This is a genomic window from Streptomyces sp. NPDC059255 (assembly GCF_042752355.1).
GTDB lineage: Bacteria > Actinomycetota > Actinomycetes > Streptomycetales > Streptomycetaceae > Streptomyces.
On the sequence record NZ_JBHYZP010000010.1, the window covers coordinates 1 to 56,084 of the forward strand.

Consider the following 56,084-nt stretch of genomic DNA (forward strand, 5'->3'; position numbering starts at 1 on the left):
CCCGCACGTTCCCGTGCGGGCCGGGGCCTCTGTGCGGGTCTGTCACCAGGTGACGGGCAGCCGGGTCAGGCCGTGCACCATCATCCCGGTGGTCAGCTCCAGGGAGTCGGCCTCCTCCGCGAGCCGCAGACCGGGGAAGCGGTTCAGCAGCGAGGAGAGGACGATCTGCAGCTCCGCCCTGGCCAGCGCGGCGCCCACGCAGAAGTGCGGGCCGTGGCCGAACGCGACGTGGTGGACGGCCTCGGGCCGGGTGGGGTCGAACTCGTCCGCCTGTGCGCCGGGGAAGCGCGCGGGGTCCTGGTTGGCGGAGCAGACCGCCGCCAGGACCGCGCTGCCCTTGGGGATGACGGTGTCGCCGACCTCGACGTCCTCCAGGGTGATCCGCAGCGGGCCGCCGTCACCGATCGGGTTGACGCGCAGCAGCTCCTCGACGGCGTGGTCCATCATCTCGGGGTGTTCGCGCAGCGTGGCCATGTGCTCGGGGTGGCGCAGCAGGGTCAGGACCATCTTGCCGATCATGCTGACCGTGGTCTCGTGACCGGCGACGAGGATGGTCGCCGCCATGACGATCAGCTCGTACTCGTTGAGGCTGCCCTCCTCCTCGTGGGCGGCGACGAGCGCCCCCATCAGGTCGTCCGTGGGCTCCTCCCGCTTGCGCTTGACGAGCGCGCCGAGGTACCCGATCATCTGCTGGCGCTGGGCGGCCATCTCCTCGGGGGTGTGCGCGGTCAGCGAGACGAAGGCGTCCGACCACTCCCGGAAGCGGTCGCGGTCCTCGAAGGGCACACCGAGCAGTTCGCAGATCACCATCACCGGCAGCGGAAAGGCGAGTGCCGTGTTGAGGTCGACCGGCCCGTCGAGCTTCTCCATCTCGTCCAGCAGCCCGTCGGTCAGCTCCTGGATCCGGGGACGCATGTTCTGCACGCGGCGGGCGGTGAACTCCCGGGAGACGAGCTTGCGCAGCCGGGTGTGCTCGGGCGCGTCCGTGGTGAACAGGCTGCCCGGCACGGGGGGCGTGGGGGTGAGCTGCGGTACGTCGGGGGAGATGGTGGCGGCCCGGCTGAACCTGGCGTCGGCGAGCACGGTGCGCACGTCGTCGTAACGGGTCACCACGTAGCCCTCGTCACCGGTGGGCAGCCGGACATGGGCGACGGGGCACTTGGCCCGCAACTCCTCGTAGACCGGGGGCACCTCGACGGCCGAAGGGCGGTGGAACGGGTAGTCCAGTAGCGGACGGCCGGCCTCCGGCCCGCCGTGCGTCGTGTCCGTCGTTTCCATGCGTTTCCTCCGGCGACAGATGCTCAGCAGATACGTGTGTGCGGTGGTCCGGGTGACCGGCGCGCGGTGAGGGGGTGCGGTCAGGGACCCGGACGAGCCTCGCAGCGGGGGCTTGTGCGGGACCAAAGCGCCCCTCGGAGGCAGGTCCCGGGGGCAGGTCCCGCGGCGCGCGTCAGCGCTGCCGGCCGTCGGCTGCGCGCAGGCCGTATCCGAGCGCCCGGTCGGCGGCGATGTGCACCAGCCAGGCCAGACCGAAGTTGAACAGGGGCACGGCGACGGCCGGGGATTCTGGGATCAGGCAGGTGAACATGAGGACGACGGCGAACAGGGGCCGGTGCAGAAGGTTGTAGACGGGCACGGCCCTGCGGGGCAGCCGGCCGCGTTCGTGCGGGCCGTGCTCGTGCGGGCCCGCGATGCCGGCGAGGAACGACAGGTCGGGTGCGACGGCACCGGCGAGCGCCGCGACGATCACCCATCCGCCGTACTTCGTCGCCTCGAACACCGAGAAGATGAGCAGGAGGACGAACAGCACCGCCCAGACGGCGCGGACCCGTGGCGAGGCCGAACTCCTGGTGGCGCCTTCCATGGCGTCGTGTGTCACGGGACGTGTTCCTTTCGCGAGGGATCCGTAAGGCTCAGGAGCCGCACGGAGGCCGCGCGGCGGGGTGATCGTGGGCGGGCCGGAGGGACCGCCGTTCCGTGGTGCCGGCCGGTTACACCGCCACCCGCTCCGTGGCGTAGCGGCGCGTCAGGGAGGCGAGTTCACGTAGGAAGGCCCCCTCGTCCGACCTGACGAAGAAGTGCCCGCCGGGCATCGTCCGCAGGTCGCAGCCGCTCCCCGCGTGGCTCCGCCAGGGGAGCATCTCGTCCACGGTGACCAGCCGGTCCCCGTGTCCGGCGAACAGGTGCAGCGGTACCCGCAGCCGCTCGGTGTGCGCGGCCACGCTGCCGAGGCACAGCCGGAGGTCGTCGCGGACCACCGGAAGCAGCGCGGAGAGGAATTCGGGATGGCCGAGCAGCGCCTCCGGGATGCCGCCGAGTGCCACCAGGCCGGCGACGAGTTCCTCGTCCCCGGCGTCCGGGTCGGCGAGCGCCGGGGCCGGCAGGTGCGGGGCGCGGTAGGCGCTCAGCACGAGGGCCCGGGGCAGCGCCGCCCCGCGCGACTGCCGCCGCCGCACGAGCGAGTAGGCGATGAGCGCGCCCATGCTGTGCCCGTAGAAGAGGTGGGGCTCGGTCAGCTCCTCGTCGAGCTGTGCGTCCAGGTCGTCGACGAGGGCGTCCAGATCGGTGAACCTGGCTTCGTCGAACCGTTCCTCACGGCCGGGCAGTTGTACGGGCATCACCCGTACTCCGGCGTCCTGGGCATCGAGGCCGCGCTGCCATCGCCGGTACGCCGAGGCGCCGCCGCCCGCGTACGGAAAGCAGAACAGCCGGGTCGTGGGCTCCGGTTCGCGGCCCGGGGGCTTCCGGGACAGGTATCGCATCGGGTTGCTCCGTCTCGGTTCGGTCCAGGGGTGAGCGGGCCGTCCGGGTGCGGGAATACGTCAACGGGTGGACAGGCAGAACAGGTGAGGCAGGTGGGACAGGCCCGGCCGACGCGGCCCCCACGCTGCCCGGGGCCGCTAAAAGGCCGCCAAACTCGGCGCGGTGAGGTCGAGCTGGGGGTCGGCGGCCAGGATCGCCCGGTGCAGCTTCTGGACGCGCAGGGAAGGCTCGATGCCCAGCTCCTGGGAGGTCGACGCGCGTAGCTTTCGAAAAATCTCCAGCGCCTGCCATGAGCGTCCGCCTCGGTAGAGCGCCAGCATCAGCAGCCCGTGCAGACTCTCCTGGAGCGGGAAGCGCTCGGTGAGCGCGAGGAGTTCGCCGATCACCTCGGCGTGTCTGCCGAGCCGCAGGTCCGCGGTGATCCGGCCCTCCAGCGCGGAGTTCCGCGCTTCCTCCAGCCGCAGCAGTTCGACCCGGAGCGCGGGTCCGATGCGTACGTCGGCGAGGACCGGCCCGCGCCACATGGCGAGCGCCTCGCCCAGCAGCTCCGAGGCGGTCCCGTCGTCGCCGCCGGCCAGGGCCCGCAGCCCGCGCCCGGCGAGCTGCTCGAAGAGGGCGGCCTCCATGACGGGCGCGGGCATGTTCAGCCCGTATCCGGCGTAGCTGCGGCTCAGTACCTCTTTCGGCGCGCACTCGTGCTCCGGCCCCAGGGCCACGGTGATGGCCCTGCGCAGCTGCTTGACGTAGGTCTGGACGACACCGGCGGGCCGGCTGGGGGGATGTGAGTCCCACAGCTCCTCCGTCAGGGCGGTCACATTCACGTCCCGGCCCGCGTTGACCGCCAGCAGCGCGAGCAGCTGCCGCGGTTTGGCCGCGCTCGGCACCACGGAGGTGCCGTCGATGCTCACCACGAGCGGCCCGAGAACTCCGATCTCCATGCCACTGCTCCTTCCGCCTGCCCGAACACTGGCACGTTGTCGCCCACGGCAACACTCAGCCGATCATGATTCGGCCGGGAATCCGTCCGCCCCGGAGTATGGGGTCTTCATGTTCATGACCTTCCACGGCATGCTTTAAGCGACGCTTCAGGCCGAGCGGTGACCATGGGCGCCCAGGGGCCGTCGCGGGACCGCCTCGGTACGAGCTCGGGAGAAGAGGGACCGCATGGGGCTGAGGTCCTGGCTCGGCAGGGCCGGCGCCGGCGCGTTGAACCTGCTCGTCGAGTTCGGCGCGGTGGTCGTCGGACCGCTGCCCGGCGTCCACTATCCCGACCCCGACCCCGACTCCGATCCGGATCCCAGCTCCGCCCCCGACTCCGGCTCCGGGCCCCCGGCCGGCCACCCGGAGCGGCGCTGCTCGACCCCGCCGAGCCGGGTCGAGCAGGAGCTGTGGGCCGGGCTCGGCGTCGACGTGGAAGGAACCGGACGGCCGGGTCGGTGAATCACCGGTATCCCGTGCTCCGGGCGGGCCCGGCGCACTGGGTCGTGTCGCCGGTGAGTGCGACGCCCATCGGGCTCTGCCGCAGGGTGGTTTACAGCACGGCGCCGGAATCCACCCGTATCAGCCGGTGGTTCCGGCCCTCTGCGCTGTGGCGTGCGGCTGGTGAGTCGCCTGGTGGAGCAGCGGGATCTTCTGGGTGAGCTTGTCGCCCTCGACGTCGAGGTCGGGGAGCAGGTGGTCCAGCCAGGCGGGGATCCACCAGGCTTTCTCCTGCGCCAGTGCCATGGTGGCCGGGATGAGTGTCATGCGGATGACAAAGGCGTCGATGAGGACGCCTGCGGCCAGCGCGAAGCCGGCCTGCTTGATCATGGGCTGGGCGTTGAAGATGAATCCGGCGAAGACGGAGACCATGATGGTGGCCGCCGCGACGACCACGGAGCCGGCGCGAGCGAAACCGGTGACGGTGGCGTCCAGCGCGGTGGCGCCGTGGATGTGTGCTTCGCGCATCGAGGTGACCAGGAACATCTGGTAGTCCATGGCGAGCCCGTAGAGGACGCCGGTGATGATGATGGGCAGCAGGCTCACGACGGGGGCGGTGGCGTCGAGTCCGATCAGGCCCTGCAGCCAGCCCCACTGGAAGACGGCGGTGGTGAGGCCGAAGGTGGCGGCGATGCTCAGGAGGAAGCCGAGGGTCGCTGTCACCGGGACCATGAGGGAGCGGAACACCAGGAGCAGGATGATCAGGGAGAGTCCGAGCACGGTGGCCACGTAGACGGGCAGGACGTCGGCGAGCCGGTCGGAGACGTCGATCGCGAGGGCGGTGAAGCCGGTGATGCCGATGGTGGCACCGTGGGTGTCACTGATCTTCGCGCTTTTGTCCCGTACGGCGGTGACGAGGTCCTTGGTGGCGTCGTCATTGGGGCCACTGCCGGGAACGAGGCTGAGGATGGCTGTGGTGCCGGTGCTGTTCACCCCGGCCAGTGAGACCGAGGTCGCGCCCTTGATGTCCTTCAGGTCGGAGGTGACCGCGGCGAGGGTTGCGGGGGTGAGGGGCTGTCCGTCCGTGGTGGGACTGACGGCGATCATGAGCGGGCCGTTGTAGCCGGGCCCGTAGGCGTCGCTGACCAGATCGTAGCTCTGACGCTGCGCGGTGTCGGTGTTGTAGCTGGCCCCGGAGGGCAGGCCCATCTTCATACCGAGGGCAGGCACTGCCAGGATCACGGGAACCAGGACCGCGGCGGCGAGAGCAGCGTACTTGTGGCGGACCAGTCGTACTCCCCAACGGGTTGCCCGAGCGTGCGTGGCGGCAGCTTTCTGCTGCTGCGCCCCGTTCCGGGTCCGGGTGGAGCAGATGCGTTCCTTGACCAGGCCCAGCAGCGCCGGCAACAGGGTCAGGGCGAGCAGGACGGCAATCGCGATCGTGGCAGCGGCGACGACGGCCATCGTGCTGAGCAGGGTGATCCCGACGACCAGGAGCCCCGCCAGGGCGATGATGACGGTGCTGCCGGCGAAGAAGACCGCGCTTCCGGCGGTGCCGATGGCGCGGCTGGTCGCTTCGTGCGCGTCCAGGCCGTCGTCCAGGATCAGCCGGCGTTCCCGGCTGACGATGAACAGGGCGTAGTCGATACCGACGGCCAGCCCCAGCATCAGGGCCAGTACCGCGGCGAGCGAGTGGATCTCGAAGACGTTGGAGAGGGTGAAGGCGCCGCCCACTCCCACCGTGATGCCGACCAGGGCGATGACCAGGGGCAGGCCCGCTGACACGACCGACCCCAAAGTGACCAGCAGGACGATGGCCGCGACGGCGACGCCGACGATCTCCCCGACGCCGACGATCTCGGGGATCTCCAGCATCGCCGCCGACGGCAGGACATCGAGGCCACCGGGTGCGGCCTGCTGCTCGGCGGCCTTGATGGTGCTGTCGATCGTGCCGGAGGGAAGCTCATAGGTCTGCTGGTCGAACTGGAACTGCATCAGCGCCGTCGAGCCATCGGCGGAGACGGTGACTCCCGGCACCGGCTGACCGCCCGCCCGCAACGGGACGGGCGTCCTGCCGGAGGATGGCCGGCCGGCAGCCTGCGCCACCGCTGCCTGGGCCTGCCGCAGCGGACTGCTCGCCCCCTTGGCCGCTTCCTCGGCGAGGACCTTCCGGGTATCGATGACGTGGTCGTGGCGGTAGACGGCGTTCACCGCCGCCAGCAGGGCCGTTCGGACGCTCTCGTCGTCGATCCGGGCACCGTCCGGGGCGTTGAAGACCAGCATGCCCTGCCCCCCGGATGCCTCCGGCAGGGACGTGGCCAGATCGTCGATGACCTCCTGGGACGGGGTGCCGTCTATGCGTACCTCGTTGCTGAGCTTGACGGGGTTGACCGCGAGAAGCCCCACGACGGCCACCACCACGGCCAGCCAGCCACCGATGACGTACCAGGGTTTGCCGTAGGCGAACCTTCCCAGCCGGTACAGCAGAACGGACATAGTTCTCTCCCTTTTCCAGGCGCCCTTACGGGCCACACCGCACACCGAACTGAGAGAGTACTATCAAACCGATAGGACACTATCTACTGAGGGGCGGATAGCCTTCACCGCAGAGCCAAGGAGGAGCCACAGATGGCAACCGCGAAGGACCGCGCCCCACGGCGCAGAGTGGACGCACGCGCCAGCGTGGAGCGCATCACTGCCGCCGGACGGACCGTCCTCGGCACGGGCGAAGCCTCCCTGGAACAGATCGCAGCCGAGGCCGGCGTGGGCATCGCCACCCTCTACCGCCACTTCCCCAACCGGGAAGCCATCGTCCGGGCCGTCCTCGACGACATCCTCGAAACCGACCTGCTCCCCCTCGTCGACCGCGCCGCCGATGCCCCCCACCCGCGCCAGTCGCTCCAGGACATCGCCACACATCTGCTCGACCTGATCACTCAGGAACAGGGCCTGGTCACCTTCGCCGGCAACTTCGCCGATGTCGCCGTGGACGCCCTCCAGCGCTTCAGTGCCTCACTCCACCCCCTCCTGCTGCGCGCGCAGCAGCAAGGCGAGATCCGCCCCGACCTCACCGCGGATGACATTCCCCGCTTCCTCGTCATGGCCGTCGCCGGCCTCGCACTCCCTGGCACCGCGCCCTCTCTGCGCGCCCGCTTCATCGCCCTGCTCTTCGATTCGCTCAACCCCGCCGACGCAACCCCCCTTCCCCCGCTGCGGCCTGGAGAGGACGACCTGCGCACCGCCATCAGCAACGTCACACGCACCTGACCCCCCGGCCTCAGGCGATTCCGCGCAGGGGCGATGTGCCCGGCGGCCGGTGACAGCCGGCGATCGCCCATTCCGCGCCGGCGGCGAGAGCACCCAGGAGCGATCGGCGCCGACCGCGAGGAACTACTCCTCGTCGAGGACTCCGGGGGTGTCATGGAGGACGACGCTCTGCTCCAGCGGGACGCGTCCCATGTGGAAGCTGTTCTCCGGTGCGGTCACGTCCGCCGTGCCGAAGGAGATACCGAACAGCAGCTTGAGTTCCTCGGGAACACCCAGGAACTCACGGACGGTGTCGGCATACGTCCCGAGCATGGTCTGCGGAATGCCTCCGAGCCCTCGGGCCGTCAGCGAGAGCAGGAAGTTCTGGGCGTACATGCCGATGTCACCGGCCGCCCGCACCCCGTCGCCGAACGCCGGCATGAAGAGGAAGGCGGCGTGCGGGGCGCCGTGGAATTCCAGGTTCGTGCGGGCATGCGCGTTCCGGGCCGTCCGGTCCGAGCGGGGTATCCCCAGAGCCCCATAGAGGGTCGCGGCATGGTCGTGCGACCGGTCGAGGTAGGCGCCTTCGCCGAAGTCGGCGTAGCTGAAGGAGAAGTCGGGGGAGAAGCGCTGCTCCTCATCGGCCTTGAGCAGTTCCTTGCTCAGGGCGTCGCGCGCCGCACCCGAGACGACATGCACCGTCCACGGCTGGGTGTTGCAGTTCGACGGGGCAGCTTGTGCGTCTTCCAGCACGCCGCGGATGTCCGACGGTGGCAGTGGGGTGGGCAGGAACTTCCGGACGGAGTACCGGGAACGCACGATGTCGGTGATGGGCGAAGGTGTGGCGGGCAAAACGATTCCTTTCGGGGGGGGCCGTTCCAAGGACGATGGTTGCGTCATGGGGTTGCTGCAGGGCGTGAGGTGCTGCCAGGTGCATCAGCGGCAGGCGGTCGGTCGAGTTCGACCGGGATGTGCCGGAACGAGGTGCGCCGGGTGATCACGTCCGCGCCTCGGACGGCATCGACCCCCTCGCCGAGTACGCCCCGCATGACCGCCGGGTACGGCATGGGCCGTGACGGCCGCACGGCAGTTCACCGTCCGGACGTCGTGTCCGGACGCGCTGGACGTGTGCGCCCGCTTCTGCCGCTGGGCCCGGAGCGGCCCGTGGCCTACCTCTCGTTGTCCTGTTCGCGGTATCCGATTTCAAGGAGTGCGCGCATACGGTCGATCGCCTTCTCGTCACCGGCGCCGGTGCTCTTGATCCAGGCGACGGAAATAACCGAGAGGAACAGGTCGTACCCCGTCACCGAGGAGCGCGCGCGCCCCGCGCGCTGTGCGGCGCGCAGGTACCCTTCGGTGGTGGCGACGAGGTCTTCACAGGGAAGGGTGAGTGGGTTACCCGGCTCCTGCTCCCTGGCCGCGGCCATGAGCGGTTGCGGCAGCCCGCTGAAGGCACTGAAGTACTCCTCCATCGCCCGCAGCCACTGTCGCAGCATCTCGGAGGCGTCACCGAGCTGCGCGATGTCCGCCTGGCGGGCCACCAGCTCCTTGGAGCGCGTCTGCAGCACGGCTGCCAGTAGCGCCTCCCGGTTGGGAAAGTGTCGGTACAGCGTGCCCGGCCCGACACCGGCGTCCTTGGCCACCGCCTCCAGGGAGGCACCGACCCCGTCCCGCAGGAAGTGACGCTGGGCCGCCTCAAGCAGGGCCGCGCGATTGCGCAGGACGTCTGCCCGGGGTTTGCGCCCGTGCTCTCCCGTGACGCTCATACGTCCTCCCGCCTGATGCGTTTCTGCGGCCCCGATAAAACGGAGACTGGCTCCGCACGAGATCGAGCGTAAAACGGAGGCGGCGTCCGGTCAAATGCCCGCACGGGCGGAGCACGCGATCCGGCCGGATCCGCGCCCCCCTCCGCCATCCACCGCGGCAAGACGTCGACCCGGCACGCCAGGGCGCAGCACCGCGGTGCGTCGAGCCGCCGGCACCGCGCCGCCCGTCCGGCCGCGGCCCGCGCAGGACCGACGCCTCCCCCGCGCATCGGATCACCCCCTCTTTGACAATACGGATGCCGCCTCCGTATCGTCGCAATCAAAGCGGAAGCACTCTCCGTTTTGTTCCACCTCACCTGGAGGAGCGGCCATGAGAAGCCGACAGATGCTCCTGTGCATGCAGTTCACCAGCGGCTACGGAGCCGAACCCGGGGCGTGGCGCCTGCCCGGGGCGAGCTTGTCCAGCTATATCGACATGGACCAGTTCGTGCGGTACGCACAGGCCGCCGAGCGCGGCAAGATCCAGCTGCTGTTCTTCGCGGACACCCCGGTTCTGGACGTGGACCTCGAACACCAGCACCCGCATTTCCCGATCGACCCGCTGCTGGTGATGACCTCCATCGCGCGGGAGACCGAGCGGATCGGCCTGGTCGCCACCGCCTCCACCACCTTCAACGAGCCCTACAACCTCGCCCGTCAGTTCAAAGCGCTCGACGTGATCAGCCACGGCCGGGCCGGCTGGAACGCGGTCACCACCTCCGATCCCGCCGCCGCGGCGAACTTCGGCCGCGCGGTCCCCCCGCGCGGGGAGAAGTACGAGCGCGCCCACGAGGTCGTCCAGATCGTGCAGGCGCTGTGGGGCAGCTGGGAGAAGGACGCCTGGGTTCTCGACGTCGACGGCAAGCGGTTCGCCGACATGGACAAGATCCGGCCGGTCAGCCTGCAGGGCCGCCACGTCGCTTCCCGCGGCCCGCTGCCCATCCCGCCGTCCGAGCAGGGGCAGCCGGTCGTCTTCCAGGCGGGCGGCGGCATGAACGGCCTGCGGCTGGCGGGGCGTTATGCCGACGGCGTGTACGCCAACCCCTACACCGTCGAAGACGGCCGGATTCAGCGCCAGGCACTGCGCGATGCCGCCGAGCGTGCCGGACGTGACCCCGACGAGGTGAAGATGTTCGCCGGTTTCATGCCGACCATCGCCTCCTCCCACCGGGCCGCCCTGGACCGGCGGCGTCTGCTGGACGAGTCCGTCGACCTGCGCCGGCGCGTACGCTACCTCGGCGCCATGATCGGTGTGCCGCTCACCTACGAGCAGATCGACGAGCCGTTGAGCGCACGCCAGTTGGCCGACGCCGTGGCCGACCCGCACGACCCGCGCTCCGCCCGCGCCCTTGAGGTGGCTCGCGAAGGCTGGACCCTGCGCGACGTCCTCGCCCACGGAGTCATCGACTACCACCCGGTCGTGGCCGGCACCGCCACCGATGTGGCCGACCACATGCAGCAGTGGTTCGAAGCCGGGGCCTGCGACGGCTTCTCCCTGGCGATCGACGCCTACCACGACGGCGTCGACGCCTTCGTCGACGAGGTCGTCCCGATCCTGCAGGAGCGCGGGCTGTTCCACCACGACTACGAAGGCCCTACTCTGCGGAACCACCTGGGAGCCCGTGACCAGTACGGCCTCGACCCCCGCCTCGCGGAAGCGGCACTGTGATGCCCACCCGAACGCCGCCCCCAAACCCTGTCCAGCCGGCCGACGCCGCAGCCCGGCAGGCGTTCCGTGATGCCATGACCAACGTCGCGTCCCCGGTCGCCGTGGTCACCACCATGGACGGCCGACGCCCGTACGGCACCACGGTCAGCGCCTTCGCCTCCCTGTCCCTGGCACCCCCCATGGTGCTGGTGTCACTGGACGACCGCTCGCAACAGCTGGCGATCATCCGCCGCACCGGCCGCTTCGGCCTCAACATCTTGAGCACGCGTCAGGCCGCTCTTGCCGCCGCCTTCGCCCGCTCGGGCCCGGACAAGTTCGAAGGCGTTGCCTGGTCACCGAGCGAGGGCCTGCCACGCCTGCCGGATTCGGCAGCATGGATCGCCGCGGAGGTCGACGACTACATCAGCGCCGGGGACCACACCATCCTGCTCGCCCAGGCCGTCACCGCCGAGTCGGCCGAGGGAAGCCCCGGCCCGCTCACGTATCACCAGCGCTCCTTCGGCACTCACACACCGCTCGCGCCCTGATCCCCCATCCACTGCGTGCCTTGAGCCCCGTCGGCGCCACGACCGAGCCGGACCCGGTCAACACAGCTGACGGAGGGAGAACACCTCAAGTGGCACGGAGTCCATCAGTGCAACCAGACACCCAAGTGGTACTGCGTACCATTTGGGGTTGGCGTACACTTTTGGTATGGGAGACCCAGCAACGACTCCACCCACCTCCGACGCCGCACCGTCAGGGCGTTCCTCACTACGCGAGCGGACGCGTGCGGCAATGCGCGCCGAGGTCAGCGATGTCGCCTTCCGGCTCTTCGCCGAGCGGGGATTCGACAACACGACCGTGGAGCAGATCGCCGCAGCGGCCGGCCTGTCGCGCACCACATTCTTCCGCTACTTCGGCACCAAGGAAGAACTCGTGCTCGGCAGGATCAGCGAGTTCGGCCGCGAGATCGCCGACGCCCTCGCGGCCCGCCCAGCCGAGGAGCGGCCCTGGGACGCGCTGCGCCGCGCTTTCGACGTGATCGCCGAGCCCAGAGGCGGTCAACCCGGCCCTCCGATGGACATGATCCGGCTGCTCAGCGACGCCTGCGCGTTGATGACGCGGCACTGGGAGAAAACGCAGGGCTGGCAGAGCATGCTGGCGCCGGAGGTCTCCCGCCGGCTCGGCGGACCGGATCCCGCCATCGACATGCGGGCCAACGCGCTCGCGGCGGCCGCGATTTCCTGCCTGGACGCGGCCACCGACGCCTGGACCGCGGGCGGCGGGGCCATCCCCATGTCGGACCTCGTGGACCAGGCGATGGGCATCCTGCACGAATCGGGCGACGTCCCCGGATAACCCACCCCACGACCAGGCGCCCGTGCCGCCGCACGGCCGGACGCCCGTACGCGGCCGGGGCCCCTCGGTGAGTGCAGGCCCTTGCCACGCGACGGTGCGGACTTCGTCCGCGCCGCTTACACGTGCCGTTCCGAGGAGCGGCACAACCCCAGGAAGGACAAATTGTGAAAATTACTGTTATTGGCGCAGGGGCGATCGGGGGGAACCTGACCCGCAAGCTCGGCGCGGCCGGTCACGACGTGCAGGTGGCCGACGCTCGGGGCCCCGAGGCCGTCCCGGCCGACGTGCTGGAGTCCGGCGCCCGCGCCGTGGCCCTGGATGATGCGGTGCAGGGCAGGGATGTGGTCATCCTGTCCATCCCCTTCGAGCGGGTCCCTGAACTGGCCGGACTGTTCGACTCGGTTCCTGACGAGACGGTGGTCATCGACACCTCCAACTACTACCCGCATCTCAGCGGCTCCATCGAGGTGGTGGACAAGGGGCAGGTGGAGAGCGTGCGCAACGCCGAAGCGCTGGGCCGGCCGGTGGTCAAGGCGTGGAACGCGGCCCTGGCGGAGACCCAGCGGACCAAGGGCGTTCCGGCGGGCACCCCGGGTCGCATCGCCATTCCCGTCGCGGCCGACTCGCAGGAGGCGCGGCGGGTGGCCATGCGGCTGGTGGACGACACCGGCTTCGATCCCTTCGACGCCGGTGTGCTCGCCGACTCCTGGCGCCAGCAGCCCATGGGTCCGGCCTACTGCACCGAGCTGACTCTGGACGAGTTGGGCCCGGCGCTGGCCGCGGCCGACCGGGACAAGGACGCGCGCGTCCGCGACAGCATGCTGGAGCGCTTCGCCGCCCTCGGGGACGCCCCCACGCACGAGGACGTCGTCGAGATGAACCGCGCCGCCCACCGCTGACAGCGGTGGGCCCGTGCTCGCGGGGGAACTCGCGCGCCGACGAAGCTGCTGCCGGGGCCCATGCGGCCCGGCAGCAGCCCCTTGAACATCCGAACATCGCACTGCACAGCACATGCGGAACGGGTCGGCGGCCGGCCGCCGACCATGCGTGTCCGCTGCAGAAAAGGACACGTGAGACCCATGAAATCGTGGCGATTCCACGGAACCGGACGGCCGCTGACCCTGGACGAGGTGGAGGTCCCGCACGCCGGCCCAGGCGAAGTCGTCGTCGACATCAAGGCCGCCGGCCTGTGTCACTCCGACGTCGGCGCGCTCGACGACGCGCAGTGGATGGCGTCGTTCCCGCGCATCCCGATGACGCTCGGGCACGAGAACGCCGGGCTCATCAGCGAGGTCGGCCCGGGGATGGAGGACCGGAAGGTCGGCGACCGCGTCGGGCTGGCCCCGGTGATGCCCGACGGCGACGCCATCGGCTACGGCGCCTGGGACGGCGGCTACGGGCCAATGGCTGTCCGAGATAAAGCCGCAGGTGGCGGCAGACGAGTCGGGCTGTACGCCGGATTTTGTCGCCCGGTCGCCTCGCGGCGGCCGGGGAGACGGCCATCCATCTAGGACCGGCGTTGCCGCCGGTCTCGTGCGGTCTACCCGCGGACTCGGGCGGGCAGCCCTCGATCGTCCGCGCAGGGACGCCGTTCCTCGCGGAACGACGACCCCTCTTGACCTTGCTCCGGGTGGGGTTTACCGAGCCGTCCGAGTCACCCCGGACGCTGGTGGTCTCTTACACCACCGTTTCACCCTTACCGGGGACCGCCCTCTCCGAGAAGAGCACAGCCCCGGCGGTCTGTTTTCTGTGGCACTGTCCCGCGGGTCACCCCGGGTGGGCGTTACCCACCACCCTGCCGTGTGGAGTCCGGACGTTCCTCGGCAAGATCGAAGATCTTGACGCGGCCGTCCGCCCGGCTCGTCTGCCGTGCTCGCCATCGTACCCGGCGACGGCGGGCGGAACGCACCGGTGGCCGTGGCCCGCCGGCATTCCGGGGGGCGCGGATGTCCGGCTTGACCTTGCCGCTACGTCAGGGTCTGTACTGGGCCCATGAGAATCGCAGAGATCTCCGCCCTCGCCGGGGTCACCTCTCGCGCGGTACGGCACTACCACCATGTGGGGCTGCTGCCCGAACCCGCGCGGCGGCCCAACGGCTACCGCGACTATTCGGTACGGGACGCCGTTCTCCTCGCCCGGATCCGGCGGCTGACCGAGCTGGGGCTCTCCCTCGACGAGGTACGGGACGTCCTCGCCGACGACGCCGGGCGCGAACTCACCGAGGTGCTGGGCGAGCTGGACGCCGATCTGGCCCGTCAGGAGGCGCAGATCCGGGCCCGGCGGCGCCGGCTCGCCGAGCTGATGGAGACGCCGCCGACCGACGGGGGCCCGGTCTCCCCCGAGCTGGCGCGGTTCCTGCACTCCCTGCCCGCCGTCGACTCCCCCAGCGCCGCGATGGACCGCGACCTGCTCACCCTGCTCGACCGGCACGGATACGCGGACGACGGCGATGCCGAGGACGGGGACGGGGACGGGGACGGGGACGGGGACAAGGGGGGCACGGCGGACGGGGGCGGCAGCGGAAGCGCGGGCGCGGGGAGCGTTTACGACGCGCTGCGCCCCCTCGCCACCGCCCCGGAGATGCTCGGCCTCTACCGGCGCCTCGACGAACTCGTCGACGCCCCGGCCGACGACCCCCGGATCGGGCCCCTCGCCGACGATCTGTCCGCACTCCTCACCGATGAGCTCGTCGCCGCGCTGCCGGCCGGCGACGGCCCGCCCGTCGACGGGTTCGGGGACGCGCTGCTCGCCGAGTACAGCCCGGCCCAGGCCCGGGTCGTACGGCTGATCATGGAGTCCCTGAGCCGGCGGACGCGGGATCGGGGACCGGTGTCATGAAGCGCGTGGTCTGGTTCGCCGTACCCGTGTGCGAGATCGTCCTGATCGTCTGCCTGCTGGCCGGGGTGTCCCTCCCCACGCCCCTGCTGCTCGCCGCCGAGGCGCTGGTGCTCGCCCTCGTCGTCACGGAGGCGCTGGTCGTGCGCCGCTCCTACGTGGCGGCGCGGCGCTCCGGTGCCGGGCGCCGGGAGGCGCTGGCCGAGGGGGTCCGTACGGCTGTGCCGGCCCCCGTACGGCGGCTGGCCGCCCAGGAGGTACGGAGTTGGGGCAGCCTCGCGCGGTGGGCCGCGCGGCGCACGCACGGCGTGGACGCGGGCGGGCACCCGGCGCCGTACACCGGGCCGCAGACGGCGATGCTCTACGGGCTGCTGTTCGTCGCCCTCGTGGAGACCGTGGCCATGGCCGTGCTGATCCCCTGGCCGGTGGTGCACCTGATCGTCCTGGTACTGGACGTGTACACGGTGCTGATGGTGCTGGCGCTGCACGCGGGCTGTGTGACCCGGCCCCATGTGGTGGGCGCGGACGGCTCGTTGCGGGTCCGCTACGGCACCCTCTTCGAGCTGCGGATACCGGCCTCCGGCATCGCCTCCGTACGGGTCGACCGGCGCTACCCGGACGGCGGGCTCGTCCAGTACACCCCGGCGGAAGGGGGCGGGAGTGGGGACGGCGGCGGGGTGCTCGATCTTGTCGTGGGCAGCCAGACGACCGTACGGGTGGAGCTGACCGCGCCCGTTCCGTTCGTACGGCCGCTCGGCGCGACGGGCCGGGCGCGGGTGGTCCGCTTTCACGCGGACCGTCCGGAGGAGTTGGTGAAGGCGCTCAGGGAGGCGCTGCCCCCTGATGTACGCGTGTGAGAGCGGGCGGGGGCGGAGAACGGGCCGCTCGCGTTCACCTACGCTGACGCGAGGGCCGCGCCCTGTGGCCCCGTTCCGTCCCGTCCCTCCGAGGAGAACCACTGTGCTCGTGCTGCTGCCGCCGTCGGAAGGAAAGGCCGCTTCCGGGCGCGGCGCTCCGCTGAAGCCGGAGTCGCTGTCGCTGCCCGGTCTGGCCGGGGCGCGCGCCGCCGTACTGGACGAGTTGGTGGAGGTGTGCGCCGCCGACGAGGACAAGGCACGCGAGGTGCTCGGGCTGAGCGAGGGGCTGCGCGGCGAGATCGCCAAGAACGTGGCGCTGCGGACGGCGGGCACGAGGCCGGCCGGAGAGATCTACACCGGCGTGCTGTACGACGCGCTGGACCTGGCCACGCTGGATCCGGCGGCGCGGCGGCGGGCCGGAAAGTCGCTGCTGGTCTTCTCGGGTCTGTGGGGCGCGGTACGGACGGGCGACCGCATCCCCTCGTACCGCTGCTCCATGGGGGTCAGGCTGCCGGGGCTCGGCGCGCTGGCCGCGTACTGGCGGACGCCGATGGAGTCCGCGCTGCCGGAGGCGGCGGAGGAGGCCGGGGGCGGGCTGGTGCTGGATCTGCGGTCGTCGGCGTACGCGACGGCGTGGAAGCCGAGGGGCGAACTCGCGGGGCGCACGGCGACGGTACGGGTGCTGCACGCGCAGACGGATCCGGTGACCGGTGTGGAGAAGCGGTCCGTGGTCAGCCACTTCAACAAGGCGACGAAGGGCCGGCTCGTCCGGGATCTGCTGACGGCCGGCGCCCGGCCGAAGGATCCCGCGCGACTGGTGGAGACCCTGCGGGAGCTGGGGTACGTGGTGGAGGCGACGGCTCCGGCGCGGGCGGGGCGGCCGTGGGCGCTGGATGTCGTCGTCACGGAGATCCACTGAGGTTCTGTGACCGGCCGGAGACCGCTTGCCCTTGCCCTTGCCTGTCCTTGCCCTGACCCTGGCCTTGACCCTTACCTGTCATTGCATCCTGCGCAACGGGCATTGCGCATCATGGAAGCGCCCGGCAGGATGACCCCATGACCTCCGTGCTCGACCTCGCCCCCGTGATCCCCGTCGTCGTCCTCGACGACGCCGCCGACGCCGTACCGCTCGCCCGCGCCCTGGTCGCGGGCGGGCTCCCCGCGATCGAGGTGACCCTGCGGACGCCCGCCGCGCTGGACGCGATCCGCCGTATCGCGGCGGAGGTGCCCGGCGCGGTGGTCGGCGCGGGCACGGTTCTCACCCCGGACACCGTGGCCGGGTCGGTGGCGGCGGGCGCGCGCTTCCTGGTCAGCCCGGGGTGGACGGAGACGCTGCTGACCGCGATGCGGGACTCGGGCGTGCCGTTCCTGCCGGGGGTGTCGACGACGTCCGAGGTCGTGGCGCTGCTGGAGCGCGGGGTGACGGAGATGAAGTTCTTCCCGGCGGAGGCGGCGGGCGGCCGGGCCTATCTGAAGTCCCTCGCGGGCCCGCTCCCCGAGGCGCGCTTCTGCCCCACCGGCGGTATCACCCCCGCCTCCGCGCCGGAGTATCTGGCGCTGCCGAACGTGCGCTGCGTGGGCGGTACGTGGCTGCTCCCGGCGGACGCGCTGGCGTCCAAGGACTGGGGCCGGGTCGAGGCGCTGGCCCGCGAGGCGTCCGCGCTGGGCGGGGCGCGCGGGGCCTGACCCGTCTGAACCGCCGGGGCCCGGTCCGGGCTCCGGCGGTTCACGGTTCACGGTTCACGGTTCAGGCGAGCCGCGCCGTGGCGTACTCCTCCACCGGGCGGTAACCCAGGCGCTGGTACAGGGCGTTGGCCGTCGGGTTCGCGTTGTCGGCGAAGAGCAGCACCTCGTCCGCGCCCGCCTGCCGGGCCGCCTCACCGACCGCGGCGGTCACCCCGGCCGCGTAACCGCGTCCCCGGTGGGCGGGCGGGGTGTAGACCGGGGCGACGCGGATCTGCCCGGCGATGAGCGGGGCGTGGCCGGCCAGGGAGACCGGGGCACCGTCCACCTCCCAGAGGAGCAGCCGCCGTTCCTCGATCCGCGCGACCGCCTTGGCCCGCCGATGGGTACCGGCCGGTTCCCCGATCTCCTCGGCGAACGCGGTCAGCCACTCCACCGCCAGCGGAATGTCCCGGCTCTCCGCGTACCGGGCGCGGCCCTCGGGCGCGGGATCCGGTGGGACCGGCTCACCCAGCCGGAAGAGCCGCATGCCGTCGGCGAGTTGGTACGGGGGCGCGTCCGCGACCCCGGTCCGGCGGACCGGCCAGGCGGCGCCGAAGGCCTCGACATCGGCGACCCGGCCCCGTACGCCCGACGGCAGGGTGCCGTCCGCCGCCGGGGTCCCGCCCAGCGTCCGGGCCAGTTCGGCGGCGGCCCGCACCGGCATCGTGCCGAGGAACGGCGGATGCGGCGGGGTCTCCAGGAAGGTGCCGGTCACCGGGGCGTCCGGGGCCTCCCGCCACCAGCCGAACCGTACGGGGCCGGCGCCTCCCGCGCCCGCGCCGCCGGCCCGCAGCGATTCGCTGACCGTGAGCAGGATGGTGTGCCGCGCGGCGTCGGCCGCCAGGTGGGGGCCCGCCGCACGGCGGAACTCCTCGACGTCATCGGTCAGTTGCCACTTCGATCGCCCGTTCATGCCGTCCATCGTCGGGCCCCGGTCCGGCCGGGGCCAAACGATTTAGCGGGCGGCCGTCACCGCAGATGCGACGTGTCGTTGAAGAGCCGCACCGACGCGTTGCCGTCCGCGTAGTACGCCACGACCGAGACGGACGCGGCCGAGAGCTCCATCCGGAACAGCGACTCCTGCGGGGCGCCGAGGGCCAGCCGTACCAGCTCCTTGACCGGGGTGACATGCGTGACCACCAGGACCGTACGGCCTCGGTACCGGTCGAGGAGGGTGTCGCGGGCGGCGGCGACGCGCTGTCCGACCGTCGCGAAGCTCTCGCCGCCGCCGGTCGGTTCGACGTCGGGCGAGGCGAGCCAGGCGGTCAGGTCGTCCGGGTGGCGCTCCTGAACCTCGGCGAAGGTCAGGCCCTCCCACGCGCCGAAGTGCGTCTCGCGCAGGCCCTCTTCGATCCGTACGTCGAGACCGAGCCGGTCGGCCACGGCCTGCGCCGTCTCGCGGCAGCGGCGCAGCGGCGACGAGACGATGTCCTGGATCGTGCCGCGCGCGGCGAGCGCGGTGGCGATCGCGTCGGCCTGGCGGCGGCCGATGGCCGACAGTTCGGGGTCCGTGCCGCCGCTGCCGGAGAAGCGCTTGTCCGGGGTGAGGGCCGTCTCGCCGTGCCGGAGCAGGACGAAGGTGGCGGGGGCGCCGAGGTCGGCGGAGGCACCCCAGCCGACGGACGAGGAGGATTCGGAGGAGAGCGGGACCTCCTCCGGCGGCTCGTGGCCGGCGGGGGCCGCCGCGGCCGGGCCGGTGGTGACGGTCGGTGTGGCCGGGCCCGGCAACGACAACTCGGTCTGTGCCGCGCGCCGGACGGCATCCGGGGCCCCGGCGCCGTCATCCGCACCCGCACCCGCGCGAGCACCGGCTCCGGCTCCGGCTCCGGCGAGTGCCGCTCGTGCCTTGGCCGCGCCCGCCGCTGCGTCCCCGGGCGGTCCGGAGGGAACGACAGCGGCGGCGGAGGCGGCCGAGCGTGCCGCGCCCGCGTCCAGGGCCGCCGTGGAGGCCGACGCCTCCCACCGGCGGCCCTGCCTGCCCGCGTCCATCGCCTCGTTGGCCAGCCGGTCCGCGTGCTTGTTCCGCTCGCGCGGGATCCACTCGTACGTGACCCGGCCCGGCGGCAGGATCCGGCCCGCCTCGGCGGCCAGGGGCTTCATGTCCGGGTGCTTGATCTTCCAGCGCCCCGACATCTGCTCGACGACGAGCTTGGAGTCCATCCGGACGTGCACCCGCGCCTCCGGGTCCAGCTCCTTCGCGGCCTTCAACCCGGCGACCAGGCCCTTGTACTCGGCGACGTTGTTCGTCGCGACGCCGATGTACTCGGCGGCCTCGGCGAGCGGTTCGCCCGTCGCCTCGTCGAGGACGACGGCGCCGTACCCCGCAGGTCCCGGGTTGCCCCGGGAGCCGCCGTCCGCCTCCACGATGAACGTCCGCATCAGCGTGTCACAGCCCCGAGTCGGCGGTGCGGACCAGGATGCGGCGGCAGTTCTCGCAGCGCAGCACCGCGTCCGCGGGCGCCGCCTTGACCTCGTTGACCTCGGTGATGTTCAGCTCCAGCTGGCAGCCCTCGCAGCGCCGCCGGAAGAGCCGGGCCGCGCCCACCCCGCCCTGCTGGCCGCGGAGCTTCTCGTACAGCTTGAGCAGGTCGGCCGGTACGGAACCGGCCACGATCCCGCGCTCCTTGGCCACGGTCGCGGCCTCGGCGTCGAACTCCCCGACGGCGGTGTCCCGGCGCGCGGCGGCGTCGTCGGCCTTCGCCTGGACCGCGGAGACCCGCTCCGTCAGCTCGGCGACGCGCTCCTGCGCGGACTCGCGGCGCTCCATGACCTCCAGGACGATGTCCTCCAGGTCGCCCTGGCGGCGGGCGAGGGAGACGATCTCGCGCTGGAGGTTCTCCAGGTCCTTGGGCGAGGTGACCGCGCCGGAGTCCAGCCGCTGCTGGTCCCGTACGGCACGCTGGCGCACCTGGTCGACGTCCTGCTCCGCCTTGGTCTGCTCGCGGGCGGTGTCGCTCTCCTCGGTCGACGCGGCGACCAGCAGGTCGCGGAGCTGGGCGAGGTCCTTGGTGAGCGACTCGATCTCGGCGTGCTCGGGCAGCGCGGTGCGCTTGTGGTCGAGCTGCGACAGCCGTACGTCGAGGGCCTGGACGTCGAGGAGTCGGATCTGGTCTGCGGGCGCGGCGTTCAGTTGGGGGCTCCTGAGGAGTGGTGGGCTGACCAGGGGTCGGTGACCGTCTTCGAGACGTGGACCCGCAGGTCCCAGCCGTGGCGGTCGGAAATCTCGTCGAGCTGGGCGGCGGCCTGCTCGCACCAGGGCCATTCGGTGGCCCAGTGCGCGGCGTCGATCAGCCCGAGCGCGCTGTGCTGGGTGGCCTCGGAGACCGGGTGGTGGCGCAGGTCGGCGGTGAGGAAGGCGTCCACGCCCGCCGCCCTGACCTGGTCGAAGAGGCTGTCGCCGGAGCCGCCGCTGACCGCGACCGTACGGACGAGGGCGTCCGGGTCGCCGGCGATCCGGACGCCCTGCGCGGTGGCGGGCAGCCGGTGTGCGACGCGGGCGGCGAGGTCGCGCAGGGTGGCGGGGCGGTCGAGCTCGCAGATCCGGCCGAGGCCACGCCGCCCGGAGGGGTCGGTGGCGTCCGGTACGAGGGGACGCACGACCCGCAGGTCGAGGGCGCCGGCGAGGGCGTCGGAGACGCCGGGGTCGGCGGTGTCCGCGTTGGTGTGCGCGACGTGCAGCGCGATGTCGTTCTTGATGAGGGTGTGCACGACGCGGCCCTTGAAGGTGCCCGCCGCGACCGTCGTCGTGCCCCGCAGATAGAGCGGGTGGTGGGTGACGATCAGATCGGCGCCGAGCCGCACCGCCTCGTCGGCGATGTCCTGCACGGGATCGACCGCGAACAGGACGCGGGTCACCGGGGCGTCGGAATCGCCGCAGACCGTGCCGACGGCATCCCACTGCTCGGCCCGCTCGGGGGGCCAGAGGGCGTCGAGCGCGGCGAGTACGTCGGAGAGACGGGGCGCGGAGGGGACTGGAGGCACGGAACAAAGGCTACCTGCCCCCGCTCCCGCCCCCACCATGCCTGTGGATACCGCCGGTACCCGCCCTCCGCGCCGGCCGGTACCCGCCCTCCGCGCCCTCCGCGCCCCGGCCGACGCGGAAGGCCGGTCCTCCGCGTCGCCGCCCTCCGCCGTTTCCGCCCGGCTACTTGACGAGGAAGCCGCGCAGGTCGTCCAGGACCAGATCGGCCGCCGTCACGCCCAGTCCGAGGTACCAGGTCTCGTCGGAGACGTCCTTGGCGTGACCGTCCTTGACGGCCTTCAGGTTCTTCCACAGCGGGTTGGAGCGCGCGGTGTCGCGCTGGGTCTTGTCCGGGTCGCCGTACACCCCCGTGAAGATCCAGTCGGCGTCCGCGTCGTCGATCTTCTCCGGGCTGATCTCCACGGCCAGATCCACGACCTGCTGGTTCTCGGGGCGCGGCAGGCCGGCGTCGTCGAGGATCGTGCCGATGAAGGACGCCTTGGCGTACAGCCGCAGCCGGTCCGGCATGTAGCGCACCATCGAGACGGTCGGCTTGTCCGGGCCGATGTCCTTGCCGAGCGCCGCCGCCTTCTTGTCGTACGCGGCCAGCGCGGCCTTCGCCTCTGCGGTGCGGTCCAGCGCCTGGGCGTTGAGGAGGTAGTTCTCCTTCCAGGTGAAGCCGGGACGTATCGCGAAGACCGTGGGGGCGATCGCCGAGAGCGCCTTGTACTTGTCCGCCGCGCGGAGCTGGCTGCCGAGGATCAGGTCGGGCTTGAGGGCGGCGACGGCCTCCAGGTTGAGGTTGTTGATGGTGCCGACGTTCTTCGGGCTGCCCGCGCCCTTCTCCAGGTAGCCGGGGAGCGACGCGTCGCCCTCGGTCGGGGCGTAGCCGACCGGCTCGACCCCCAGCGACACGACGTTGTCGAGCTCGCCGACATCGAGCACGACGACCCGCTCGGGGCGCTTCTTCAGCTCGGTGGTGCCCATGGCGTGGGTGATGGTGCGCGGGAACTCGCCCGCCTTGGCGTCCGTCCCGTACGAGGCGGTCTTCTTGGCCGCGTCGGCGAAGTCCTTGCCGCCCGTGGCGACGGCCGCCTTCTTCCCGCCGCTGTCGCCGGAGGCGGCGGAGTCGTTGTCGGAGGTGTCTCCGCCGCCGCAGGCCGCGAGGGTGAGCGCGGCTGCGAGAGCGACGACGGCGGCGGTGCCACGGCGTCTGATGGACATCTTCAAGCTCCTGACGAGGTCACTTAGGGTCGCCTTACTGTAGGCGGCCCCGCCTCCGCCAGCACACCCGCCCCCGCACTTTCAGGCGAATCATGCGACAGCCACCCTTATGTGTGAAGTGACAGATCTCTTGTTGTTCGGCAGGAAGTGCGAAAACTAGCTTCTTCGCCGGAGGTGACGGATCGATGACTGCCTGTGCCGTCGCGACGGTGGGGTCCCCGGAGTTCACAGGGCCCGCGGAATCCGCCGGCCGTACGGAGTTCACGGTCTCGGCGGACGGGGCGTACGCCGCGCGGCTGGCCCTCATGGGCGGCTCCGGGGACGCGTGGTTCCCGGAGCGGTGGACCCTGGACGGGCCGGAGCCGTACGCCGTGCCCCTCCCCCTCGACCAGCCCGAGGAGCCCGACACGCAGGTGCTGCCACTGGCCGACGGGCGGGTCCTCGTCCGGCGCCGGGTCGCGGACCGGCACGACCTCTGCCTGCTCTACCCGGCGGGGCCGGGGACGGGCCAGCTCCCGGTGGGGACGGTGACGTGCCCGGAGCTGACACTGCTGCCGCCGTCGCCGGACGGCCGGTGCGCGTACGCCCTGGCGGTGGGCGCCCGTTCCACCACGGTGTGGCTGGTGGCGGGCGGCACCTTCGGCCCCGAGTGGGTCGCCGAGGTGCCGGGCCGCTGCACGGGCGGGGTCTGGCTCGACCGTACGGGACGGATACTGGCGCTCGACCGGGAGACGGACGGCGTGGTCAAGGGCGTCGCCGTGGATCTGGCACGGGGTGGTGAGGTGACGCCGCTGCTCCAGATCACGGAGGAGAGCAACGACCGTCTCCTGCTGGCGGATCCGGACAGCGGGCTGCTGCTGATCCGCTCCGACGCGCCGGGCCACGACCGGCTCGGCTGGGGCGTGCTGGGCAGCCGCCGCCCCGTACGGTTCCCGGAGTGCCTGCGGCCCGCGGACCTGACGGTGACGCCCTTCGCGGTGCAGCCGGGCCAGGTGCTGATGCCGGAGAGCTGCGCGGTGGCGCTGCGGATCGACGGCGCGGCGGGGAGCTGGGTGGGGGTGTGGCGCCCGGCGGGCCGCCGGCTCCACCAGCGCCCGGCGCCACGGGGGTGGCTGGCGGGGGCCGGACTGTGGACCCGGGAGGGGGTGCTGCGGCTGCCGTACGCGACGGACGCGTTGGCGTACGGGGTGGCGCCCCTCGACGCGCCCCTCGACGCGCCCGTGGACGCGCAGGCGGAGGCACGGGCCCAGGGGGAGGCGCCGGCGTCCGGCGGCTGCCCGGACCAGGACGAGGTCACGGAATCCCCACAAGCGAAATCCGCGGACCGGGAACCGTCCGGCGCTCCACGGACTCCTGTGATGTGCAGGCCTGTGCCGTTGCAGCAGGCGCCACTCACCGGCCGTGGGGTCCCTGGATAGAATTTCGCCGGGCCCTGTGCCATGGAACAAGAAGCGAACACAACGGGGTGACTTCCCAACATGTCTGAAACCCGAACCGATACGACGCAGCAGCAGCCGCAGGGAACGGCGACCGCGAGCAGCGGTGTCATCGACGGGATCGGTAAGCACCGCGGGGGTGCGGCACCGGCGGAGGACTCGACGTCTCCCGCCTACGGCCGCCACCGCCGCCCGGAAGAGGGCAGGAACGCGGCCTGACCGGCCCGGTTCCACGGTCCGCGGACGCGACGAACAGCCGAGAGGCCGCCACGGAAGACTCGTGGCGGCCTCTCGCCGTACGCGCACCTCAGGGCCGGTGCGGAGCCTGTTCGCCGGTACGCCGTCACGCGTCGGGCAGGGTCACCTTCTCCGGCCCGCAGCCGACGCGTTCGGCCTCGGCGGCGACGTAACCGGCCATCAGGTCGCGGGTGAGGCGGTGGCCGCCGGACTCCACGTCGTCCCTCTGCTCGACCATGAAGACCACGGGACCGGTCCGGCAGTCCGCCTGGTGGAGGGCCCGGGACTCGTTGAACGAGCCGAAGCCCTTCGTGCCCTTGTAGCGCGAACCGCCCCGGAGCACTTCCCGGTGGAAGATCTCGGCCGGCCCCGGATCCGCGACGGTCGTCATCCGGTGTCTCCCCCTGTTTTCCCTCGGCGTTTCCCCTCGGCTCACGGGCCGTCACGTAGTGTACGGCGGCGTGATCATCCGGCGGCGAGCGGGAATTACCGGCGAGCGGGACTTACCGAGGACCGGGACTTACCGAGGACCGGGACTTACCGAGGACCGGGAGTCACCGAGGACCGGGAGTCACCGGGTGCCGGACATCGCGCCCGTCACGTCGTCCGACGACGCGCGGGGCAGCCACAGCACCATCAGGACCGCCGCCGCGAGCAGCACCCCGCACCCCGTCCTGAAGGCGAGCGCGTACCCCTCGGTCAGCGCCTGCGGCCCCGTGCCGCCCGCCGTCCGTGTCGCGGCGACGGTCGAGAGTACGGAGAGACCGAGCGCGCCGCCCATCGTGCGCGAGGTGTTGACCAGCCCGGAGACGAGGCCCGCGTCACCGGGCGCCGCGCTCCCCGTGGCGAGGGCGGCGAGCGGGGTGGTGGCGAGGCCCAGGCCGGTCATCATCAGGATGCCGGGGCCGAGGATCACCGAGAGGAACGTTCCGTCGGCGGTCATCATGGACTGCCAGCCGAATCCGGCCGCCGCCACCAGCGTCCCGGTCGCCGCGAGGCCGCGCGCCCCGGTCCGTTGCATCAGCCGCGGCGCCAGCTTCGAGCCGAGCACCACACTCAGCGAACTGGGGACGAGCGCGAGCCCGGCCTCCAGCGGTGTGTAGCCCAGGACGTTCTGGGCGTACACCGTCATGAAGAACCACATGCCGAAGGAGGCCGAACCGCAGACGAACATCGCCGTGTTGGCCGCCGACACCGCCCGGATCCGGAACAGCCCCAGCGGCATCAGCGGCTCCTTCGTCCGCGCCTCCACCACCAGGAATACCCCGAGCAGCAGCACGCCGCCCAGCAGCGGGAGCAGCGTGGCGGGGGCGCCCCAGCCGCGCTCCTCGGTCTGCACGATGCCGTACGCCACCGCCGCGAGCCCGGTCGTGACCAGCACCGCGCCCGGCAGGTCGAGGCGGCGGCCCGCGGCGGCCCGGGACTCGGTGAGCCAGAACGCGGCGCCCGCCAGGACCAGGACGCCCACCGGCACGTTGATCAGCAGCACCCAGCGCCAGGAGAGCAGATCGGTGAGGACCCCGCCGACCAGCCCGCCCGCGGCGCCGCCGCCCGCGCCGACCGCCGTCCAGGTGCCGATGGCGCGGGTCCTCGCGGCGCCCGCGGGCACGGCCGAGGTGAGGATGGTGAGCGTCGCGGGGGCCAGTACGGCGGCACCGAGCCCCTGGACGGCGCGTGCGGCGATCAACTGCCAGCCCTCCTGGGCCAGTCCCCCGGCCGCGGAGGCGAGCGTGAAGACCGCGAGCCCGAGGAGGAAGGCCCGCTTCCGGCCGAAGAGGTCGGCCGCGCGCCCGCCGAGCAGCATGAAGCCGGCGAACGCGATGGCGTAGGCGCTGAGGACCCACTGGAGCCCGGGGGCGGAGAGCCCGAGATCCGCGCGCATGGACGGCAGGGCCACATTGACCACCGACACGTCGAGGACGACGAGGAACTGCCCGGCGCAGGCGGCGAGGATCACGGCCCAGGTGCGGGCCGTAGAGAGAGGAGAGGTAGGAGAGGCAGGAGAGGCAGGAGAGGCAGAAGAGAGGGGCGGCGACGGGGATGAGGAGGGAAACGAGGAGGGGGATATGGGAGACAAGGGGGATACGGAGTCGGCTGTGGTTCCTGATTCCGATTCCGACGCTGATTCCGCGGAGGCTCTGGCCATGGCCGTCATGGTCGCAGCCGACGAGTGCCCCGTACATGGATATTTCGCCGGAGCCGGAGGTCGGCCGGAGGGCGTACGCCGCGCGGGCCCCGCGCGGGCGCCCGCCCCCCGAGCACCCGTTCACACACCGTTTACCGGAATATGGCCGCGGGGGCCGGAATACGGCAGCGGCGACACGGGTTGGACTGAGAAGGTTTCATAGTGCACGCACTTGGCCGCCGGGCCGGCCCGAGGGCCGGTCCGGTCGCGTCGAGGGCCGCACCAGTGCCACCGCCCGCCCCGTACGTACCCGTACACACCCCTGTCGTTCGATACCCCCGTACCCCCCGCCGTACCCTCTGCACTCCCCAGCTACTCCTCGCACCCCCTGTACTCCCTGTAAGAATCCTTTTTTCTGCCCCGGAGGCCCGCACATATGCCGCAGACGACGCCGACCGATCAGCACGCCGGAGGGCTCCCGGATCCTCGACCCCGCAAAGCCGGCGGCATCGTCCCCGTCCTCGCCTTCGCGGGCATCACCGTCGCGGTGATGCAGACCCTGCTCGTTCCTGTCATCAAGGACCTCCCCGCCCTCCTCCACACCGCGCCCGCCAACGCCACCTGGGTCATGACGGCGACCCTCCTCGCGGGCGCCGTCGCCACCCCGATCATGGGGCGGCTCGGCGATCTCTTCGGCAAGCGGCGGCTGCTGCTCACCAGCCTCGCCGTCATGGTGATCGGCTCGCTGATCTGCGGCGTGACCGACGACCTCGTGATCATGATCGTCGGCAGGGCGCTCCAGGGCTTCGCCATGGGCGCGATACCCCTCGGCATCGGCATCATGCGCGACGAGCTGCCGCGCGAGAAGCTCGGCTCGGCCATGGCGCTGATGAGTTCCTCCATCGGCGTGGGCGGCGGACTCGCCATGCCCGCCGCCGCGCTGATCGCGCAGAACGCCGACTGGCACGCCCTGTTCTTCGCCGCCGCCGGACTCGGCGCGCTGTCGATCCTGCTCACCGTCCTCTTCGTACCGGAGTCGTCGGTACGTGCCCCCGGCACCTTCGACTGGCTCGGCGCGATCGGTCTCTCCGCCGGACTCGTCTCCCTGCTCCTGCCGGTCACGAAGGGCAGCGACTGGGGCTGGACCTCCGGCACCACGCTCGGGCTCTTCGGCCTCGCCGTCGTCATCCTGCTGCTGTGGGGCCTGATGGAGCTGCGCAGCGCCGCCCCGCTGGTCGACCTGCGGACCAGCGCGCGCCGCGAGGTGCTGCTCACCAACCTCGCCTCGATCATGATCGGGGTGGCCTTCTACGCGGTCACCCTCGTCCTGCCGCAGCTGCTCCAGCTCCCCGCCTCGACCGGTTACGGCCTGGGGCAGTCGATGGTGGTCGCGGGCCTGTGCGTGGCACCGCTCGGCCTGACGATGATGCTCACGGCGCCGCTGTACGCGCGGATCTCGGCCCGCCGCGGCCCGAAGGTCACGCTGATCATCGGCATGCTGATCATGGCGGTCGGTTACGGGGCGGGTCTCGGCCTGATGAGCGCCGCCTGGCAGACGATCGTCATCTCGGTGGTCCTCGGCGCGGGCATCGGACTCGCCTACTCCTCGCTGCCCGCGCTGATCATCGGCGCCGTGGACGCGTCGGAGACGGGCGCGGCCAACGGACTCAACACCCTGATGCGCTCCATCGGCACGTCGATGTCGAGCGCGGTGATCGGCATGGTGCTGGCCCACACCTCCGTCCCGGCGGGCGGGGTGGCGGTGCCGAGCATGCACGGCTTCCGGATCTCGTTCGTCATCGCCACCGGCGCGGTGGTGATCGGTCTGGTGCTGGCGTTGTTCCTGCCGGGCCGGCGGCCCGCCGGGCTCCAGGAGCCGGCCGCCGGGGCGGAGGAGGCCGCGTACGGGACGGCCGCCGCCTACGGGACGACAGGGGCGTACGGGACGGCGGAGACTGCCGGGCACCGGGCGACGCTGGTCGCGGGCTCCGGTGGCTTCACAGGGCGCGTGCTGGACGGCGCCGGGGCGCCGGTCGCCCGGGCGAACGTCACGCTGATCGACCGGCGCGGCCGGCAGGCGGGCCGGGGCACGGTGGACGCGGAGGGCCGGTACACGCTGCTGCCGCCGGGCGCGGGGCCCTACGTCCTGGCGGCGACGGCCCCGGGACACGCGTCGCACGCGCGCCCGGCGGAGTACCGGGGCGACGGGGTGCCGGTCACGGTCGACCTGGTCCTGGACCGGCCGGGAGCCGGCCTCACCGTCGGGGCCGCCCCGGACGCCGCACCCGGGTCCGCCCCGGACCTCGTACCGGCGCGGCCGTACGGCACGATGGAGTCGCCCGGTACCTGACACACCGCCGGATCCGTCCGAGGAGAGACCCCATGGCCGCAGCGCACTCCAACGGCCCGGCGACCGGCCCTTCGACCGGCCGCGCCACCGGAGCCGGGACCGGGCCGGCGCCGGACGTCCTCGCCGCCTTCGAGGCGGCGAAGGGCTTCATGCCGGTCCACGAGGGGCTCGCCCTGTACGCGGCGGCCACCGATGCGGCCGTACTCGGGCTGCCGCTGCTGGAGATCGGCACGTACTGCGGGCGCTCCACCCTCCTGCTGGCCGCCGCGGCGCGCGACGCGGACACCGTCGTCGTCACCGTGGACCACCACCGCGGCAGCGAGGAGCAGCAGGAGGGCTGGGAGTACCACGACGCGGAGCTGGTCGACCCGGCCACCGGCCTGATGGACACGCTCCCCGTCTTCCGCTCCGTCCTGCACCGGGCCGGCCTGGAGGACCGGGTGATCGCGGTCGTCGGCCGGTCGCCGCGGGTGGCGCGGGCCTGGGGCGACGGGCGGTTCGGGCTCGTCTTCATCGACGGCGGCCACACCGACGAGCACGCGAGCGGCGACTACGAGGGCTGGGCCCCGACGGTCGCCGAGGGCGGGCTGCTCGTCATCCACGACGTCTTCCCCGACCCGGCGGACGGCGGCCAGGCTCCGTACCGGATCTATCTCCGGGCGCTCGACTCCGGAGCGTTCACCGAGGTGTCGGTGACCGGCACCCTGCGCGTGCTGCGCCGCACGGCACGGCCCTGAGCCGACGGGTCCCGGCCCCTCCCCGGGGCCGACGCCCTGAGCCGACCGAGGGGGCCGCGACCGCCCACAGGCCGGACCTGCACCCGGCCGGCGGGAGGGGCCACTAGCATCGCGACGTGTCGTACGACGAGAGCCCGCAGCCCGCACCCCGCCGCTTCCGGCGGCGCCACCTCACCCTCGCGGTCGCCGCGCTGGTGCCGACCGGGCTGGTGGGGTGGCTCGTGTGGCAGGGGATGAGCGGATCCGGCGAGGACGGCGCGTCCGCCGCCACGGCCGCCGGCGCCACCGCCTCCTCCGCCTCCGCCTCCCCCACCGGCCCCGCCACCCCGCGTCCCCCCGGGTCCGTCCCGGGCGGCGGGGCGGCGGACGACGTCCCCGGTGGCACCGATCCGGCCGGGTCGCTCGCCGGGAAGGTCGTGGTCATCGACCCGGGCCACAACCCGCGGAACAAGGACCATCCCTCCGAGATCAACGAGAAGGTCGATATCGGCACGGCCACCAAGGAGTGCGACACCACCGGTACCGAGACCGACTCCGGTTACACAGAGGCCGAGTTCACCCTCGACGTCGCCCACCGGCTGCGGGCGCTGCTCGTCCGGCAGGGCGCGACGGTCACGTACACGTACGACAACGACCGCCCGTACGGCCCCTGTGTGGACGAGCGGGCCCGGATCGGCAACGAGGCGGAGGCCGACGCCGTCGTCTCCGTCCACGCCGACGGCTCCGCGCCCGGCAACCGCGGCTTCCACGTGATCCTGCCCGCGCAGGTCAAGGGCGGCGGCGCGGACACCTCCGCGATCGTCGGCCCCTCCCGCGAACTCGGCGAGCACATCGTGGGCAATTTCGTGCGGGAAACCGGAAGCGCTCCGTCCAACTACCTGGGCGACGGTACGGGCTTGGACGTACGCGAGGATCTCGGCGGTCTCAACCTTTCGACGGTGCCGAAGGTCTTCCTCGAGTGCGGCAATATGCGGGACTCGGCCGACGCCGCCCTGCTGACCGACGCGGAATGGCGGCAGAAAGCGGCGCGTGGGCTGGCCGAAGGCATCAGCGGATTCCTGAAGAATTGAAGAAGGAAAAGTGAATCACTGTGAGATCACTGTGAGATCGCCGTGAGGGAGTGAGCGAAGGGGCGGGCGAAGGAGACCGTGCGGGGACCGGCGGGAAATCCGCGTGAACCGGCGGCAGTCCGCGGGGCGGCCGGTGAGACGGGCGGGTGGGACGGCAGGTGAGGAAGTCACGGAAGGTGCCTCAGCGGCGCGGGCGGCGGTCCGGCGATGTCGCGGAACCGCATAACGGACCCTCGTAACGGCCCGGTACCAGGCCAGATACCCGGCAGACGCCCCGATCGGGCAGACGATAGATTCATCCGTACGATAGGGAGCCGCCCCCGAGCTTCGCACCGTGCACCGCATCATCAGCGGCCCGCGACGACCGCCCCGACGAGACGACCGACGAAGGACTTTTCACGTGAACATCCGCTCCCTCACTAGAGGCGACGGCGTGGTGATCGGAGCAGCGGTGTTGCTGTTCATCGCCTCGTTCCTCAATTTCTACGACTCGACGAGCTACAGCAGCGGGCCGAAGGCATGGGACATACTCGGCGTCGTGATGAGCGTGCACATCGCCGGCGTCATCGCAGCGGCCCTGATCGTCGTCTCCCACGCGCTCCCGCAGGCCCCGAAGAAGATCGTGGGCCTGGACGTCCATCAGTTCGGTGTCGCGCTCGCCCTCTTCGCCGCGTGGACCTCGCTCTGGTACCTGCTCGGTGACGGCCGGGCCGGCGGCGGCCAGATCCTCGGCTTCTTCAGCATCGTGGCGCTGGCGGGTGCCGCCGTGGCGACCCCGCTCGTCCCCGCGCTGAAGGTCGCGCTCGTCGGCGCCCCGAAGCCGCAGACTCCGCAGCCGTACGGCGGCACGCCGGGCGGCCCCGGTCAGGGGTACGGATACCCGGGCGGCCAGCAGCCGTTCGGCGCGCAGGGCCAGTCGGGGGCGTTCGGCACGGGCGGCCAGCCGGCCCCGCAGCAGGGCCAGCCGTCGCAGGGCGGCGGGGCTCCGGCGGGCGACTTCGCGCCGTTCTGGTTCGCCGTACCGGTGGCCCGTCCGCTCTTCGGTGAGGACGGCTCGCAGGCGCCGATCGCCGAACTGGCGCCGGGCACCTGGTACTTGGCGGTCGAGCAGCGCGGTGCCGGTCTGGTGGCCCAGACGCAGGACGGCCGCCGTGGCGTCCTGCAGGACACCTCGGGCATTCAGCGCGGCTGATCCAACGCCCGCCGGGGAGGCCCTGGTCCGGAACTACGCGTTCCGGGCCAGGGCCTCCCGCGTTTCACCGCCCGGCCGGTTCAGCCGCCGCTGGTGAGCTGCGACAGCGAGGGCACCTTGTCCTTCACCGGCGCGCCCGCGCTGTCACCGGCGCTCTTGATGCCGGTGATGTTCTTCTGGAAGTTGCTGATGTCCGAGCCGCTCGCGTTGCCCTTGGCGAGTTTCGTGGCGAGCCCCTTCAGCGAGGCGATCCCCGCCGAAAGCGGTGCCACGGCCTTGGAGAGCAGCGGGTCGCCCTTGGCGTTCTTGGTGGCCGCCTTCAGCCTGTTGTAGGTGAAGGCTCCGGCGAGACCGGCCTTGACCAGGGCGAGCTTGCGCCCCTTCGCGCCCTTCTTGAACTTCCCCGCCTTGTACGGCTTGACGATCCACTGGTACGTCGCGCCGGCCGCGAGCGCGGCGTTGGCGACGAAGCGGGTCTTGGCGAACTTCTGCTTCTCGGCGGAGGTGGTGGGCGAGGCCTCGGCCACGTCGACGGCGGGGGCCGCCTGAATGGCTCCTGCGGGCCTCTCGGCCCGGGGTGACGCGGCGCCGCCGCAGGCTGCGGTCGTCAGCAGCGCGCAGGAGAGCAGCAGAGCCAGTACGACGCGGCGCACCGTCACGCGGGGTACGCCCCGTATGTGAGGGTTGTCGGACATGGGAACCTCCCTGGCAGACTGCCTGTAGCGTCACCGGCGCACCGGCCCGCCGCCACGCGGAATGGGCCGTTCGGGTCGCTCCCCCGGCCGACGACGCTCCATCCGCCCAGGTCAGCGGCAGCAGTCCGGTTCCAGGCCGTGCGGCAGCCGCTCACCGCCGAAGACCGCGGTCGTCGCCTCGTCGCCGCCCAGCGCGGCCACCGCCAGCACCAGCGAACCCGCGGTCCAGGTGGTCAGCTCCTCCGGCCACATGCCGCGCTCGTCGCCCTCGAAGACGTACCCCGTCCAGTACATCCCGCCCTCCGCGCGCAGGTGCTGGATCGACTGGAGCACCTCCAGCGCGCGGTCGGACTCCCCCATCACCCAGAGGGCCAGGGCGAGTTCGCAGCTCTCGCCGCCCGTCACCCAGGGGTTCGGCAGCACGCAGCGCACCCCGAGTCCCGGGACGACGAAGCGTTCCCAGCCCGCCGCGATCCGGGCCGTGGCCGCCGCTCCGGTCACGGCGCCGCCGAGCACGGGGTAGTACCAGTCCATCGAGTAGCGGCTCTTGTCGAGGAACCGCTCGGGGTGTTCGCGGATCGCGTGTGCCAGCGCGCCCGCCGCCAACTCCCAGTCGGGCTGCGGCTCTTCGCGCTCGTCGGCGATGGCGAGCGCACAGCGCAGCGCCTGGTGCACGGAGGAACTTCCGGTCAGCAGCGCGTCGTCGAGCGGGGTGCCGTCCGCCTCCCGCCGCCAGCCGATCTGCCCGCCGGGCCGCTGGAGTTCGAGGACGAACTCGACCGCCGCGTGGACGACGGGCCACATCCGGTCGAGGAACGCGTCGTCGCCGGTGGCGAGGTAGTGGTGCCAGATGCCGACGGCCGGGTACGCGCAGAAGTTGGTCTCGCGGCCCAGGTCGGCGGGGCGGCTCACCCCGCCGTCGCCGTCGGTGTCGCCGTTGGAGTCGGTGTCGGTGTCGCCGTCGGTGTAGGCCGCGTACCAGGAGCCGTCCTCGTTCTGGTGCCGGGCGAGCCAGTCGTACGCCCGCGCGGCGGCCTCGTGCTCGCCCGCCGCGTCCAGCGCCATGGCCGCCTCGGTGTGGTCCCACGGGTCGAGGTGGTGGCCGCGGAACCAGGGGATGGCTCCGTCGGGCCGCTGTACGGCGAGGATCCCGGCCACGGTGCGCGCGGCCTGGTCGGCGGTGAGGACGCCGGGCAGGACGAGGTGCTCCGTCGCGCCGGGCCCGGGGCCGGGGCCGGAACCACGGCTGGGGAAGGTCACTTGACGGCCGCCGAGGAGGCGTCGGGCAGGTGCGGTTTGGTCGCGTACGCCACGAAACTCTTGCCCACGACGGGGTTGAGGAGCTGTTCGGCGATCCGGGTGGCGGCGGGTTTCTTCATGATGTCCCAGACCAGCAGCTTGTGGTACGCGCGGACCGGGAGCGCCCGGTCGTTGTCGACGCCGAAGGCGCACTTGAGCCACCAGTACGGCGCGTGCAGCGCGTGCGCGTGGTGGGTGCCGTACGGCTTGAGCCCGGCCTCCCGCATCCTGCCGAGCAGTTCGTCCGCCTTGTAGATGCGGATGTGGCCGCCCTCGACCTCGTGGTACGCGTCGGAGAGCGCCCAGCAGACCTTCTCGGGGCCGTAGCGGGGCACGGTGACCGCGATCCGGCCGCCGGGGCGCAGGACCCGGACCATCTCGGCGAGCAGGCCCTTGTCGTCGGGGATGTGCTCCATCACCTCGGAGATGATCACGACGTCGAACGACGCGTCCGGGAACGGCAGATGGAGCGCGTCGCCCTCCATGGCGGTGGCGGTGGCGCCCGCCGGGGCCTCGCCCGCCGCCTTCATCGCGGCGAACCACTTGGCCACCTCGCGGATCTCCTCGCCGTTCCGGTCGAGGGCCACGACCTGGGCACCGCGCCGGTAGCACTCGAAGGCGTGCCGGCCCGCGCCGCACCCCAGATCGAGCACACGGTCGCCCGCGGCGAGCGGGAAGCGGGTGAAGTCCACGGTCAGCACAGGGTCGTCCTGCTTTCGCGGTCGAGGGCACGGATGCGGGTACGGAGGCGGATCCGGGTACCGGGGCGGGTACGGGGACGGACAGGGGTGTACGGGTCGGCCATCAGCCGCGCCCGCCACCGCGGGAGGGGTCGGTACGGGGCGCCTCGGTACGTACGGCGGCGGCCCGCGGGCGCCGTCCGCCCCGCGTCGGCCCCTTCCCCTGCCGGGCGATGGCCTCGCGGTACAGCTCCGCCGTCCCCTGCGCGGCCCTGGCCCAGGTGAACCGATCCAGCACCCGCTCGCGGCCCGCCGCGCCCAGCCGGGCACGCAGCTCCGCGTCGTCGAGCAGCCGTCCCAGCGCGGCGGCGAGCGCGCCCGCGTCGCCCGGCGGTACGGCGAGGCAGCTCTCCCCGTCCGCCCCCGCGACCTCCGGGATCGCCCCGCCGGTGGTGGCGACGAGCGGGGTGCCGGTGGCCATGGCCTCGGCGGCGGGCAGCGAGAAGCCCTCGTACAGGGAGGGCACGCAGGCTATCTGCGCGCCGCGCACCAGGGCGACCAGTTCGGTGTCGGAGATGCCCTTGACGAACTCGACGGCGCCTTCGAGCCCGTACCGTTCGATGGCCTGCGCGACCGGCCCGTCCTCGGCGCGTCTGCCGACCACGACGAGGTGCGCGCCGGGGTGTTCGGTACGGAGCTTGGCGAGCGCCTCGACGAGATGGACGAGGCCCTTGAGCGGGACGTCCGCGCTGGAGGTGGTGACGATCCGGCCGGGGATCTCCCGGACGGCCGGGTCCGGTGAGAACAGCTCCGTGTCGGCGCCGATGTGCACGACGTCGACACGGTCCGCCGGCACCCCGAGGTGTTCGGTGATCTCCTGCCGGGAGGAGCCGGAGACGGTGAGGACGGACGGCAGCCGGCGCGCCACACGCTTCTGCATGCGGGTGAAGCCGTACCAGCGGCGCACGGAGGCCCGGCGGCGCCAGTCCTCGGCGGCGTCCAGGTCGAGCCGCCGGTCGACGGTGATGGGGTGGTGGATGGTGGTGACCAGCGGTGCGCCGAGGTCGCCGAGCAGCCCGTACCCGAGGGTCTGGTTGTCGTGGACGACGTCGAACTCCCCGGCGCGCGCGGCGAGATGGCGCCGGGCGCGGAGCGAGAAGGTCAGCGGTTCCGGGAAGCCGCCGGTCCACATGGTGGCGACCTCGACGGCGTCGATCCAGTCGCGGAACTCGTCGCGGCGCGGGGTGCGGAACGGGTCGGGCTGCCGGTAGAGATCGAGGCTGGCCAGCTCGGTGAGCGGTATGCCCTCGTCGAGGACGGGGTAGGGCTGGGCGCCGATGACCTCGACGCGGTGGCCGAGGCGGGCGAGTTCGCGGGACAGGTGGCGTACGTAGACGCCCTGTCCGCCGCAGAAGGGGTTGCCCTTGTAGCTGAGGAGCGCGATCCGCAGCGGCCGGTCCCCGCCGCCGCTGCCGTCGCCGCCCCGGTCGTCCTCGGATCCTGGCCCGGTGCCCGCCGCTATGGCCTCAGCGGTCACACTCGGCCCCCTTCTCACTTCGCTCTCCGTGTCGGCTGGATTCACCGGAGCGAAACCACTGGCGACAATCTAGAACAAGTTTCAGACTTGTCCGTTCACCGGCAACGAATCTACCGGCAGGTAGCGTCGGCGTACCGGCCGGAACAGGTGATTCGTGCCACGGCGGTTCTGCCACGCCGTGCGCTCCGCAAGCCGCCCGGGGCGCGCGGACGTCACGGACGGCGCGTCCAGGCGCGTCCAGGCGTCCAGACACGTACGGGTGCCTCCGGGTGCCTCCGGGTGAAGAAGCGCCAACTCCACGTAGCGGGCCGTGTACCGTGCTCGGTCGTTGTGCCCGCCCGTTCACCGGAGGAGTGAGGTCCCCCATCTCTGCCGTGCCGCCGTACGCCCCTCTCAGCGTCGAGATCGTCAACGGCCCGCACCACGTCCTGGTACGGGTCCGCGGCGAACTCGACTGCGACACGGGCCCCGACCTCTTCGCCGCCCTGGCCCCGCTGGCGCACCGGTACGTCGAACTGGACTTCAGCCACGTGCCCTTCATGGACTCCACGGGCCTCGGCCTCCTCCTCAGCCAGCGCCGCGCGAGCCGCCGGGCGGGCGGGGACCTCTCGCTGCGCCGCTGCTCTCCCCCGGTACGCCGGGTCCTCGACGTCACCCGTACGTTCGCCCACCTGACGGCGCCGTGCGACACCGCCCCGGACGCGTCGGGCTCGTCGGGCTCGTCGGACTCGTCGGACTCGTCGGACTCGTCGGCGAGCTGACGCCCCGGCGCGTCCCGCGTGCTACGCGAAGGCGTCGAGGGCGACTTTCGCGGCCTCGGCGATGAGGGCGTCGTCGTACACGGCGTCCCGGATGCCCCGGCTGGAGAGGACGGCGAGGGTGATCGGGGCGGCGCCGGGGGGCCAGACGACGGCGATGTCGTTACGGGTGCCGTAGCCGCCGCTGCCGGTCTTGTCGCCGACCCGCCAGCCGGCCGGGGCGCCGGCGCGGATGAGAGCGTCGCCGGTGGTGTTGCGGACGAGCCAGTCCGTCAGCACGGCCCGCTTGCCGGCGGGCAGGACATCGTCGACGACGTAGGCGCGCAGGTCGGTGGCGAGGGCGCGGGCCGTGCTGGTGTCGCGCGGGTCGCCGGGGGTGCCTTCGCTGAGGTCGGTCTCGTACCGGTCGCACCGGGTGGTGCGGTCGCCGAGTGCGCGCAGGGCGTGCTGCAGCCCCTTGGGGCCGCCGATCTCCGGGAGGAGGAGGTTGGCGGCGGCGTTGTCGCTGTACCGGACGGTGGCGTCGCACAGCTCGCGCAGGGTCATGCCGGTGTCGAGGTGCTGCTCGGTGACGGGCGAGTGGTCGACGAGCACGTCGCGGCCGTACCGCACCCGCCGCTCCATCTCCCGCGGGGAGAACTTGTCCAGTACGGCCCCGGCGAGCAGCGCCTTGAACGTGGACGCGTACGGGAAGCGCTCGTCGGACCGGTGGGTGACGTACCGTCCGCTGCCGGTGTCGAGCGCGTGCACCCCGAGCCTGGCGTCGAACTTCCGCTCCAGTTCACCGAAGGCGCGGTCGGTACGGCGCCGGTCCACCGCCGGGGCCGGGGAGGGAGCCGGGGCGGGTGGGGTGGTCGCGGTGGCGGACGCGGTGCGCGTCGCGGCCTCCGAGGTGGCGGTGGAGCATCCGATGACCGGGAGGGTCGCGAGGCCGGCCAGGGTGCCGAGCGCGGTACGACGGGAGACACGGGTGCGCATGAGGCGGCTGCTTTCTGTGTGTTCAGGCGTGCGTTCGGGCGTGCGTTCGGCGTGTGTGCGGCGTGCGTTCGGAGCAGACCAGCGGCCATCGGCTCCCGTCCAAGACGGATATGGATCTCGGATCGATCAATCTGCAATATGATTGCTGGTCGTGGACCTGGTACGGCATCTGCAGTGCTTTGTGGCTGTTGCCGAAGAGTTACATTTCGGCCGGGCGGCCCAGCGGCTCGGTATGGCCCAGCCACCCCTGTCGCAGCGCATCCAGCGTCTCGAACGGGAGCTGGGGGTACGCCTCTTCGAGCGCTCCAGCCGACAGGTCACGATCACCAAGGGCGGCACCCTCCTGCTGGAGGACGCGCGCCGGCTGCTCGCCCACTCCGAGGCGCTGCTCGCCACCGCGCGCCGTGTCCAGGAGGGCCACAGCGGACTGCTGCGCGCCGCCCTGCCCCCGGACATAACCGGCGAGACCGTCGCGGCGATCCTCGCGGGGTTCCAGGAGCGCCGCGGTGGTGTGGAGCTGGAGCTGCACGAGCTGTCGACCGCCGAGCAGCTCGCCCGGCTCGCCTCCCACGAGCTGGACGTCGGGCTCATCCACCACCCGTGCGACGTCTCCGGGCTGGAACTGGACCGGGTGCTCCGGCACGAGCTGGGCGTCCTGCTGCCGCACGACGCCCCGGCGGCCCGGCTCGGCACCGTCCCGCTCTCCGCGCTCACCGGGTACGAGCTGATCCTCTTCCCGCGCGCCCACGCCCCGGCCGTCCACGACGACCTGCTGACCACCTGTGCCCGCCACGGTTACACCCCCACCGCGGTACGGCACGGCCAGGGCACCAGCTTCACCCGGGGCCTGCTGCTGTCCCGCCGTGCCGTCGCCTTCGGTCCCCGCGGCGCCCACCCCGCCGGGGATCCGGACCTCGTCTGGCGCCCGCTGGACCACGCGCCGCTCGCCCGGCGCCACTCCGCGGCGTGGCCCCGGGGGCGCGGCGACGCAGTCGTCCGCGCCTTCGCCGACACCGTCACCGAAGCCCTGGCCCGCACCGCCACCGGCCCCGACCTGCCCGCAGGACCGCTGCATCTGCGCCCGGCGGCGGAGTACTGGATATGACCGAGACGCCCGCTCCCCACCCGCCACGGGACCACCCCCGCGACCGTATCCGCGCCGCCTTCGCCGAGGCCGGTGTCACCGGCTGGCTGCACGCCGAGGACATCGACTCCGGCGCGCGGCTGGACGTGGGCGCCGACCAGCCGGTGGTCACCGCGAGCGTCCACAAGCTCTGTCTTCTTGTCGCGCTCCACCAGCGCGCCGAGGCGGGGGAGCTGGATCTGACCGAGCAGACCGAGTGCCCCCGGGAGGGGCGTACCGCCGGGCCCACCGGGCTCTCGGCCATGCTCGACCCGGCCCGGCTCTCGCTGCGGGACGCCGCCTATCTGATGATGGCCGTCAGCGACAACACCGCCGCCGAGCTGCTGCTGGCGCGCGTCGGTCTCGACGCCGTCAACGACACCACCCGGCGCCTGGGCCTCACCCGTACCCACGCGGCGCACAGCTTCGGCGCGTTCGTCGCGAGCATCAGGGAGGACGCGGGGCCCGGCGGGCCGCGGGCCCTGGCCGATCCCCGGGTCATCGCCCGGCTCCGGGCCCTGGACCCGGCCCGTACGAACCGGAGCACCCCGCGCGACATGACCCGGCTGCTCGGCGCGATCTGGCGGGACGAGGCGTGCGCCCCGGAGCACGGCGCCGCCGTCCGGCGGCTGCTCGGCCTCCAGGTGTGGCCGCACCGGCTGGCCTCGGGCTTCCCCTTCGACGACGTCCATGTGGCGGGGAAGACGGGCAGCGCGCCCACGCTCCGCAACGAGGTCGGTGTCGTGGAGTACCCCGACCGCGGCCGGTACGCCGTCGCCGTCTTCACCCGCGCCGCCAGTCCCGCCGCCGCGCTCCCCGCGGCCGACGCCGTCATCGGCACCGCCGCCCGTATCGCCGTGGACGCGCTGCGGGCCGCCGCGGCGGCCGGCACCGGGCCGTGAACACCGGATCGTGAACACCGGTCCGTGAACACCGGTCCGTGAACACCGGATCGTGAACACCGGATCGTGAACACAGGCCCGCCAACACCGGGCCCTGAACAAGGGTGTGGCGTGTGAGTGCCCCACGCACGGGGCACTCACACGCCACTCTCACAGGCGGGCCGGTCGACGCGGACCGGTCGCGGGTCAGCGGATGCGGACCACCTGCGGGTCGTGGTCGCTCGCCTGGTCGGCGAACTCGGCGTTGATGTGGACGACCTCGTAGTCGAGCTTCTTGACGCCCGGGCTCACCAGGATGTGGTCCAGGGTCTGCGAGTTGCCGTCGTACACGTAGCTGTAACGCTCGTTCTTCGGGAGCTTGTCCATCAGGTCGGTGAGGACCTTGCCCTTGGTGAGGGCGGCGACGGGCGCCGAGAACGGGTAGTCGTTCAGGTCACCGAGGACGACGACCTTGGCCTGCTTGTCCTGGGCGAGCAGGCTGGTCACGAAGGTGTTGACCTCCTTGGCCTGCGCCAGGCGCTGGGTCTCGGAGCCGAGGACCGGCGGCTGGAAGCGGCTGTGCAGCGACTGGTCGCCGCCCTTGGAGTTGAAGTGGTTGCCGACGACGAAGACCTGCTCGCCCCGGAAGGTGAACTCACCCACGAGCGGCTTGCGGCTGCTCTTCCACGCGTCGGAGGTGGGGTTGATCCGGCCCGGGGAGACGGACAGGGTGATGGCGTCCTTCTTGCCGCCCTTGTCCGCCTTGGGGGCCTTGACGACCTTCGTGGCCGTCGTGGCATCGCCGCCCGGACGGTCCACGAAGCTGACGCGCTTCGGGTCGAAGAGGAAGACGTTGCGGATGTTGCCGCCGGGCTCACCGCCGTCGACCTTGTCCTGCGGGTCGACCGAGCGCCAGTCGTACGCCGGGCCGCCCGCCGCCTTGATCGCCGCGATGAACTGCGCGAGGGTCTTGTCGGCGGCGACCGTGCCGTCGTCCTTGGCGCCGTTGTTGTCCTGGATCTCCTCCAGGCTCACGATGTCGGGCGAGGAGAGGTTCTTGACGACGCCCTCGGCCAGCCGGTCGAACTTCGCCTGCGGGTCGGTCGGGTCGAGGTTCTCCACGTTGTACGTGGCCACCGCCAGCTCGTCCGACTTCGCCTTCTTCGCCACCTCGGGCTTGAGGCCGCCGGACTTCAGCTTGCCCAGCGTGGTGGACTGGAGGCCGTAACCGCCGTAGTTGGAGTAGTCCAGCACGCCGGTGGTGGCGCCGGTGAGCGTGTCGCCCACGTTGGCCGTGAGCTTCTCGCCGGTGAGCGAGGCGACCAGCAGACGGCCCGAGTTGGGCTGGTCGTAGGAGCCGTAGAGCGTGCCGCCGCGCGGGGTGGCGTTCTGCTTGGGCTTGGTGGTGACCCAGGTCTCGCCGTACGCGTTGGAGGCGCCGACCACGCGGTTGTCGTTGATCCGGATCAGCATGCCCTCGCGGGACTCCAGCCAGTCCAGGGCGTACTGGGTGGGCTTCAGGGCCAGCGACTCGATGTTCGCGCCCTTCGCGTCGGGCGCGTACGCCTCGGGCAGCGACGTCGCGTCGACGACCTCGGCGGCCGGCAGCGCGTTGCCGGAGGACAGGACGGTGGAGGTGGGGCCGCTCAGCTCCGTGACGGACTGGTTGCCGCCCGCGGCGCCGCCCGGGTAGTACTCGGTGACCTTGCCGCTGACCAGGACCGAGTCGCCGACCTTGACCTGCGGGGTGACGGAGCCGGTGAAGACGAACACGGCCTCGCTGGTGGCCGGGTCCTTGTCGGGGTTCGGGTCCTGGACCCAGTAGCCGCGCGAGGAGCCGGTGGCGCGCACGGCGGTGACGATGCCGGGCACGTCGGTGACGGTGGCGCCGGCGTGCGGGGAGATCCGGGTGGTGCCCTGGATGTCGTGGATGCGCAGCTCACCGGGGGTGGTGCTGGTGGGCGACGGGGTCGGGGAGGGCTCGGAGCCACCGCCGCCCTCGCCTCCGCTGTTGCGCGGGGAGGGCGTGGAGCCGGTGAAGTCGGCCGAGTTGTTGTCCGTGTCGGTGAGCGCGGCGTTCCTGCTGACCGAGGTGGTGTTGCCGGCGCCGGTCGCCGGGGTGTTCTCCCGTACGACGGCGGTGCCGAAGCCGACCAGGTCCTTGACCGTGCCGTCGGCGGTGCAGTCGGCGGCGGTCAGGCAGGCCAGCGGGGTGGTGGAGTGGACGAGCGCGATGGTGCCGCTGCTCGCCGACATCGCGATCGTGCCGGTCGCGTCCGGGGTGGGCAGGGCGGTGTCGCCGCCCGCGCCCTTGGCCTCCTCGATCAGGTAGCTGCCGCCCGCGGGGATGGCCCCGGTCAGCTCGGTGACCTGCCACTTGGAGGTCGCGGTGGGAGAGCCGCTCAGGTACTGCACGGACCAGCCGCTGAGGTCGAAGGCGGCGTTGCCCGCGTTGCCCAGCTCGACGAAGTCGTTGGTGAGGGTGGCTCCGGAGTTGCCGCCGCCGCCGAACACCTCGGCGATCACGGCGTCCGGGGACGGGGTGGCCTGGGCGGTGAAGGGCAGGGCGACGAGGGAACCGGCGATGCCGACGGGGAGCGCCAGCGCGACGAGCTTCGCGCGGCGGCCACGGAAGGCCGGGGGTATGGAGGGAGACACGTGTGGCTCTTTCTGTTGCTTGGGTGCGACTTCCGGCGGGCCCCCCGTGGGTTCCTTCGGTAACGTCGCGGATGGGCGGCATGACGGAAAAGTCGGCTCAAGATACGCGCGTAGAAGCTGAGCGAACAAGAGGCCGTACACATCAAGCACCAAGTGTTTCCCGAGCGTTCGCCGGATTTAACCTGCTTGTCGGAGAGCGCCCTCGGGGTGACGCGTTGGGAACGGCCCGGGGGATCGGGGACGGCCGGGGACGGGGGGACGGCCGGGGACGGGGAGACGGCCGGAGCGGGCCGGGACGGGGCCGGGGAGTACGGCCGGAGCGGGCCGGTACAGTGGGCGGGTCGTCATCATGCCCGTATGGAGGGAAGCCGGTGCGAAACCGGCACTGACCCGCAACCGTGAGCCGCCCCCGCCGGCGGCGAGTCGGAATGCTCCGTACGCGGTCGTGACCGGCTCGTGCCACCGGAACCGCCGGTGGCAGGCATCGTCGAGGTTTACGAGGCCGGAGTCTGGTACTTCAGTGTGCCTGGCGTCCCCGGCTCCAGCAGGAGAGGCCCAGCGCCCATGACCACCGTTCGCCGCTGCACCGCGGCGCTCGCCGTAACCGCCGTGCTCTGCGCGGCGTTCGCCCCGGCCGCCCACGCGGGCGGCGACGTACGCCCTCCCGCACCGTCCTCTTCCCCCTCTCCGGCCCCTTCTTCGTCCCCGTCCCCGTCGGTGAAGCTCCCGCACGGGCTGTACGGCGACCAGGATCCGACGTACGACGGTGTCTGGCGGCAGTCGCTCGCCCTGCTGGGCCAGGCCGCCACGGGCGTCAGGCCCTCCGACGACGCCGTACGGTGGCTGAAGAGACAGCGGTGCGCCGACGGCGGGTTCGCCGCGTTCCGCGCCGACCCGGCCGCGCCCTGCGGCGCGGACACCCTGACCGACTCCAACTCCACTGCGGCCGCCGTGCAGGCGCTCTCCTCGCTCGGCGACCAGCGGCCGTTCATGGCGGCGAGCGTGGAGTGGCTGCGCGCCACGCAGAACAAGGACGGCGGCTGGGGCTACACCCCCGGCACACCGAGCGACGCCAACTCCACCTCCCTGGTGATCGGCGCGCTGACCTCCGCCGGGGTACGGCCCACCTCGGTGCGGATGCCGCGGGACTCCCGGGCGACCGAGGGCAAGGACGCCTACGACGCGCTGGTCGCCCTCTCGATCCCGTGCGACGCGGGGTCGGGCGCGGACGCCGGGGCCTTCGCGTACCAGCCGGACCAGGACGGCGGGCTGACCGCCAACGACGACGCCACGGCCGCGGCCGTACTGGCCGGGCTCGGCAAGCGGCTGGTCAGCGCGCCGGTCACGGCGGGGCCCGCGCCCACCTGCGTACCGGCCGCCGCCTCGGAGCGGCCGTCCCCGGAGCGCGCCGCCCGCAACGGCGCCTCCTACCTCGCCTCGGCGCTCGCCGCCACCGGCCACCTCGACCAGCCGCCGCTGCCCGGCACCGATTCCGGCGACGGCGACGGCGGCGCGGCGCAGCCGGACGTCGGGAACACGGCGGACGCGGTGGTCGCCCTGACGGCCGCCGGTTACGGGGACCAGGCGACCGGCGCCCTGGAGTGGCTGAAGAAGAACTCCGGCCCCTGGGCGCAGCAGCACGGACCCGCCGCGTACGCCCAGTTGATCTTCGCCGCGTACGCGACGGACACCGACCCGCGCAACTTCGGCGGTATCGACCTCGTGGAGCGGCTCAACGCGACCGGCCCCACGCCCAAGTCCGTGGCGCCCCCGGAGCCTCGCCCGGGGAACGCCGCGGAGAGCGCGATCGCCGACGGCGGGGCCGCGGTGCTCCTGTGGGTCATCGGGATCGGTGTGGTCGCGGCGCTCGGGACCGGGTTCCTGGTCAGCCGCAGAAAGACCCGGCAGCCGTGATACGGCCACGACGGACGCGGGTCGCGCGAGGCCTCGGGGGGGTTCTCGTTCCGGCGGTGGTGGCTCTGGGGCTCGTGCTCGGCCCGGGGGCGGGCGGGGCGCAGGCCGCCGGTTACCGCTACTGGTCGTTCTGGCAGGGCACCGGCGGGAGTTGGGCGTACGCGACCCAGGGTCCGGCCGTGCTCCGGCCCGCCGACGGCACCGTCACCGGCTTCCGCTTCGCGGTGAGCGCGGACAGCGGGGACGCGGCCCGGCCGCGCACCGCGCCGGAGTTCGCCGAGGTCTGTGCCGCCACCCCGGCGCGTGACGGCGCCAAGCGGATCGCGGTCGTCGTCGACCCCGGTACGGCGGCGGACGCCCCGGCCGGCGAAGAGCCGCCCGCGCCCCTGGCGCGGTGCGCGCGGGTCGGCACGGACGCCACCGCCGCCGACGCCCTCGCCGCGGTGGCGAAGCCGCTGCGCTACAACAGCGACGCGCTGCTCTGCGCGATCTCCGGGTACCCGGAGTCCGGCTGCGGGGAGCAGGTGCCGGACGGGCAGGTGTCGAGCGGGCAGGCGTCGGACGAACCGGCCGAGGCGTCGCCGTCCACCGGGGCCGTCTCCCCCGCGCCCGCCACCGACCCCACGACCGCCGCCACCTCCACCGACACCGCCGGAGCCTCCGGCTCCGGGAAGGACGGCGGTCCGTCGCTCGGCCTCTTCGCGGGGATCGCCGCCGTGGCCGCCCTCGCCGCCGCCGGGCTGTGGCAGGCCCGCCGCCGGCGCGGCTGAGTCGTCCCCCATGAGCCGCGCCGGGAACCACTCCGGGAACGATGCCGTGGAATCGTCGTCGGCCGCCCTCCGCCGGGCGCCGTCGCCGCGGGCGCCCGAGGCGAACCGGTTCAACGCCCTGCACGCCGGGGCCTGGTGGCTCTGGGCGCTCGGTCTCGCGGCGGCGGCCTCCCGTACCACCAACCCCTTGCTGCTCGGACTGCTCGTCGGGGTCGCCGGCTACGTGGTGGCGGCCCGCCGTACGGACGCGCCCTGGGCCCGTTCGTACGGCGCCTTCGTCAAGCTGGGGCTGGCCGTGCTCGCCGTCCGGCTGCTGTTCTCGGTCTTCCTCGGCTCGCCGGTCCCCGGGTCGACCGTGCTGTTCACGCTGCCCGGGGTCCCGCTGCCCGACTGGGCGGCGGGGGTGCGGATCGGCGGCCGGGTGACGGCCGAACAGGTGGTGTTCGCCCTGTACGACGGCGCGAAGCTGGCGGCCCTGCTGATCTGCGTCGGCGCCGCCAACGCCCTCGCCAACCCGGTCAGGCTGCTCAAGTCGCTGCCGGGCGCGCTCTACGAGGTGGGGGTCGCCGTCGTCGTGGCGATGACCTTCGCGCCGAACCTGGTCGCCGATGTCGGCCGCCTGCGCACCGCGCGCAGGCTGCGCGGCCGGTCCACGGGCGGGGTCGGGGCCGTGCTCCGGGTCGGACTGCCGGTCCTGGAGGGCGCGTTGGAGCGGTCGGTGGCGCTCGCGGCGTCGATGGACGCCCGGGGGTACGGCCGCCGGGCACCCGTGCCGTCCGGCGTGCGCCGCGCGACCACCGCGCTCACCCTCGGCGGGCTGCTGGGCGTCTGCGCGGGCGTGTACGGGCTGCTCTCCGCGGCGGGCGCCGGGTACGGGGCGCCGCTGCTGGCCGCCGGGGTGGCCGCCGCGGCGGCGGGGCTGCGGCTCGGCGGGCGCGGGTCCGTCCGTACCCGCTACCGGCCGGACCGCTGGGGCGCCCGCGCCTGGCTGGTCACCGGGTCCGGCGTGGCGGTCGCGGGCGCCCTGATCGCGGCGGGCGCCGCCGACCCGGCGGCGCTGCACCCCGGTGTCGTACCGCTGGAGGCGCCGACGCTGCCGCTGTGGCCGGCCGCGGGGGTGCTGATCGGGCTGCTGCCCGCGTTCGTGGCGCCGGCGCCCACGACGCCGTCCACGACGCCGTCCACGCCCACGCCCACTCCCACGCCCGAAGTACCGCCCCGACGCGAGGAGCCGGCGCCATGATCCGATTCGAGCGGGTGTCGGTCTCCTACGAGAGCGACGGCCAGGACGCCCCGCCCGTCGTCAGCGGGGTCGACCTCACCGTGCCCGAGGGCGAACTGGTGCTGCTCGTCGGCCCGTCCGGCGCCGGCAAGTCGACCCTCCTCGGCACGGTGTCCGGCCTCGTCCCGCACTTCACGGGCGGCACGCTGCGCGGCCGGGTCACCGTGGACGGCCGGGACACGCGTACCCACAAGCCGCGCGAACTCGCCGATCTCGTCGGCACGGTCGGCCAGGACCCCCTCGCCCACTTCGTCACCGACACCGTCGAGGACGAACTGGCGTACGGCATGGAGTCGCTGGGGCTGGCACCCGACGTGATGCGGCGCCGCGTCGAGGAGACGCTCGACCTGCTGGGCCTGGCCGAGCTGCGCGCCCGCCCCATCGCCACACTCTCGGGAGGGCAGCGGCAGCGCGTCGCGATCGGCTCCGTGCTCACCCCGCACCCGAAGGTGCTGGTGCTGGACGAGCCGACCTCGGCGCTTGACCCGGCGGCGGCCGAGGAGGTCCTCGCGGTGCTGCAACGGCTGGTGCACGACCTCGGGACGACGGTCCTGCTGGCCGAACACCGGCTGGAGCGGGTGGTGCAGTACGCGGACCAGGTCATCCTGCTGCCGGGCCCGGGGCAGCCGCCGGTGCTCGGCGCGCCCGAGCGGATCATGGCGGTGTCGCCGGTGCGGCCGCCGGTGGTGGCGCTCGGCAGGCTGAACGGCTGGGAGCCGCTGCCCCTCTCCGTACGGGACGCGCGGCGCGCCGCGGCGGGACTGCGCGAGCGGCTGGCCGGGGCGACGCCGGAGCCGATGGCCGCGCCTCCCGTCACCGTACCGGCCCGTCCGGACCCTCTGCCGGGTCCGGAAGAGCGCCGCGGGCTCGGCGGGCTGTTCCGCAGGCGCCCCGCGCGGGCGTCGGACGCCATGATCCGCTCGGGCGCGCCGCGGAGCGACTCCGGCCCGGTCACGGTCGACGGGCTGCGCGTGCGGCACGGGCGGACCGAGGCGCTGCGCTCCGTGTCCCTGAGCGTCGCGCCCGGCGAGACGGTGGCACTGATGGGCCGGAACGGCGCGGGCAAGTCCACCCTGCTCGCCGCCCTGGTCGGAACGGCCGAGCCCGCCGCCGGGACCGTAAGCGTCGGGGGCCGCGCCCCGCACCGTACGCCGCCGCGCGAGATGGTCCGGCACGTCGGACTGGTGCCGCAGGAGCCGCGCGACCTGCTGTACGCCGACACCGTGGCCGCGGAGTGCGCGGCGGCCGACGAGGACGCGGGCGCGCCCGCGGGCAGCTGTCTGGCTTTGGTCGGCGAACTCCTGCCGGGCATCGCGGGCACCACGCATCCGCGCGACCTCTCCGAGGGGCAGCGGCTGGCACTGGCGCTCGCCGTGGTCCTCACGGGGCGGCCGCCGCTGCTGCTCCTGGACGAGCCGACCCGGGGCCTCGACTACGCGGCGAAGGCGCGGCTGGTCGACGTGGTGCGCGGACTGGCCGCCGCGGGGCACGCGACGGTCCTGGCGACACACGACGTGGAACTCGCCGCCGAACTCGCCCACCGGGTGGTGATCCTGGCCGACGGCGAGATCGTGGCGGACGGGCCGACGCCCCGCGTGGTGATGTCGTCGCCCGCGTTCGCGCCCCAGGTCGCGAAGGTCATGGCGCCCCAGGAGTGGCTGACGGTGGCCCAGGTGCGTACGGCACTCGCCGGGATACCGGAGACGTCATGAGGACACCGGGCACCCCGGGGAGGGAGGCGGGACGGCCCGGACGTGCCGGCCGGACCGCCGGGGGCGGACGACGGACCGCGCAGGCAGGCCACCCCGACCGCGCCGGTCGGACCGTACGCGCCGTACGGCTGGGCCCGCGGGCGGTCTGCGCGCTCGCCCTGACCGGCGCGGTCGGGGTGGCCGCCTTCGGCTGGCCGCTGCTGGCAGGCCCCGACTCCGCGCTCGCGCACTCCGGCGACGCCCCGTGGCTCTTCGCCGCGCTGCTCCCGCTGCTGGTGGGGGTGACCGTCGCGACCATCGCCGACTCCGGTCTGGACGCCAAGGCGGTGGCGATGCTGGGGGTGCTGGCCGCCGTGGGCGCCGCGCTGCGGCCCCTGGGCGCGGGCACGGCGGGGCTGGAGCCGATGTTCTTCCTGATGGTGCTGAGCGGCCGGGTCCTGGGACCCGGGTTCGGTTTCGTGCTCGGCTCGGTGACGATGTTCGCGTCCGCGCTGCTGACCGGCGGGGTCGGTCCCTGGCTGCCGTTCCAGATGCTGGCGATGGGCTGGTTCACCATGGGCGCCGGGCTGCTGCCGGACCGGGACCGGCTGCGCGGCCGGGCCGAGCGGGTGCTGCTCGCGCTGTACGGGGCGGGCGCGGCGTTCGCGTACGGCACGGTCATGAACCTGCAGGGGTGGACGTACCTCGGCGGGCTGTCCTCCGGGATCTCCTTCCACCCGGGTGACCCGGTCCAGGCCAACCTGGCGCGCTTCCTCGCGTACTGCGCGGCGACGTCCTTCGGCTGGGACCTGGGGCGGGCGGCGCTGACGGTCGTCCTGACGCTGACGGCCGGCCCGGCGCTGCTCAGGGCGGTGCGCAGGGCGACGCGCCGGGCGGCGTTCGAGGCGGAGGCGGTCTTCACGGCGGAGCCGGCCGCCGGGGCGAGGCCGGCCGGGGAAGCGGGGACGGCGCCGTAGCGAGCGCCGGACGTGCCCGGAGGCGGGGGCGGTACGTCCGTACTGCCCCGGCCTCCGGACCCTCCCCGCCGCTACTCCCCCGCCGCGCCGGCGGTCTTCGCAGCCTTCGCAGCGCCCGCGGCCTTCGCGGCGTCCGTGACCTTCGCGGCCTTCGCGGCGTCCGCGGCGTCCGTGACCTTCGCGGCCTGCACCGACGCGCCGGGGCCGGTCCCGCCGCCCGGCGTCGCGTCGTCGGCGGCCTCCCGGCTCCTCGGGAACGGGTCGGCCTTCGGCACCACCCGCGGCAGCAGCCGCCGCGGCCCGGCGAGCAGATACGTCAGCGCGAAGCCGGCGCTCACGACCGCCGCGCCGCCCACCGCGTCCAGCACCCAGTGGTTGGCGGTGGCGACGATGGCGCACACCGTGAAGAGCGGGTGGAGCAGCCCGAGGAGTTTCATCCACAGCTTGGGCGCGAGGACCACGATCACCACCCCGCACCACAGCGACCAGCCGAAGTGCAGCGACGGCATCGCCGCATACTGGTTGGTGAGCGCGGTCAGCGCGCCGTAGTCCGGGTTGGTGAGGTCCTGCGGCCCGTGCACGGTGTCGATGAACCCCATCCCCGGCATCAGCCGCGGCGGCGCCAGCGGGTAGAACCAGAAACCGATCAGCGCCAGCACCGTGGCGAAGCCGAGGGAGGAGCGGGCCCAGCGGTAGTCGGCGGGGCGGCGCACGTACAGGACGCCGAGGATCGTCAGCGGCACCACGAAGTGGAACGACGTGTAGTAGAAGTTGAAGAAGTTCTCGGCCCACTTGATGTCGACGACCGTGTGGTTGACCCAGCGCTCGATGTCGATCCCGAGCGCCCGCTCGATCGAGTGGATCTGGCGGGCGTGCTCCTCCGCCGCCTCGCGGCCGCCCGTCGCGGCGAGCCGGATGTGCGAGTACACCGAGTAGCCGACGCGGATGACGAGCAGTTCGAGCAGCAGGTTGGGCCGGCTGACCAGCCGCTTCCAGAACGGCACCAGCGGGACCCGGCCCCAGCGCGCGGGTACGGCCTGGGCGTACTCGGTCGGGACCGGACGGTCGAAGTACGGCGAGGCACGGGTCAGGAACGGCACCGCGCAGGCCGCGGCCAGCGCGGCGACCAGCGGCACGTTCTCCCGGATCGGGGCGAGCACCGCCATGTTGGGCAGCATCATCTTCCCCGGCAGCGTCATCACCAGCACCACCACCGCGGGCCACACCAGCCGGTCCCTGGCCCGGGTGCCGACCCGGCCGACCAGCGCCAGCAGCACCCACAGCAGCTGGTGCTGCCAGGCCGTCGGGGAGACCGCGATCGCGACGCAGCCGGTCAGCGCGACGGCGAGCAGAAGCTGTCCGTCGCGCGCGTAGCGGGCCGCCCTGCGCAGCCCGAGAACGGCGACGACCGCCGCGAGGGCGATGACGAGGACGACCTCCAGCGGCCCTTCGAGGCCAATCCGGAGCAGCGCTCCGTGCAGGGACTGGTTGGCGAGGCTGTCCGCGCGCTCGCCGAGCCCCGCGCCCGCGACGTGGTGCACCCAGTACGCCCACGAGTCGTTCGGCATGGCGGCCCACGCCAGCGCCGTCAGTGCGGCGAAGCTCCCCGCCGAGGTCGCGGCGGCCTTCTTCCGTCCCGTCAGCCACAGCAGCGGTGTGAAGAGCAGGACGGCGGGCTGGAGGGCCGCGCCGAGGCCGATGAGGACACCGGAGGCGCGTTCACCGCGTACGGCGAAGCAGCCGAGCAGCACCAGCAGGACAGGGATGATGCTGGTCTGGCCGAGGGAGAAGCTGTTGCGCACCGGCAGCGAGAGCATCAGCAGGCTGATCGCGACGGGGGCCGCCAGCAGCCCCGTACGGCGCGCGAGTTCGTCCGGCAGCGCGCGGCGGGCCACGACCAGGCCGAGGGCGACCACCAGCAGCAGGGTGCCGAGCGTCCAGACGACGCCGAGGCTCTGCTCGGCCGACCGGGCCAGGGGTTTGAGGACCAGGCCGGCGAACGGGGTCCCGGTGAACCTCCCGGTGTCGTAGAGAGATCCCGTCACGTGCAGGACGCCGTTGTCCCCGATCCAGGTCTCCAGATCCGTGAGCCGTTCACCGGGCGGCTGTCTGAGCACCACCGCCGCCTGCCGTACCGCCAGCACCGCGGCGAACAGCCAGAGCACGATGCGGGCCGTACCGAAACCGGTCCCCGCCGTACCTGCCGCCGCGCCGCCGCGCACGCTGTGTTCTGCATTCACCACGCCGCGCCGACCCTCCGTCCGAAAACGCCGTCCATGTCCCTGTCCTTGGGGCATAGAGCCTCGCACTGCCCCGTGGAGAAGACCACGGCAACCCCCTCTTCGCCTGACTGTCACCTGTGTTTTGGCTTGCCCGACCGATCAAGATGGAGCGGCACGCACCTCCGAAACGATTGAGAGGCCCGCATGTCACAGGAAGAGCAGGGACAACAGAAGCGACAGGGACAACAAGGACATGAAGGACAGGAGGAGGGGCAACAGGCACGGTGGAGCGCGGTCGACCACTATTTCACCGATCACCTCGCCCCCGCCGACGAGGCCCTTTCCGCCGCTCTGGCCGCCAGTGACGCGGCCGGTCTGCCCGCCATCGCCGTCGCCCCGAACCAGGGAAAGCTGCTCCACCTCCTGGCCGGCGTGCAGGGTGCCCGTACGGTGCTGGAGATCGGCACGCTCGGCGGTTACAGCACCATCTGGCTGGCCCGCGCGCTGCCCGGGGACGGCCGGCTGATCTCCCTGGAGTACGACCCGGCCCACGCCGAGGTGGCCCGCGCCAACCTGGCGCACGCCGGGCTCGACGGTATCGCCGAGGTACGGACCGGGGCCGCGCTGGACACGCTGCCGGTGCTGCTGGCCGAGGGAGCGGGCCCCTTCGACTTCGTCTTCGTCGACGCCGACAAGCAGAACAACCCGCACTACCTGGAGTGGGCGCTGAAGCTCACCCGGCCGGGCAGCCTCATCGTCGTCGACAACGTCGTACGGAACGGGGCGGTCGCGGACCCCGGCAGCACGGACCCGGGGGTGGTGGGCACGCGGCGGATGATCGAGGCGATGGCGGAGAACCCGCGGCTGTCGGCGACGGCGGTGCAGACGGTCGGCACGAAGGGGTACGACGGCTTCGCGCTCGCCCGCGTGCTGGCCTGACGGAACAGGGACCAGGGCGTGTCGACGCGCGGAGGCGGCGGGCGTTCCCGCCCGCCGCCTCCGCGTCGTATCCGTACCGTGGGTCAGACTCTCAGCAGCCGCTGCGTCATCTCGCGGTAGCTCCGGAGCGCGAGCCGCAACTCCTCCGTGTCCGGTCCGGCCGCGGCGGGCGCGTCCCGGGCCACGTCCGCCGGGTCCTTGCCGTGTCCCACGGCCTTGCCGTCCGCGCCGTCCCAGCGGGCGCGCAGCGCACGCGGTCGCTCGGCGAGCGCCGTCGTGAGCCGCTCGGCGGCCTCCTCCAGCACCACGGCCGCCGCCTCGACCGAGCCCCGCGGCTCGTCGACGAAGGAGTTGAGGGCCTCTTGAAGCCGCTGGGCGAGCCGGTCGCCCTCGGCCCGGGGGAACAGCCCGCCGGTGGCCTCCTCGGAGGTCCCGTCATGCGCCCCACCCGCCTCACGCTTCCGCTGGTCGCTCATCACACACCACTCCCCTTGGGCCGCAGTGAGAAGTTCCGGTTCCGCCCGGTTCCCCGGGTCGTACGGTCGCCGCCGTCCCCCGGGTGGGCGAGGATCAGCCGCTCGAAGAGCTGGTGGGCGCCGACCATGGCCTCGCGCAGTTCCTCCGTGCTCGCGCCACGGCCCTTCTCCGAGGCCGCGTGGTGCACCCTGCGGTAGCCGTCGATCTGGTGCGCGTGGTGGACGGAAAGGGCGTCGAACTGGTCGTCGTAGCGCGTCCCCTCGGAGTAGCCGCGCTCCTGCGCCAGCCGGGCCACCAGTTGGCCGGCCTGGGCGACCGCCTCCTGCGGGGAGTCGACGAACCGCTCCTGGAGGGCGGCCCATCGCGCCACGTACTGTTCGCGCTTCGCGTCGGGCAGCGGTTCGGGCCGCAGCCGGCCGTGCCGCTCGACCCGTGCCTTCAGCTCGTGCCCGGCGGCCTTGGAGTCGCCGTCGTGGAGGGCCAGAACGCGGTCGTACTCGGGGCCGAACCGGCGCTTCAGGGCGCTGTGTCCGCTTCCCCTGCCGGGTCCCGTGTAGAGGACCACGGCCACAATGATCACGAATGCCACGATCAGAGCGACGACGATCAGAACAGTGGACATGTTTGCCTTCCTGGTTCCCGGCGCGGTCCCTGCCGTGCCGTGTCGTGTCGGCTCTTGCTCGTGATGTCGGGTTGCCCGTAATCCACTGGCCAAACGGCGCCTCGCCCGGATAGAGGTGTGACCATGAACTGGTCCGTCGGCCCCGAGTCCTTCGCCACCCCCGGCGCCACCCGGCTGCGCCGCGCCTACTACGCCGAGGTCGCTGGCCGGTACTGGCGGCGGCCCGCGTCGGAGGCGGAGATCGACGAGGGCCTCGCCGGTGACCCGCCCGATCACCTCACCCCGCCCACCGGGGAGTTCGTGGTCGGGCGGTACGGAACCGGGGGCGCACCGGTGGCGGCGTCCTGTGGCGGGGTGCGGATGCTCGACGCGGCGACGGGCGAACTGACCCGGGTGTACGTGAGCCCCACGGCGCGCGGCACGGGTGGCGGCGGGGCGCTGCTGGCCGCCCTGGAGGACGCGGCGCGGCGGCTCGGGGCACGGCGGCTCGTGCTCGACACCCGGCTGGATCTGGTCGAGGCGCGCGGGCTGTACGTGAAGCACGGCTTCCGGGAGATCCCGGCGTACAGCTCGGGCCCGTACAAGGAGATCTGGTACGGCAAGAACCTGACCGCCCCCACCGAGACCGGCGGAGCGCTTGGACGCCACGATCCGGCGGGACGGGGCTGAGGACGGCGCGACGCTGCTGAGGACGGCGCGGCCGGCGGTGGCTCCGGTCACCCCGGATGCGCCTCCAGACCTCAGGCGGCGTGGTCCCTGCGGGGTTCGGGGGCTCGGGGGCGTTCGGCGTCGGAGCCGCACAGCTCTCGGTTCAGCTCCTTCACCAGCGCCACCAGATCGGTCGGGCGGTCGGCGCCCCACCAGTCCCCCAGCAGTTCGGCGAGCGACTCCTCACGGGCGGCGGCCAGCACCTCGGCCGTCTCCGCTCCCCGCTCGGTGAGCGTCAGTTCCACCCCCCGGCGGTGGGTCAGCCCGCGCTCCTCCAACTGCCGGGAGGCGTCCGTGACGGTCCGCAGCGACACGGACGCGTCCTCCGTGAGCGCGGCAGGCTGGACGACGCCTTCGCGCCGGACCCGCAGCAGCAGCCAACTGGCCGCCGGCAGCAGGTCGTACCCCGCCTTCACGGTGATCGTCTCGTAGATCCGGCGGCGGCCCTCACGGGTGCCGAGGACCGACAGGGCGCGCGCCACCTCGTCGCGCGAGGAGCGTTCGACGGGGTTGGAGGCCAGGGTCTCGGTGATCTCCGGGGCGGTCACGGAGCCGCGCAGCGTGTCCTCCTTCAGGAACCAGGCGATGACGAACCCGACGAGCACGACCGGCACCCCGTACAGGAAGACGTCGGTGATGGATGTGGCGTACGCGTGCAGCACGGGGCCGCGCAGCGCGGCGGGGAGCCGGCCGAGGGAATGCGGGTCGGCGGCGAGCTGTCCGGTCCCGGTGCCGGGCGGCAGGGTCTTGCCGGCGAGGGCGGCGGTGAGCCGGTCCCGGAGCAGGCTGGTGAAGATCGTGCCGAAGACCGCGACGCCGAAGGAGGCGCCGATGGAGCGGAAGAAGGTCGCGCCCGAGGTGGCGACGCCGAGGTCCTCGTAGCTGACGGCGTTCTGCACGACCAGGACGAGGACCTGCATGACGAGCCCGAGCCCGGCGCCGAAGACGAAGAGGTAGGCGCTCGTCTCCCAGGCGCCGCTGAACTCGGTGAGCCGGTGGAGCAGGAGCAGCCCGACGGCGGTGACACCGGTGCCGAGGATCGGGAACACCTTCCAGCGGCCGGTACGGCTGACGATCTGGCCGGACAGGGTGGAGGTGATCAGCAGGCCGAGCACCATGGGCAGCAGGTGGACGCCCGAGAGGGTGGGTGTGACGCCGTGGACGACCTGGAGGAACGTCGGGAGGTACGTCATCGCGCCGAACATCGCGAAGCCGACGATGAAACTGATGCAGGCGACGAGCGTGAACGTCCTGAGGCGGAAGAGACGCAGGGGCAGTACGGGCTCGGCCGCGCGCCGTTCGGTCCGGATGAAGAACGCGAGCAGGACAAGGCCGAGGACCGTGAGCCCGATGATCTCGGCGGAGCCCCAGGCCCAGGTGGTGCCGCCGAGGGACGCGACGAGGACGAGGCAGACGGCGACGGAGGCGATGAGGAAGGTGCCGAGGTAGTCGATGGTGTGCCGGGTCCGGTGGACCGGGATGTGCAGGACGGTGGCGATGACGAGCAGGGCGACGAGGCCGAGGGGCAGGTTGATGTAGAAGACCCAGCGCCAGCTCAGCTGCTGGGTGAAGAACCCGCCGAGCAGTGGGCCGAGGACGCTGGTGGCGCCGAAGACGGCACCGAACAGGCCCTGGTACTTGCCGCGTTCACGGGGCGCGACGAGGTCGCCGACGATCGCCATCGAGAGCACGATCAGCCCGCCGCCGCCCAGCCCCTGGAGCGCGCGGAAGCCGATGAGCTGGGGCATGTTCTGGGCGATGCCGCAGAGCGCGGAGCCGATGAGAAAGATGACGATGGCGGTCTGGAAGAGCTTCTTCCGGCCGTACTGGTCGCCGAGTTTGCCCCAGAGGGGAGTGGCGGCGGTGGAGGCCAGCAGATAC

The 56,084-nt window shown here is 72.7% G+C and carries 50 protein-coding genes, 1 other RNA gene, 2 pseudogenes and 1 riboswitch (1 of these 54 running past the window's edge); of the genes and pseudogenes, 27 read left to right on the top strand and 26 right to left on the bottom strand.

The window, feature by feature from the left end; genetic code table 11:
• Window positions 1-42: 42 nt before the first annotated feature.
• The 4 genes from ACFXKG_RS14700 to ACFXKG_RS14715 form a co-directional block, all read right to left on the bottom strand.
• Window positions 43-1,278, bottom strand: coding sequence for a cytochrome P450 (locus ACFXKG_RS14700; RefSeq protein ID WP_384837562.1), 1,236 nt, complete (start codon window positions 1,276-1,278; stop codon window positions 43-45).
• Window positions 1,279-1,450: 172 nt separating this feature from the next.
• On the bottom strand, window positions 1,451-1,879 hold the full coding sequence (locus ACFXKG_RS14705; RefSeq protein WP_384837565.1) for a DUF4260 family protein: 429 nt from the start codon (window positions 1,877-1,879) through the stop codon (window positions 1,451-1,453).
• Between the two features lie 112 nt (window positions 1,880-1,991).
• Window positions 1,992-2,762, bottom strand: coding sequence for a thioesterase II family protein (locus tag ACFXKG_RS14710; RefSeq protein WP_384837567.1), 771 nt, complete (start codon window positions 2,760-2,762; stop codon window positions 1,992-1,994).
• Between the two features lie 138 nt (window positions 2,763-2,900).
• Window positions 2,901-3,701: a BTAD domain-containing putative transcriptional regulator gene (locus ACFXKG_RS14715; RefSeq protein WP_384837570.1), complete on the bottom strand. Its 801-nt coding sequence runs from the start codon at window positions 3,699-3,701 to the stop codon at window positions 2,901-2,903.
• A 226-nt stretch (window positions 3,702-3,927) separates the two neighbouring features.
• On the opposite strand from ACFXKG_RS14715, the gene ACFXKG_RS14720 reads away from it, so the two are divergent.
• A complete protein-coding gene (locus tag ACFXKG_RS14720) occupies window positions 3,928-4,203 on the top strand; it encodes a DUF6059 family protein (RefSeq protein WP_384837573.1) in 276 nt (91 codons plus the stop codon).
• Between the two features lie 4 nt (window positions 4,204-4,207).
• Here ACFXKG_RS14720 and ACFXKG_RS14725 read toward each other — a convergent pair.
• A pseudogene (locus tag ACFXKG_RS14725) lies at window positions 4,208-4,291 on the bottom strand (XRE family transcriptional regulator); the annotation flags it as partial.
• A 32-nt stretch (window positions 4,292-4,323) separates the two neighbouring features.
• Complete coding sequence (locus ACFXKG_RS14730; protein ID WP_384837576.1) at window positions 4,324-6,678, bottom strand: MMPL family transporter; 2,355 nt, start codon at window positions 6,676-6,678, stop codon at window positions 4,324-4,326.
• A 132-nt stretch (window positions 6,679-6,810) separates the two neighbouring features.
• On the opposite strand from ACFXKG_RS14730, the gene ACFXKG_RS14735 reads away from it, so the two are divergent.
• Window positions 6,811-7,449: a TetR/AcrR family transcriptional regulator gene (locus tag ACFXKG_RS14735; protein WP_384837579.1), complete on the top strand. Its 639-nt coding sequence runs from the start codon at window positions 6,811-6,813 to the stop codon at window positions 7,447-7,449.
• Window positions 7,450-7,572: 123 nt separating this feature from the next.
• Here ACFXKG_RS14735 and ACFXKG_RS14740 read toward each other — a convergent pair whose 3' ends face one another.
• Window positions 7,573-8,280, bottom strand: a complete 708-nt coding sequence (locus ACFXKG_RS14740; RefSeq protein ID WP_384837582.1) for a nitroreductase — start codon at window positions 8,278-8,280, stop codon at window positions 7,573-7,575.
• Between the two features lie 317 nt (window positions 8,281-8,597).
• Window positions 8,598-9,194 carry a TetR/AcrR family transcriptional regulator gene (locus tag ACFXKG_RS14745; protein ID WP_384837585.1) on the bottom strand — a complete coding sequence of 199 codons (597 nt, stop codon included), beginning with the start codon at window positions 9,192-9,194 and terminating at the stop codon, window positions 8,598-8,600.
• Window positions 9,195-9,564: 370 nt separating this feature from the next.
• Between ACFXKG_RS14745 and ACFXKG_RS14750 the strand changes: the two genes are divergently transcribed.
• The 5 genes and pseudogenes from ACFXKG_RS14750 to ACFXKG_RS14770 all read left to right on the top strand — a co-directional run.
• Complete coding sequence (locus ACFXKG_RS14750) at window positions 9,565-10,902, top strand: NtaA/DmoA family FMN-dependent monooxygenase (RefSeq protein WP_384837588.1); 1,338 nt, start codon at window positions 9,565-9,567, stop codon at window positions 10,900-10,902.
• Window positions 10,903-10,976: 74 nt separating this feature from the next.
• Window positions 10,977-11,429, top strand: a complete 453-nt coding sequence (locus ACFXKG_RS14755; protein WP_384837591.1) for a flavin reductase family protein — start codon at window positions 10,977-10,979, stop codon at window positions 11,427-11,429.
• A gap of 250 nt (window positions 11,430-11,679) precedes the next feature.
• Window positions 11,680-12,243: a TetR family transcriptional regulator gene (locus ACFXKG_RS14760; protein WP_384837594.1), complete on the top strand. Its 564-nt coding sequence runs from the start codon at window positions 11,680-11,682 to the stop codon at window positions 12,241-12,243.
• Window positions 12,244-12,407: 164 nt separating this feature from the next.
• On the top strand, window positions 12,408-13,142 hold the full coding sequence (locus tag ACFXKG_RS14765; RefSeq protein WP_384837597.1) for an NADPH-dependent F420 reductase: 735 nt from the start codon (window positions 12,408-12,410) through the stop codon (window positions 13,140-13,142).
• Between the two features lie 180 nt (window positions 13,143-13,322).
• Window positions 13,323-13,589 (top strand): annotated as a pseudogene (locus tag ACFXKG_RS14770) (alcohol dehydrogenase catalytic domain-containing protein); the annotation flags it as partial.
• 89 nt (window positions 13,590-13,678) lie between these two features.
• Here the strand turns inward: ACFXKG_RS14770 and rnpB are convergent.
• An RNA gene (gene rnpB / locus ACFXKG_RS14775) (RNase P RNA component class A) lies at window positions 13,679-14,106 on the bottom strand.
• Window positions 14,107-14,235: 129 nt separating this feature from the next.
• Here rnpB and ACFXKG_RS14780 point away from each other — a divergent pair.
• From ACFXKG_RS14780 to ACFXKG_RS14795, 4 genes are all read left to right on the top strand, one after another.
• Window positions 14,236-15,081: a MerR family transcriptional regulator gene (locus tag ACFXKG_RS14780; protein ID WP_384837600.1), complete on the top strand. Its 846-nt coding sequence runs from the start codon at window positions 14,236-14,238 to the stop codon at window positions 15,079-15,081.
• Complete coding sequence (locus tag ACFXKG_RS14785) at window positions 15,078-15,935, top strand: hypothetical protein (protein ID WP_384837602.1); 858 nt, start codon at window positions 15,078-15,080, stop codon at window positions 15,933-15,935. Before ACFXKG_RS14780 ends, ACFXKG_RS14785 begins: the two co-directional genes overlap by 4 nt.
• Window positions 15,936-16,038: 103 nt before the next feature.
• Entirely contained in the window at window positions 16,039-16,854 is an 816-nt protein-coding gene (gene yaaA / locus ACFXKG_RS14790; protein ID WP_384837605.1) for a peroxide stress protein YaaA, read from the top strand.
• Window positions 16,855-16,991: 137 nt separating this feature from the next.
• Window positions 16,992-17,621, top strand: a complete 630-nt coding sequence (locus tag ACFXKG_RS14795; RefSeq protein WP_384837608.1) for a bifunctional 4-hydroxy-2-oxoglutarate aldolase/2-dehydro-3-deoxy-phosphogluconate aldolase — start codon at window positions 16,992-16,994, stop codon at window positions 17,619-17,621.
• A gap of 61 nt (window positions 17,622-17,682) precedes the next feature.
• Here ACFXKG_RS14795 and ACFXKG_RS14800 read toward each other — a convergent pair whose 3' ends face one another.
• The 5 genes from ACFXKG_RS14800 to ACFXKG_RS14820 all read right to left on the bottom strand — a co-directional run bounded on the left by ACFXKG_RS14800 (window position 17,683) and on the right by ACFXKG_RS14820 (window position 22,845).
• Window positions 17,683-18,573: a GNAT family N-acetyltransferase gene (locus ACFXKG_RS14800; RefSeq protein ID WP_384837611.1), complete on the bottom strand. Its 891-nt coding sequence runs from the start codon at window positions 18,571-18,573 to the stop codon at window positions 17,683-17,685.
• A 56-nt stretch (window positions 18,574-18,629) separates the two neighbouring features.
• Window positions 18,630-20,039, bottom strand: coding sequence for a bifunctional RNase H/acid phosphatase (locus ACFXKG_RS14805; protein WP_384837614.1), 1,410 nt, complete (start codon window positions 20,037-20,039; stop codon window positions 18,630-18,632).
• Window positions 20,040-20,046: 7 nt separating this feature from the next.
• The gene (locus ACFXKG_RS14810; RefSeq protein WP_384838010.1) at window positions 20,047-20,790 is read right to left on the bottom strand and encodes a zinc ribbon domain-containing protein; all 744 of its coding nucleotides are present in this window, start codon (window positions 20,788-20,790) and stop codon (window positions 20,047-20,049) included.
• Complete coding sequence (locus tag ACFXKG_RS14815) at window positions 20,787-21,680, bottom strand: Nif3-like dinuclear metal center hexameric protein (protein ID WP_384837617.1); 894 nt, start codon at window positions 21,678-21,680, stop codon at window positions 20,787-20,789. Before ACFXKG_RS14815 ends, ACFXKG_RS14810 begins: the two co-directional genes overlap by 4 nt.
• 124 nt (window positions 21,681-21,804) lie before the next feature.
• Entirely contained in the window at window positions 21,805-22,845 is a 1,041-nt protein-coding gene (locus tag ACFXKG_RS14820) for an ABC transporter substrate-binding protein (protein ID WP_384837619.1), read from the bottom strand.
• A gap of 185 nt (window positions 22,846-23,030) precedes the next feature.
• On the opposite strand from ACFXKG_RS14820, the gene ACFXKG_RS14825 reads away from it, so the two are divergent.
• Window positions 23,031-24,263, top strand: a complete 1,233-nt coding sequence (locus tag ACFXKG_RS14825) for a hypothetical protein (protein ID WP_384837622.1) — start codon at window positions 23,031-23,033, stop codon at window positions 24,261-24,263.
• 60 nt (window positions 24,264-24,323) lie between these two features.
• On the top strand, window positions 24,324-24,500 hold the full coding sequence (locus ACFXKG_RS14830) for a hypothetical protein (RefSeq protein WP_384837625.1): 177 nt from the start codon (window positions 24,324-24,326) through the stop codon (window positions 24,498-24,500).
• A gap of 124 nt (window positions 24,501-24,624) precedes the next feature.
• Here the strand turns inward: ACFXKG_RS14830 and ACFXKG_RS14835 are convergent, their stop codons facing one another.
• Together ACFXKG_RS14835 and ACFXKG_RS14840 are read right to left on the bottom strand one after the other, a co-directional pair.
• The gene (locus tag ACFXKG_RS14835; protein WP_384837628.1) at window positions 24,625-24,909 is read right to left on the bottom strand and encodes a hypothetical protein; all 285 of its coding nucleotides are present in this window, start codon (window positions 24,907-24,909) and stop codon (window positions 24,625-24,627) included.
• A gap of 180 nt (window positions 24,910-25,089) precedes the next feature.
• Entirely contained in the window at window positions 25,090-26,475 is a 1,386-nt protein-coding gene (locus ACFXKG_RS14840; RefSeq protein WP_384837631.1) for an MFS transporter, read from the bottom strand.
• 604 nt (window positions 26,476-27,079) lie between these two features.
• Between ACFXKG_RS14840 and ACFXKG_RS14845 the strand changes: the two genes are divergently transcribed.
• From ACFXKG_RS14845 to ACFXKG_RS14860, 4 genes are all read left to right on the top strand, one after another.
• Window positions 27,080-28,993, top strand: coding sequence for an MFS transporter (locus ACFXKG_RS14845; RefSeq protein WP_384837633.1), 1,914 nt, complete (start codon window positions 27,080-27,082; stop codon window positions 28,991-28,993).
• A 149-nt stretch (window positions 28,994-29,142) separates the two neighbouring features.
• A complete protein-coding gene (locus tag ACFXKG_RS14850; protein WP_384838013.1) occupies window positions 29,143-29,730 on the top strand; it encodes a class I SAM-dependent methyltransferase in 588 nt (195 codons plus the stop codon).
• Between the two features lie 116 nt (window positions 29,731-29,846).
• Window positions 29,847-30,800 carry an N-acetylmuramoyl-L-alanine amidase gene (locus ACFXKG_RS14855; protein WP_384837636.1) on the top strand — a complete coding sequence of 318 codons (954 nt, stop codon included), beginning with the start codon at window positions 29,847-29,849 and terminating at the stop codon, window positions 30,798-30,800.
• A 400-nt stretch (window positions 30,801-31,200) separates the two neighbouring features.
• A complete protein-coding gene (locus ACFXKG_RS14860; protein ID WP_384837640.1) occupies window positions 31,201-31,992 on the top strand; it encodes a hypothetical protein in 792 nt (263 codons plus the stop codon).
• Between the two features lie 80 nt (window positions 31,993-32,072).
• Here ACFXKG_RS14860 and ACFXKG_RS14865 read toward each other — a convergent pair whose 3' ends face one another.
• The 4 genes from ACFXKG_RS14865 to ACFXKG_RS14880 form a co-directional block, all read right to left on the bottom strand.
• Window positions 32,073-32,687: a hypothetical protein gene (locus ACFXKG_RS14865; protein WP_384837643.1), complete on the bottom strand. Its 615-nt coding sequence runs from the start codon at window positions 32,685-32,687 to the stop codon at window positions 32,073-32,075.
• Between the two features lie 111 nt (window positions 32,688-32,798).
• Window positions 32,799-33,947: a prenyltransferase gene (locus ACFXKG_RS14870; protein WP_384837646.1), complete on the bottom strand. Its 1,149-nt coding sequence runs from the start codon at window positions 33,945-33,947 to the stop codon at window positions 32,799-32,801.
• Window positions 33,944-34,687: a methyltransferase domain-containing protein gene (locus ACFXKG_RS14875; RefSeq protein ID WP_384837649.1), complete on the bottom strand. Its 744-nt coding sequence runs from the start codon at window positions 34,685-34,687 to the stop codon at window positions 33,944-33,946. The genes ACFXKG_RS14870 and ACFXKG_RS14875 overlap by 4 nt, the downstream gene beginning before the upstream one ends.
• Before the next feature lie 103 nt (window positions 34,688-34,790).
• Entirely contained in the window at window positions 34,791-36,203 is a 1,413-nt protein-coding gene (locus tag ACFXKG_RS14880; protein ID WP_384837651.1) for a glycosyltransferase family 4 protein, read from the bottom strand.
• A 374-nt stretch (window positions 36,204-36,577) separates the two neighbouring features.
• On the opposite strand from ACFXKG_RS14880, the gene ACFXKG_RS14885 reads away from it, so the two are divergent.
• The gene (locus tag ACFXKG_RS14885; protein WP_384837654.1) at window positions 36,578-36,964 is read left to right on the top strand and encodes an STAS domain-containing protein; all 387 of its coding nucleotides are present in this window, start codon (window positions 36,578-36,580) and stop codon (window positions 36,962-36,964) included.
• 21 nt (window positions 36,965-36,985) lie between these two features.
• On the opposite strand, the gene bla is transcribed toward ACFXKG_RS14885, so the two are convergent.
• On the bottom strand, window positions 36,986-37,939 hold the full coding sequence (gene bla / locus ACFXKG_RS14890) for a class A beta-lactamase (protein WP_384837657.1): 954 nt from the start codon (window positions 37,937-37,939) through the stop codon (window positions 36,986-36,988).
• Window positions 37,940-38,090: 151 nt separating this feature from the next.
• On the opposite strand from bla, the gene ACFXKG_RS14895 reads away from it, so the two are divergent.
• Complete coding sequence (locus ACFXKG_RS14895; protein WP_384837660.1) at window positions 38,091-39,044, top strand: LysR family transcriptional regulator; 954 nt, start codon at window positions 38,091-38,093, stop codon at window positions 39,042-39,044.
• Complete coding sequence (locus ACFXKG_RS14900; protein ID WP_384837663.1) at window positions 39,041-39,964, top strand: serine hydrolase; 924 nt, start codon at window positions 39,041-39,043, stop codon at window positions 39,962-39,964. Before ACFXKG_RS14895 ends, ACFXKG_RS14900 begins: the two co-directional genes overlap by 4 nt.
• A gap of 186 nt (window positions 39,965-40,150) precedes the next feature.
• Here ACFXKG_RS14900 and ACFXKG_RS14905 read toward each other — a convergent pair whose 3' ends face one another.
• Entirely contained in the window at window positions 40,151-42,601 is a 2,451-nt protein-coding gene (locus ACFXKG_RS14905) for an endonuclease/exonuclease/phosphatase family protein (RefSeq protein ID WP_384837666.1), read from the bottom strand.
• Window positions 42,602-42,964: 363 nt separating this feature from the next.
• Window positions 42,965-43,033, top strand: a riboswitch (cobalamin riboswitch).
• A gap of 132 nt (window positions 43,034-43,165) precedes the next feature.
• Here ACFXKG_RS14905 and ACFXKG_RS14910 point away from each other — a divergent pair.
• From ACFXKG_RS14910 to ACFXKG_RS14930, 5 genes are read left to right on the top strand one after another with little or no spacing between them, the layout of a single operon-like run.
• Complete coding sequence (locus tag ACFXKG_RS14910) at window positions 43,166-44,515, top strand: prenyltransferase/squalene oxidase repeat-containing protein (RefSeq protein WP_384837669.1); 1,350 nt, start codon at window positions 43,166-43,168, stop codon at window positions 44,513-44,515.
• The gene (locus ACFXKG_RS14915; protein ID WP_384838014.1) at window positions 44,515-45,285 is read left to right on the top strand and encodes an SCO2322 family protein; all 771 of its coding nucleotides are present in this window, start codon (window positions 44,515-44,517) and stop codon (window positions 45,283-45,285) included. The genes ACFXKG_RS14910 and ACFXKG_RS14915 overlap by 1 nt, the downstream gene beginning before the upstream one ends.
• 10 nt (window positions 45,286-45,295) lie before the next feature.
• On the top strand, window positions 45,296-46,528 hold the full coding sequence (locus tag ACFXKG_RS14920; RefSeq protein ID WP_384837672.1) for an energy-coupling factor transporter transmembrane component T: 1,233 nt from the start codon (window positions 45,296-45,298) through the stop codon (window positions 46,526-46,528).
• Window positions 46,525-48,279 carry an ABC transporter ATP-binding protein gene (locus ACFXKG_RS14925; RefSeq protein ID WP_384837675.1) on the top strand — a complete coding sequence of 585 codons (1,755 nt, stop codon included), beginning with the start codon at window positions 46,525-46,527 and terminating at the stop codon, window positions 48,277-48,279. The genes ACFXKG_RS14920 and ACFXKG_RS14925 overlap by 4 nt, the downstream gene beginning before the upstream one ends.
• Window positions 48,276-49,235, top strand: coding sequence for an ECF transporter S component (locus ACFXKG_RS14930; protein WP_384837678.1), 960 nt, complete (start codon window positions 48,276-48,278; stop codon window positions 49,233-49,235). The genes ACFXKG_RS14925 and ACFXKG_RS14930 overlap by 4 nt, the downstream gene beginning before the upstream one ends.
• A 71-nt stretch (window positions 49,236-49,306) precedes the next feature.
• Here the strand turns inward: ACFXKG_RS14930 and ACFXKG_RS14935 are convergent, their stop codons facing one another.
• Entirely contained in the window at window positions 49,307-51,478 is a 2,172-nt protein-coding gene (locus ACFXKG_RS14935; RefSeq protein WP_384837681.1) for a bifunctional glycosyltransferase 87/phosphatase PAP2 family protein, read from the bottom strand.
• A 183-nt stretch (window positions 51,479-51,661) separates the two neighbouring features.
• Between ACFXKG_RS14935 and ACFXKG_RS14940 the strand changes: the two genes are divergently transcribed.
• A complete protein-coding gene (locus tag ACFXKG_RS14940) occupies window positions 51,662-52,396 on the top strand; it encodes an O-methyltransferase (RefSeq protein ID WP_384837684.1) in 735 nt (244 codons plus the stop codon).
• An 83-nt stretch (window positions 52,397-52,479) separates the two neighbouring features.
• Here ACFXKG_RS14940 and ACFXKG_RS14945 read toward each other — a convergent pair whose 3' ends face one another.
• Complete coding sequence (locus ACFXKG_RS14945; RefSeq protein WP_384837687.1) at window positions 52,480-52,872, bottom strand: hypothetical protein; 393 nt, start codon at window positions 52,870-52,872, stop codon at window positions 52,480-52,482.
• Window positions 52,872-53,495 (bottom strand): hypothetical protein, encoded by a 624-nt coding sequence (locus tag ACFXKG_RS14950; protein ID WP_384837690.1) that lies wholly within the window; start codon window positions 53,493-53,495, stop codon window positions 52,872-52,874. The genes ACFXKG_RS14945 and ACFXKG_RS14950 overlap by 1 nt, the downstream gene beginning before the upstream one ends.
• A gap of 123 nt (window positions 53,496-53,618) precedes the next feature.
• Here ACFXKG_RS14950 and ACFXKG_RS14955 point away from each other — a divergent pair, with 123 nt between their 5' ends.
• On the top strand, window positions 53,619-54,164 hold the full coding sequence (locus ACFXKG_RS14955; protein WP_384837693.1) for a GNAT family N-acetyltransferase: 546 nt from the start codon (window positions 53,619-53,621) through the stop codon (window positions 54,162-54,164).
• Window positions 54,165-54,235: 71 nt separating this feature from the next.
• On the opposite strand, the gene ACFXKG_RS14960 is transcribed toward ACFXKG_RS14955, so the two are convergent.
• Window positions 54,236-56,084 carry the 3' portion of an MFS transporter gene (locus ACFXKG_RS14960; RefSeq protein ID WP_384837695.1) on the bottom strand. The gene runs 200 nt beyond the window's last position, so the window shows 1,849 of its 2,049 coding nt (coding positions 201-2,049); its start codon lies beyond the right edge, outside the window; it ends in the stop codon at window positions 54,236-54,238.

Excerpts from the sequence above, each read along its gene's own strand:
- ACFXKG_RS14700 (WP_384837562.1), bottom strand. The coding sequence starts at position 1,278 with ATGGAAACGACGGACACGACGCACGGCGGGCCGGAGGCCGGCCGTCCG.
- ACFXKG_RS14710 (WP_384837567.1), bottom strand. The coding sequence starts at position 2,762 with ATGCGATACCTGTCCCGGAAGCCCCCGGGCCGCGAACCGGAGCCCACG.
- ACFXKG_RS14715 (WP_384837570.1), bottom strand. The coding sequence starts at position 3,701 with ATGGAGATCGGAGTTCTCGGGCCGCTCGTGGTGAGCATCGACGGCACC.
- ACFXKG_RS14720 (WP_384837573.1), top strand. The coding sequence starts at position 3,928 with ATGGGGCTGAGGTCCTGGCTCGGCAGGGCCGGCGCCGGCGCGTTGAAC.
- ACFXKG_RS14730 (WP_384837576.1), bottom strand. The coding sequence starts at position 6,678 with ATGTCCGTTCTGCTGTACCGGCTGGGAAGGTTCGCCTACGGCAAACCC.
- ACFXKG_RS14735 (WP_384837579.1), top strand. The coding sequence starts at position 6,811 with ATGGCAACCGCGAAGGACCGCGCCCCACGGCGCAGAGTGGACGCACGC.
- ACFXKG_RS14745 (WP_384837585.1), bottom strand. The coding sequence starts at position 9,194 with ATGAGCGTCACGGGAGAGCACGGGCGCAAACCCCGGGCAGACGTCCTG.
- ACFXKG_RS14750 (WP_384837588.1), top strand. The coding sequence starts at position 9,565 with ATGAGAAGCCGACAGATGCTCCTGTGCATGCAGTTCACCAGCGGCTAC.
- ACFXKG_RS14755 (WP_384837591.1), top strand. The coding sequence starts at position 10,977 with ATGACCAACGTCGCGTCCCCGGTCGCCGTGGTCACCACCATGGACGGC.
- ACFXKG_RS14760 (WP_384837594.1), top strand. The coding sequence starts at position 11,680 with ATGCGCGCCGAGGTCAGCGATGTCGCCTTCCGGCTCTTCGCCGAGCGG.
- ACFXKG_RS14780 (WP_384837600.1), top strand. The coding sequence starts at position 14,236 with ATGAGAATCGCAGAGATCTCCGCCCTCGCCGGGGTCACCTCTCGCGCG.
- ACFXKG_RS14785 (WP_384837602.1), top strand. The coding sequence starts at position 15,078 with ATGAAGCGCGTGGTCTGGTTCGCCGTACCCGTGTGCGAGATCGTCCTG.
- ACFXKG_RS14795 (WP_384837608.1), top strand. The coding sequence starts at position 16,992 with ATGACCTCCGTGCTCGACCTCGCCCCCGTGATCCCCGTCGTCGTCCTC.
- ACFXKG_RS14800 (WP_384837611.1), bottom strand. The coding sequence starts at position 18,573 with ATGAACGGGCGATCGAAGTGGCAACTGACCGATGACGTCGAGGAGTTC.
- ACFXKG_RS14805 (WP_384837614.1), bottom strand. The coding sequence starts at position 20,039 with ATGCGGACGTTCATCGTGGAGGCGGACGGCGGCTCCCGGGGCAACCCG.
- ACFXKG_RS14815 (WP_384837617.1), bottom strand. The coding sequence starts at position 21,680 with ATGGTGGGGGCGGGAGCGGGGGCAGGTAGCCTTTGTTCCGTGCCTCCA.
- ACFXKG_RS14820 (WP_384837619.1), bottom strand. The coding sequence starts at position 22,845 with ATGTCCATCAGACGCCGTGGCACCGCCGCCGTCGTCGCTCTCGCAGCC.
- ACFXKG_RS14825 (WP_384837622.1), top strand. The coding sequence starts at position 23,031 with ATGACTGCCTGTGCCGTCGCGACGGTGGGGTCCCCGGAGTTCACAGGG.
- ACFXKG_RS14830 (WP_384837625.1), top strand. The coding sequence starts at position 24,324 with ATGTCTGAAACCCGAACCGATACGACGCAGCAGCAGCCGCAGGGAACG.
- ACFXKG_RS14835 (WP_384837628.1), bottom strand. The coding sequence starts at position 24,909 with ATGACGACCGTCGCGGATCCGGGGCCGGCCGAGATCTTCCACCGGGAA.
- ACFXKG_RS14845 (WP_384837633.1), top strand. The coding sequence starts at position 27,080 with ATGCCGCAGACGACGCCGACCGATCAGCACGCCGGAGGGCTCCCGGAT.
- ACFXKG_RS14850 (WP_384838013.1), top strand. The coding sequence starts at position 29,143 with ATGCCGGTCCACGAGGGGCTCGCCCTGTACGCGGCGGCCACCGATGCG.
- ACFXKG_RS14865 (WP_384837643.1), bottom strand. The coding sequence starts at position 32,687 with ATGTCCGACAACCCTCACATACGGGGCGTACCCCGCGTGACGGTGCGC.
- bla (WP_384837657.1), bottom strand. The coding sequence starts at position 37,939 with ATGCGCACCCGTGTCTCCCGTCGTACCGCGCTCGGCACCCTGGCCGGC.
- ACFXKG_RS14900 (WP_384837663.1), top strand. The coding sequence starts at position 39,041 with ATGACCGAGACGCCCGCTCCCCACCCGCCACGGGACCACCCCCGCGAC.
- ACFXKG_RS14910 (WP_384837669.1), top strand. The coding sequence starts at position 43,166 with ATGACCACCGTTCGCCGCTGCACCGCGGCGCTCGCCGTAACCGCCGTG.
- ACFXKG_RS14920 (WP_384837672.1), top strand. The coding sequence starts at position 45,296 with ATGAGCCGCGCCGGGAACCACTCCGGGAACGATGCCGTGGAATCGTCG.
- ACFXKG_RS14925 (WP_384837675.1), top strand. The coding sequence starts at position 46,525 with ATGATCCGATTCGAGCGGGTGTCGGTCTCCTACGAGAGCGACGGCCAG.
- ACFXKG_RS14930 (WP_384837678.1), top strand. The coding sequence starts at position 48,276 with ATGAGGACACCGGGCACCCCGGGGAGGGAGGCGGGACGGCCCGGACGT.
- ACFXKG_RS14940 (WP_384837684.1), top strand. The coding sequence starts at position 51,662 with ATGTCACAGGAAGAGCAGGGACAACAGAAGCGACAGGGACAACAAGGA.
- ACFXKG_RS14945 (WP_384837687.1), bottom strand. The coding sequence starts at position 52,872 with ATGAGCGACCAGCGGAAGCGTGAGGCGGGTGGGGCGCATGACGGGACC.
- ACFXKG_RS14950 (WP_384837690.1), bottom strand. The coding sequence starts at position 53,495 with ATGTCCACTGTTCTGATCGTCGTCGCTCTGATCGTGGCATTCGTGATC.
- ACFXKG_RS14955 (WP_384837693.1), top strand. The coding sequence starts at position 53,619 with ATGAACTGGTCCGTCGGCCCCGAGTCCTTCGCCACCCCCGGCGCCACC.